The sequence below is a fragment of the Dorea sp. AGR2135 genome (genome assembly GCF_000420885.1).
GTDB lineage: Bacteria > Bacillota > Clostridia > Lachnospirales > Lachnospiraceae > Dorea > Dorea formicigenerans.
Genome location: NZ_ATVU01000008.1, coordinates 1 through 56,097, shown reverse-complemented (window position 1 = coordinate 56,097; position 56,097 = coordinate 1). Strand labels below are relative to the sequence as shown.

At 41.2% G+C, this 56,097-nt stretch carries 65 protein-coding genes, 1 tRNA gene, 1 pseudogene and 1 other annotated feature (1 of these 68 only partly in view); of the genes and pseudogenes, 10 read left to right on the top strand and 57 right to left on the bottom strand.

Features of this window, described 5'->3' with window-relative positions:
- The 23 genes from rplE to G593_RS0106950 all read right to left on the bottom strand — a co-directional run.
- Positions 1–461, bottom strand: partial view of a 50S ribosomal protein L5 gene (gene rplE / locus G593_RS0107060; RefSeq protein WP_005332380.1) — the 5' portion only. The gene continues 79 nt to the left of window position 1, outside the view; the window shows 461 of its 540 coding nt (coding positions 1–461); it begins with the start codon at positions 459–461; its stop codon lies off the left edge, out of view.
- A 22-nt stretch (positions 462–483) separates the two neighbouring features.
- A complete protein-coding gene (rplX, locus tag G593_RS0107055; RefSeq protein WP_005332381.1) occupies positions 484–795 on the bottom strand; it encodes a 50S ribosomal protein L24 in 312 nt (103 codons plus the stop codon).
- 14 nt (positions 796–809) lie between these two features.
- Positions 810–1,178 (bottom strand): 50S ribosomal protein L14, encoded by a 369-nt coding sequence (gene rplN / locus G593_RS0107050; protein WP_005332383.1) that lies wholly within the window; start codon positions 1,176–1,178, stop codon positions 810–812.
- 19 nt (positions 1,179–1,197) lie between these two features.
- Positions 1,198–1,452, bottom strand: a complete 255-nt coding sequence (rpsQ, locus tag G593_RS0107045; RefSeq protein ID WP_005332385.1) for a 30S ribosomal protein S17 — start codon at positions 1,450–1,452, stop codon at positions 1,198–1,200.
- A gap of 38 nt (positions 1,453–1,490) precedes the next feature.
- Positions 1,491–1,697: a 50S ribosomal protein L29 gene (rpmC, locus tag G593_RS0107040; RefSeq protein ID WP_005332387.1), complete on the bottom strand. Its 207-nt coding sequence runs from the start codon at positions 1,695–1,697 to the stop codon at positions 1,491–1,493.
- The gene (gene rplP, locus G593_RS0107035) at positions 1,687–2,124 is read right to left on the bottom strand and encodes a 50S ribosomal protein L16 (RefSeq protein WP_005332388.1); all 438 of its coding nucleotides are present in this window, start codon (positions 2,122–2,124) and stop codon (positions 1,687–1,689) included. The genes rpmC and rplP overlap by 11 nt, the downstream gene beginning before the upstream one ends.
- Before the next feature lie 2 nt (positions 2,125–2,126).
- Positions 2,127–2,780, bottom strand: a complete 654-nt coding sequence (gene rpsC, locus G593_RS0107030) for a 30S ribosomal protein S3 (protein ID WP_005332389.1) — start codon at positions 2,778–2,780, stop codon at positions 2,127–2,129.
- A gap of 11 nt (positions 2,781–2,791) precedes the next feature.
- Positions 2,792–3,181 (bottom strand): 50S ribosomal protein L22, encoded by a 390-nt coding sequence (gene rplV / locus G593_RS0107025; RefSeq protein WP_005332390.1) that lies wholly within the window; start codon positions 3,179–3,181, stop codon positions 2,792–2,794.
- Positions 3,182–3,207: 26 nt separating this feature from the next.
- The gene (rpsS, locus tag G593_RS0107020) at positions 3,208–3,489 is read right to left on the bottom strand and encodes a 30S ribosomal protein S19 (RefSeq protein WP_029731231.1); all 282 of its coding nucleotides are present in this window, start codon (positions 3,487–3,489) and stop codon (positions 3,208–3,210) included.
- A gap of 23 nt (positions 3,490–3,512) precedes the next feature.
- Complete coding sequence (gene rplB / locus G593_RS0107015; protein WP_005339032.1) at positions 3,513–4,355, bottom strand: 50S ribosomal protein L2; 843 nt, start codon at positions 4,353–4,355, stop codon at positions 3,513–3,515.
- Positions 4,356–4,443: 88 nt separating this feature from the next.
- On the bottom strand, positions 4,444–4,749 hold the full coding sequence (gene rplW / locus G593_RS0107010) for a 50S ribosomal protein L23 (RefSeq protein ID WP_005332398.1): 306 nt from the start codon (positions 4,747–4,749) through the stop codon (positions 4,444–4,446).
- A complete protein-coding gene (gene rplD / locus G593_RS0107005) occupies positions 4,749–5,369 on the bottom strand; it encodes a 50S ribosomal protein L4 (RefSeq protein WP_005332400.1) in 621 nt (206 codons plus the stop codon). Before rplD ends, rplW begins: the two co-directional genes overlap by 1 nt.
- 29 nt (positions 5,370–5,398) lie before the next feature.
- Positions 5,399–6,079, bottom strand: coding sequence for a 50S ribosomal protein L3 (rplC, locus tag G593_RS0107000; RefSeq protein WP_029731230.1), 681 nt, complete (start codon positions 6,077–6,079; stop codon positions 5,399–5,401).
- Between the two features lie 72 nt (positions 6,080–6,151).
- Entirely contained in the window at positions 6,152–6,469 is a 318-nt protein-coding gene (gene rpsJ / locus G593_RS0106995) for a 30S ribosomal protein S10 (RefSeq protein WP_005332402.1), read from the bottom strand.
- Between the two features lie 1,147 nt (positions 6,470–7,616).
- Positions 7,617–7,714: transfer RNA gene (locus G593_RS0106990), tRNA-Sec, on the bottom strand.
- An 81-nt stretch (positions 7,715–7,795) separates the two neighbouring features.
- On the bottom strand, positions 7,796–8,032 hold the full coding sequence (locus tag G593_RS0106985; RefSeq protein WP_005332406.1) for a DUF3343 domain-containing protein: 237 nt from the start codon (positions 8,030–8,032) through the stop codon (positions 7,796–7,798).
- A gap of 41 nt (positions 8,033–8,073) precedes the next feature.
- Positions 8,074–9,216, bottom strand: coding sequence for an aminotransferase class V-fold PLP-dependent enzyme (locus G593_RS0106980; protein WP_029731229.1), 1,143 nt, complete (start codon positions 9,214–9,216; stop codon positions 8,074–8,076).
- Between the two features lie 164 nt (positions 9,217–9,380).
- On the bottom strand, positions 9,381–10,280 hold the full coding sequence (locus tag G593_RS0106975) for a selenium metabolism-associated LysR family transcriptional regulator (RefSeq protein WP_022278974.1): 900 nt from the start codon (positions 10,278–10,280) through the stop codon (positions 9,381–9,383).
- Positions 10,280–12,193, bottom strand: coding sequence for a selenocysteine-specific translation elongation factor (gene selB, locus G593_RS0106970; RefSeq protein ID WP_005332409.1), 1,914 nt, complete (start codon positions 12,191–12,193; stop codon positions 10,280–10,282). Before selB ends, G593_RS0106975 begins: the two co-directional genes overlap by 1 nt.
- Positions 12,194–12,217: 24 nt before the next feature.
- Positions 12,218–13,636, bottom strand: coding sequence for an L-seryl-tRNA(Sec) selenium transferase (gene selA, locus G593_RS0106965; protein WP_029731228.1), 1,419 nt, complete (start codon positions 13,634–13,636; stop codon positions 12,218–12,220).
- Positions 13,637–13,675: 39 nt separating this feature from the next.
- Complete coding sequence (gene selD / locus G593_RS0106960) at positions 13,676–14,716, bottom strand: selenide, water dikinase SelD (RefSeq protein WP_081646508.1); 1,041 nt, start codon at positions 14,714–14,716, stop codon at positions 13,676–13,678.
- A 157-nt stretch (positions 14,717–14,873) separates the two neighbouring features.
- Positions 14,874–15,458 (bottom strand): sulfurtransferase-like selenium metabolism protein YedF, encoded by a 585-nt coding sequence (gene yedF / locus G593_RS0106955; RefSeq protein WP_022278978.1) that lies wholly within the window; start codon positions 15,456–15,458, stop codon positions 14,874–14,876.
- 49 nt (positions 15,459–15,507) lie between these two features.
- Complete coding sequence (locus G593_RS0106950; RefSeq protein WP_029731226.1) at positions 15,508–16,209, bottom strand: PHP-associated domain-containing protein; 702 nt, start codon at positions 16,207–16,209, stop codon at positions 15,508–15,510.
- A gap of 229 nt (positions 16,210–16,438) precedes the next feature.
- On the opposite strand from G593_RS0106950, the gene G593_RS0106945 reads away from it, so the two are divergent.
- Complete coding sequence (locus tag G593_RS0106945) at positions 16,439–17,302, top strand: class I SAM-dependent methyltransferase (RefSeq protein ID WP_029731224.1); 864 nt, start codon at positions 16,439–16,441, stop codon at positions 17,300–17,302.
- Positions 17,303–17,442: 140 nt separating this feature from the next.
- On the opposite strand, the gene G593_RS0106940 is transcribed toward G593_RS0106945, so the two are convergent.
- Entirely contained in the window at positions 17,443–18,570 is a 1,128-nt protein-coding gene (locus G593_RS0106940; protein WP_044994219.1) for a GNAT family N-acetyltransferase, read from the bottom strand.
- Between the two features lie 135 nt (positions 18,571–18,705).
- Between G593_RS0106940 and yfcE the strand changes: the two genes are divergently transcribed.
- Both yfcE and G593_RS0106930 read left to right on the top strand, forming a co-directional pair.
- Positions 18,706–19,239 (top strand): phosphodiesterase, encoded by a 534-nt coding sequence (yfcE, locus tag G593_RS0106935; RefSeq protein ID WP_029731221.1) that lies wholly within the window; start codon positions 18,706–18,708, stop codon positions 19,237–19,239.
- 211 nt (positions 19,240–19,450) lie between these two features.
- On the top strand, positions 19,451–19,714 hold the full coding sequence (locus tag G593_RS0106930; protein ID WP_005332422.1) for a hypothetical protein: 264 nt from the start codon (positions 19,451–19,453) through the stop codon (positions 19,712–19,714).
- Between the two features lie 66 nt (positions 19,715–19,780).
- On the opposite strand, the gene G593_RS0106925 is transcribed toward G593_RS0106930, so the two are convergent.
- The 6 genes from G593_RS0106925 to G593_RS0106900 form a co-directional block, all read right to left on the bottom strand.
- The gene (locus G593_RS0106925) at positions 19,781–21,217 is read right to left on the bottom strand and encodes an ABC transporter permease (RefSeq protein WP_029731220.1); all 1,437 of its coding nucleotides are present in this window, start codon (positions 21,215–21,217) and stop codon (positions 19,781–19,783) included.
- Positions 21,174–22,733, bottom strand: a complete 1,560-nt coding sequence (locus tag G593_RS0106920; protein ID WP_029731219.1) for a COG1361 S-layer family protein — start codon at positions 22,731–22,733, stop codon at positions 21,174–21,176. The genes G593_RS0106925 and G593_RS0106920 overlap by 44 nt, the downstream gene beginning before the upstream one ends.
- 32 nt (positions 22,734–22,765) lie before the next feature.
- Entirely contained in the window at positions 22,766–23,536 is a 771-nt protein-coding gene (locus G593_RS0106915; protein ID WP_044994217.1) for an ABC transporter ATP-binding protein, read from the bottom strand.
- 515 nt (positions 23,537–24,051) lie between these two features.
- Positions 24,052–24,408 carry a stage V sporulation protein AE gene (spoVAE, locus tag G593_RS0106910; protein WP_005332426.1) on the bottom strand — a complete coding sequence of 119 codons (357 nt, stop codon included), beginning with the start codon at positions 24,406–24,408 and terminating at the stop codon, positions 24,052–24,054.
- 44 nt (positions 24,409–24,452) lie between these two features.
- Entirely contained in the window at positions 24,453–25,466 is a 1,014-nt protein-coding gene (locus G593_RS0106905; protein WP_005339057.1) for a stage V sporulation protein AD, read from the bottom strand.
- A 193-nt stretch (positions 25,467–25,659) separates the two neighbouring features.
- Positions 25,660–26,898, bottom strand: a complete 1,239-nt coding sequence (locus G593_RS0106900) for a threonine/serine ThrE exporter family protein (protein WP_029731217.1) — start codon at positions 26,896–26,898, stop codon at positions 25,660–25,662.
- A gap of 151 nt (positions 26,899–27,049) precedes the next feature.
- Between G593_RS0106900 and G593_RS0106895 the strand changes: the two genes are divergently transcribed.
- Entirely contained in the window at positions 27,050–27,841 is a 792-nt protein-coding gene (locus G593_RS0106895; protein ID WP_029731214.1) for a YdcF family protein, read from the top strand.
- On the opposite strand, the gene G593_RS0106890 is transcribed toward G593_RS0106895, so the two are convergent.
- The 3 genes from G593_RS0106890 to G593_RS21105 form a co-directional block, all read right to left on the bottom strand.
- Entirely contained in the window at positions 27,812–28,027 is a 216-nt protein-coding gene (locus tag G593_RS0106890; protein WP_049946466.1) for a response regulator, read from the bottom strand. The two genes, G593_RS0106895 and G593_RS0106890, sit on opposite strands and share 30 nt — an antisense overlap.
- Positions 28,028–28,047: 20 nt before the next feature.
- Complete coding sequence (locus tag G593_RS0106885) at positions 28,048–28,512, bottom strand: DUF1653 domain-containing protein (RefSeq protein WP_022278735.1); 465 nt, start codon at positions 28,510–28,512, stop codon at positions 28,048–28,050.
- Between the two features lie 408 nt (positions 28,513–28,920).
- Positions 28,921–29,055: a hypothetical protein gene (locus G593_RS21105; protein ID WP_005332445.1), complete on the bottom strand. Its 135-nt coding sequence runs from the start codon at positions 29,053–29,055 to the stop codon at positions 28,921–28,923.
- A 349-nt stretch (positions 29,056–29,404) separates the two neighbouring features.
- Here G593_RS21105 and G593_RS0106875 point away from each other — a divergent pair, with 349 nt between their 5' ends.
- Entirely contained in the window at positions 29,405–29,812 is a 408-nt protein-coding gene (locus tag G593_RS0106875) for a hypothetical protein (protein ID WP_022278737.1), read from the top strand.
- Positions 29,813–29,871: 59 nt separating this feature from the next.
- Here G593_RS0106875 and G593_RS0106870 read toward each other — a convergent pair whose 3' ends face one another.
- The 22 genes from G593_RS0106870 to G593_RS0106765 form a co-directional block, all read right to left on the bottom strand.
- Positions 29,872–30,612, bottom strand: coding sequence for a DUF3226 domain-containing protein (locus G593_RS0106870; protein ID WP_022278738.1), 741 nt, complete (start codon positions 30,610–30,612; stop codon positions 29,872–29,874).
- On the bottom strand, positions 30,609–31,733 hold the full coding sequence (locus tag G593_RS0106865; RefSeq protein ID WP_029731212.1) for an AAA family ATPase: 1,125 nt from the start codon (positions 31,731–31,733) through the stop codon (positions 30,609–30,611). The genes G593_RS0106870 and G593_RS0106865 overlap by 4 nt, the downstream gene beginning before the upstream one ends.
- Before the next feature lies 1 nt (position 31,734).
- Positions 31,735–32,061, bottom strand: coding sequence for a helix-turn-helix domain-containing protein (locus tag G593_RS18465; protein WP_022278740.1), 327 nt, complete (start codon positions 32,059–32,061; stop codon positions 31,735–31,737).
- Positions 32,062–32,344: 283 nt separating this feature from the next.
- The gene (locus G593_RS0106855; RefSeq protein ID WP_022278741.1) at positions 32,345–32,881 is read right to left on the bottom strand and encodes a DUF2812 domain-containing protein; all 537 of its coding nucleotides are present in this window, start codon (positions 32,879–32,881) and stop codon (positions 32,345–32,347) included.
- Positions 32,881–33,195: a PadR family transcriptional regulator gene (locus tag G593_RS0106850; RefSeq protein WP_022278742.1), complete on the bottom strand. Its 315-nt coding sequence runs from the start codon at positions 33,193–33,195 to the stop codon at positions 32,881–32,883. Before G593_RS0106850 ends, G593_RS0106855 begins: the two co-directional genes overlap by 1 nt.
- A gap of 220 nt (positions 33,196–33,415) precedes the next feature.
- Positions 33,416–33,874 carry a SpoVA/SpoVAEb family sporulation membrane protein gene (locus tag G593_RS0106845; RefSeq protein ID WP_029731210.1) on the bottom strand — a complete coding sequence of 153 codons (459 nt, stop codon included), beginning with the start codon at positions 33,872–33,874 and terminating at the stop codon, positions 33,416–33,418.
- 108 nt (positions 33,875–33,982) lie between these two features.
- Positions 33,983–34,405 (bottom strand): stage V sporulation protein AB, encoded by a 423-nt coding sequence (locus G593_RS0106840; protein ID WP_029731209.1) that lies wholly within the window; start codon positions 34,403–34,405, stop codon positions 33,983–33,985.
- Positions 34,365–35,039 (bottom strand): stage V sporulation protein AA, encoded by a 675-nt coding sequence (locus G593_RS0106835; protein WP_029731208.1) that lies wholly within the window; start codon positions 35,037–35,039, stop codon positions 34,365–34,367. The genes G593_RS0106840 and G593_RS0106835 overlap by 41 nt, the downstream gene beginning before the upstream one ends.
- The gene (locus G593_RS0106830; protein ID WP_022278746.1) at positions 35,026–35,331 is read right to left on the bottom strand and encodes a hypothetical protein; all 306 of its coding nucleotides are present in this window, start codon (positions 35,329–35,331) and stop codon (positions 35,026–35,028) included. Before G593_RS0106830 ends, G593_RS0106835 begins: the two co-directional genes overlap by 14 nt.
- Positions 35,332–35,459: 128 nt before the next feature.
- Positions 35,460–36,194 carry an RNA polymerase sporulation sigma factor SigF gene (gene sigF / locus G593_RS0106825; protein WP_029731206.1) on the bottom strand — a complete coding sequence of 245 codons (735 nt, stop codon included), beginning with the start codon at positions 36,192–36,194 and terminating at the stop codon, positions 35,460–35,462.
- Positions 36,173–36,628 (bottom strand): anti-sigma F factor, encoded by a 456-nt coding sequence (gene spoIIAB / locus G593_RS0106820; protein ID WP_029731205.1) that lies wholly within the window; start codon positions 36,626–36,628, stop codon positions 36,173–36,175. The genes sigF and spoIIAB overlap by 22 nt, the downstream gene beginning before the upstream one ends.
- Entirely contained in the window at positions 36,629–36,940 is a 312-nt protein-coding gene (locus tag G593_RS0106815) for an STAS domain-containing protein (RefSeq protein WP_005332457.1), read from the bottom strand.
- A gap of 440 nt (positions 36,941–37,380) precedes the next feature.
- Entirely contained in the window at positions 37,381–38,784 is a 1,404-nt protein-coding gene (locus tag G593_RS0106810; protein ID WP_029731204.1) for a tetratricopeptide repeat protein, read from the bottom strand.
- 45 nt (positions 38,785–38,829) lie between these two features.
- Entirely contained in the window at positions 38,830–38,964 is a 135-nt protein-coding gene (locus tag G593_RS21100; RefSeq protein WP_005332466.1) for a hypothetical protein, read from the bottom strand.
- The gene (locus G593_RS0106800) at positions 38,958–40,277 is read right to left on the bottom strand and encodes a bifunctional folylpolyglutamate synthase/dihydrofolate synthase (protein ID WP_029731203.1); all 1,320 of its coding nucleotides are present in this window, start codon (positions 40,275–40,277) and stop codon (positions 38,958–38,960) included. The genes G593_RS21100 and G593_RS0106800 overlap by 7 nt, the downstream gene beginning before the upstream one ends.
- A complete protein-coding gene (locus G593_RS0106795; RefSeq protein ID WP_029731202.1) occupies positions 40,278–42,431 on the bottom strand; it encodes an LTA synthase family protein in 2,154 nt (717 codons plus the stop codon). It lies immediately after the preceding gene.
- 15 nt (positions 42,432–42,446) lie between these two features.
- The gene (locus G593_RS0106790; RefSeq protein ID WP_029731201.1) at positions 42,447–45,101 is read right to left on the bottom strand and encodes a valine--tRNA ligase; all 2,655 of its coding nucleotides are present in this window, start codon (positions 45,099–45,101) and stop codon (positions 42,447–42,449) included.
- A 212-nt stretch (positions 45,102–45,313) separates the two neighbouring features.
- Positions 45,314–45,540 (bottom strand) — a binding site (T-box leader).
- 281 nt (positions 45,541–45,821) lie between these two features.
- Positions 45,822–46,223 (bottom strand): hypothetical protein, encoded by a 402-nt coding sequence (locus tag G593_RS0106785; RefSeq protein WP_029731200.1) that lies wholly within the window; start codon positions 46,221–46,223, stop codon positions 45,822–45,824.
- A 61-nt stretch (positions 46,224–46,284) separates the two neighbouring features.
- Positions 46,285–47,856 (bottom strand): AAA family ATPase, encoded by a 1,572-nt coding sequence (locus tag G593_RS0106780; protein ID WP_005339084.1) that lies wholly within the window; start codon positions 47,854–47,856, stop codon positions 46,285–46,287.
- A 221-nt stretch (positions 47,857–48,077) separates the two neighbouring features.
- A complete protein-coding gene (locus tag G593_RS0106775; RefSeq protein WP_005339085.1) occupies positions 48,078–49,022 on the bottom strand; it encodes an AEC family transporter in 945 nt (314 codons plus the stop codon).
- Between the two features lie 61 nt (positions 49,023–49,083).
- On the bottom strand, positions 49,084–49,887 hold the full coding sequence (locus G593_RS0106770; RefSeq protein WP_005332476.1) for a protein-ADP-ribose hydrolase: 804 nt from the start codon (positions 49,885–49,887) through the stop codon (positions 49,084–49,086).
- A 276-nt stretch (positions 49,888–50,163) separates the two neighbouring features.
- The gene (locus G593_RS0106765) at positions 50,164–50,661 is read right to left on the bottom strand and encodes a DNA-deoxyinosine glycosylase (protein WP_005339087.1); all 498 of its coding nucleotides are present in this window, start codon (positions 50,659–50,661) and stop codon (positions 50,164–50,166) included.
- 590 nt (positions 50,662–51,251) lie between these two features.
- Between G593_RS0106765 and G593_RS0106760 the strand changes: the two genes are divergently transcribed.
- The 5 genes from G593_RS0106760 to G593_RS0106740 all read left to right on the top strand — a co-directional run bounded on the left by G593_RS0106760 (position 51,252) and on the right by G593_RS0106740 (position 55,360).
- Complete coding sequence (locus G593_RS0106760) at positions 51,252–52,184, top strand: phosphate ABC transporter substrate-binding protein (RefSeq protein WP_005339091.1); 933 nt, start codon at positions 51,252–51,254, stop codon at positions 52,182–52,184.
- A gap of 264 nt (positions 52,185–52,448) precedes the next feature.
- Positions 52,449–53,324: a phosphate ABC transporter permease subunit PstC gene (pstC, locus tag G593_RS0106755; protein ID WP_029731199.1), complete on the top strand. Its 876-nt coding sequence runs from the start codon at positions 52,449–52,451 to the stop codon at positions 53,322–53,324.
- Complete coding sequence (locus tag G593_RS0106750) at positions 53,314–54,147, top strand: ABC transporter permease subunit (protein ID WP_029731198.1); 834 nt, start codon at positions 53,314–53,316, stop codon at positions 54,145–54,147. The genes pstC and G593_RS0106750 overlap by 11 nt, the downstream gene beginning before the upstream one ends.
- 1 nt (position 54,148) lies before the next feature.
- Positions 54,149–54,880 carry a phosphate ABC transporter ATP-binding protein gene (locus G593_RS0106745; protein ID WP_029731197.1) on the top strand — a complete coding sequence of 244 codons (732 nt, stop codon included), beginning with the start codon at positions 54,149–54,151 and terminating at the stop codon, positions 54,878–54,880.
- A gap of 12 nt (positions 54,881–54,892) precedes the next feature.
- On the top strand, positions 54,893–55,360 hold the full coding sequence (locus tag G593_RS0106740) for an HAD family hydrolase (RefSeq protein ID WP_029731196.1): 468 nt from the start codon (positions 54,893–54,895) through the stop codon (positions 55,358–55,360).
- 3 nt (positions 55,361–55,363) lie between these two features.
- Here G593_RS0106740 and G593_RS0106735 read toward each other — a convergent pair whose 3' ends face one another.
- Complete coding sequence (locus G593_RS0106735; protein ID WP_005332490.1) at positions 55,364–55,534, bottom strand: hypothetical protein; 171 nt, start codon at positions 55,532–55,534, stop codon at positions 55,364–55,366.
- Between the two features lie 360 nt (positions 55,535–55,894).
- Positions 55,895–56,097, bottom strand: a pseudogene (locus G593_RS20600) (ISNCY family transposase); the annotation flags it as partial.

The following is a 56,097-nucleotide window of genomic DNA, read 5'->3' as shown; positions in this document are numbered from 1 at the left end:
ATATCCATACCTCTTACCTTGTCAACCTTATCATACTCGATCTCAGGGAAGATAAGCTGTTCTTTGATACCAAGAGCGTAATTTCCTCTTCCGTCAAATGCGTTAGGATTTACACCTCTGAAGTCACGTACACGAGGGAGTGCAAGGTTAACCAGACGGTCAACGAACTCATACATCTTCTCTCCTCTTAAAGTAACTTTACAACCGATTGCCATTCCTTCTCTCAGTTTGAAGTTAGCAACGGACTTTCTAGCTCTACAAACAACTGCTTTCTGTCCTGTGATCTTCTCAAGATCAGCAATTGCGGAATCTAACAGTTTTGCATTGTCTTTTGCCTCGCCAACACCCATGTTGATTACAACTTTATCAAGTTTTGGCACTTCCATAATATTCTTATAACCGAACTTTTTCGTTAATGCATCAACGATTTCGTTCTGGTACTGTTCTTTCAGTCTACTCAAAGCTTAAGCCCTCCTTCCTCAATTAATCGATCACTTCACCAGTAGATTTTGCAAAACGAACTTTCTTGTCTCCATCCATTTTGATTCCAACTCTTGTAGCTTTACCTTTGTGTAAGTACATAACGTTGGAAATGTCGATAGATCCTTCCTGGTGAACGATTCCACCATTCTGGTTTGTCATGCTAGGTTTTGTATGCTTTGTAAGCATGTTAACGCCTTCTACAGTAACTCTTCCGTTCTTGTGATCTACAGCGATAACTTTGCCTTCTTTGTCTTTATCTTTACCAGCGATAACTTTAACTGTATCACCTTTTTTAATTTTTAACATTGCCATTCCTTTGCACCTCCCTACAGTACTTCCGGAGCTAAGGAAACAATTCTCATGAAGTGTTTGTCACGAAGCTCTCTTGCTACTGGCCCAAAGATACGGGTTCCTCTTGGTGTCTTATCGTCTTTTATAATTACAGCAGCGTTTTCGTCGAAACGGATGTAAGATCCATCTTTACGGCGAGTACTGTTTACAGTACGAACAACTACAGCTTTAACTACATCGCCTTTTTTAACAACGCCGCCTGGTGTTGCATCTTTAACAGTCGCAACAATAACGTCTCCGATACTTGCATATCTTCTTGTTGAACCGCCAAGTACGCGGATACACAGTAACTCTTTCGCACCTGTGTTGTCTGCTACTTTAAGTCTGCTTTCTTGCTGTATCATGCAGGTTTCCCTCCTTATACTATTTCACTTTTTCCATAACTTCAACAAGTCTCCATCTCTTGTCTTTTGACAGAGGTCTTGTTTCCATAACTTTTACTTTGTCTCCGATGTTGCATTCATTGTTCTCATCATGAGCTTTCAGCTTATATGTCTTCTTTACAATCTTTTTGTAAAGCGGATGTTTTACATGATCTTCGATTGCAACAACGATGGTTTTATCCATTTTATTACTGATAACCTTACCAACTCTGGTTTTTCTAAGATTTCTTTCCACAGTCTGTAACTCCTTTCCTGGGGTTTATGAGTCTACTCTTAATTCTGAGCTGCCTTTTCAGTAATTACTGTCTGAATTCTGGCAATATTTCTTCTAACTTCTTTGATTCTGCTTGTGTTGTCTAACTGATTTGTTGCGTTCTGGAATCTTAAGTTGAAGAGTTCCTTTTTAGCAGCTACTAATTCTTCATTCAGCTCTGCAGCTGATTTTGTCTTTAAATCTTCTACAAATGCATTAATTTTCACTGTTATCACCGCCTTCTAAGTCTGCGCGAGAAACTACTTTACATTTACATGGCAGCTTGTGTGTTGCAAGACGAAGAGCTTCTTTAGCTACTTCCTCAGCTACTCCGGAAATCTCGAACATTACGCGACCCGGTTTAACAACTGCTACCCAGTACTCTAAGGTTCCTTTTCCAGAACCCATACGTGTCTCAGCTGGTTTCGTAGTTACAGGTTTATCAGGGAATATTTTGATCCAAACTTTACCACCACGTTTGATATAACGAGTCATAGCAACACGGGCAGCCTCGATCTGGTTGGAACGGATCCAGCATGGCTCCATTGCAACGATACCATATTCACCATTAGTAATCTTGTTTCCGCGAAGAGCTTTACCCTTCATGGAACCACGGAATTGTTTACGACGTTTTACTCTTTTTGGCATTAACATGATTATCTATCTCCTTCCTTATGTGCTCTCTCCGGAAGAACCTCGCCTTTGTAAATCCAAACTTTAACTCCAACTTTACCATAAGTTGTGTTTGCCTCAGCGAATCCGTAGTCAATGTCTGCTCTCAGTGTCTGAAGTGGAATTGTTCCCTCGCTGTAGAACTCTGTACGAGCCATATCAGCTCCACCAAGACGTCCGGATACGGAAGTTTTAACTCCGAGTGCTCCAGACTTCATTGTTCTGGACATGCATGATTTCATAGCACGTCTGAATGAAATACGGTTCTCAAGCTGTAATGCGATATTCTCTGCTACTAACTGAGCGTCTTTATCCGGTCTCTTGATCTCTTTGATATCAACAACTAATTTCTTGTCAGTAAACTGTGCAAGCTCACCTTTTACTTTCTCGATCTCAGCTCCGCCTTTACCGATAACAACACCCGGTTTAGCTGTATAAATTGTAATCTTAACGCGATCAGATGCTCTTTCGATCTCGATCTTGGAAACACCAGCGCTGTATAATCTCTTCTTAAGATACGTTCTGATTTCATGGTCTTCTACCAGGTAGTCTGCAAAATCCTTTTCTGCATACCACTTAGAGTCCCAGTCTTTGATAACACCGACTCTTAAGCCATGAGGATTAACTTTCTGTCCCATGATTGTCCTCCTTATCTTTCATCAAGCACGAGTGTAATGTGGCTCATTCTCTTCTCGATTCTGTAAGCTCTACCCTGTGCTCTAGGTCTGATTCTCTTCATTGTTGGTCCTTTGTTTGCATAAGCCTCTGCAATATAAAGGTTCTCAGCATTCATACCGTTATTGTTCTCAGCATTTGCGATTGCTGACTCTAATAATTTCTTTATTAAACTAGAAGCATATCTTGGATTATAAGTCAAAATACCAAGTGCTGTCTGTACATCCTTACCTCTGATGGCATCCAATACGAAGCATGCTTTCTGTACGGAAACTCTTGCATAAGATAACTTAGCAGAAGGTCTCGTATCTTTGTTAGCATTTCTTTCTCTCTTAATCTGGGATCTGTGTTGTCCTTTAGCCATGGATGAACCCTCCTTTCACAATATAATTATCTAACTCTTGATTTCTTCTCGTCTTTTCCATGTCCTCTGTATGTTCTGGTTGCTACGAACTCTCCGAGTTTGTGTCCAACCATATCTTCTGTTACATATACAGGTACATGTTTTCTCCCGTCGTGAACGGCGATTGTATGTCCAACCATGCTTGGGAAGATTGTAGAACGGCGGGACCATGTCTTGATTACAGACTTGTCTCCTGCTGCGTTCATTGCGTCAACCTTCTTAAGCAGGCTTGCATCTGCGAATGGGCCTTTTTTAACTGAACGTGCCATAGGTTCTAACCTCCTTACGAAAACTATTTAATAGATTTACCATCTCTTCTTCTTACGATCATCTTGTTAGAAGCTTTATTTTTCTTTCTTGTCTTAAGACCAAGTGCTGGTTTACCCCAAGGTGTACATGGACCCGGACGTCCGATTCCAGTCTTACCTTCACCACCACCATGCGGATGGTCATTCGGGTTCATAACAGAACCACGAACTGTCGGTCTGATACCCATGTGACGTGTACGACCTGCTTTACCAATGTTGATCAGGTTGTGGTCACCATTTCCTACTACTCCGATAGAAGCTCTGCACTCAAGCGGAACCATTCTCATCTCTCCTGAAGGAAGTCTCAGTGTTGCATACTTTCCTTCTTTAGCCATTAACTGAGCGCTGTTACCAGCAGAACGAACCATCTGTCCGCCCTTTCCTGGGTGAAGCTCGATGTTGTGGATCTGTGTACCTACTGGAATCTGAGAAAGTGGCAAGCAGTTTCCTACTCTAACCTCAGCCTCTGGTCCATTCATGACTTTCATGCCGTCTTTTAATCCTTCTGGTGCAAGGATATAAGCTTTCTCACCATCTTCGTAGCAGATCAGAGCGATGTTAGCTGTTCTGTTCGGATCGTACTCGATACCGATTACTGTAGCAGCGATTCCATCTTTTCTTCTCTTGAAGTCGATAATTCTATATTTTTTCTTAGCTCCGCCTCCGCGGTGTCTAACTGTGATTTTTCCCTGGTTGTTACGGCCTGCCTGTCTGCTCTTTGGAGCTAACAGAGATTTCTCTGGTGTCTTTTTTGTGATTTCTGAAAAATCAGAACCAGTCATCTGTCTTCTGGAAGGCGTATATGGGTTATATGTCTTAATTCCCATGGTGTTTCTCCTTTCGATTGTTTATTATCACGGTTGCTTTCCGTATGCATTGAGCACGGCGAATTTCCTCATGTGCTCTCCAAAGATCTTAGAGACCCTGGAAGATCTCGATATCTTTGCTGTCCTCAGTTAACTGTACGATTGCTTTCTTTGTTGCAGCAGTCTTACCATATTTGAATGTTCCGCGAACTCTTTTCTTCTTTCCTTCGCAGTTCATTGTGTTAACTTTCGCTACCTTTGTTCCGTCGAACATTTTCTCAACGGCTTCTTTGATCTGAGATTTTGTTGCTTCCGGGTGTACAAGGAATGTGTATTTCTTATCTCCCATGAGCTCCATTGTCTTCTCAGTTACAACTGGTTTAAGGATTACATCATAATACTGAACGTTTGCCATTATGCGTACACCTCCTCGATTGCTTTAACAGCAGCCTTTGTTGCGATTACTGTGTTGTATTTCATAACATCATACACATTGATCGTATTAGTTTTAGCTGTTTTAACACCAGCGATATTCTTTGCAGAAAGCTCTGCGTTAACATTTCCGTCCTCTAATACTACTAATGCTTTAGATACGTTTAAGTTCTTAAGTGCGTTTGCTACATTCTTTGTTTTGATCTCATCAAATGTAAGTGAGTCAACTACGATGAACTTGTTCTCTTCTACTCTGGAAGTAAGAGCGGATTTCAGAGCTGCTCTCTTCTCTTTCTTGTTCATCTTGAATGAGTAATCTCTCGGTACTGGTGCGAATACTACTCCGCCGCCTGTCCACTGTGGAGCTCTTGTTGAACCCTGTCTTGCATGACCAGTTCCTTTCTGTCTCCATGGTTTTCTTCCACCACCGGAAACTTCAGAACGTGTTTTAGCTTTCTGTGTTCCCTGACGGTTATTTGCAAGCTGATTAACAACTGCCATGTGTACAAGGTGCTCGTTAACCTCAACACCAAATACCGCATCGCTTAATTCGATTGTCTCAACTTCTTTACCTTCGATATTATAAACAGATACGTTTGCCATTTTAAGTCTTCCTCCTTCCTCGTCAAAACCTAGTTAGCTTTTACTGCTTCTCTAATTGTTACTAAGGATTTCTTAGGTCCCGGTACAGAGCCTTTTACTAAAAGAAGATTGTTCTCTGCATCTACACGGACAACTTCAAGATTCTGAATTGTAATCTTTTTGCTTCCCATGTGTCCTGGCATCTTCTTTCCTTTGAATACTTTACTCGGATCAGATGCAGCACCGTTAGATCCCTGATGACGATGGAATTTAGAGCCGTGAGCCATAGGTCCTCTGTGCTGGTTGTGTCTCTTAATAGCACCCTGGAATCCTTTTCCTTTAGAAATGGCAGTAGCGTCGATCTTGTCGCCAGCTTCAAAAATGTCAGCTTTGATCTCCTGTGCAAGTGCATAATCAGCTGTGTTCTCGAATTTGAACTCTTTTACGAATCTCTTTCCAGTTACTCCAGCTTTTGCGAAATGTCCCTGCTCAGCCTTGGTTACACCATGACGATGAACGATTTCCTTTTTACCATTTTTGTCTTTGTTTACAGTTTTGTCTTTCTTGTCAACGAATCCAACCTGTACAGCTTCGTAACCGTCATTCTCTACAGTCTTGATCTGTGTTACTACACAAGGACCAGCCTGAAGTACAGTTACAGGTGTCAGTGTTCCGTCTTCATTGAAGATCTGAGTCATTCCGACTTTTGTAGCTAAGATAGCTTTCTTCATTATAATTACCTCCTGTGATTTACAGCGGAACGCAGCTTGGCGTTCATCCTAAATTTTAGGAATTACTGTGTCTTATTTGTTTTTCATTTTGATATCGATATAAACACCTGCTGGCATCTCTAATCTTGATAACGCATCTACAGTCTTCTGTGTAGGTGTTACGATATCGATCAGTCTCTTATGAGTTCTCTGCTCGAACTGCTCTCTGGAGTCTTTGTACTTGTGAACAGCTCTTAAGATTGTTACAACTTCCTTCTTAGTTGGAAGTGGAACCGGTCCGCTCACCTGTGCTCCGTTCTTCTTTACAGTTTCGATGATTTTTTTTGCGGATGCATCTACTAACTGATGATCATACGCTTTTAATGTGATTCTCATTACTTGACTTGCCATAAAAAAAGTCGCCTCCTTTTCGTACTTTTAACTTCAGTACGACAAGCGGTGACTGTACACTCTCCCGTGTGTGTCGTGAGAAACTCACACGTTGTTTCATACTTATACCTAATGGTAATCAGTAATCAGTTTTTGATTCGTACAGTGACTTGTCGCCAGTTTCCTAACTTGACATTCGCTCCACGGAAAACCCGTCATTCTCGACGGCAACCTCGCGTTTCATTGCTATCATGTCACAGCTCTCTTAGTATATCTAATCCAAGGCAATAATGCAAGTCTTTTTTTTATTTTTTTGTACTTTTTCCAGTACAATCTAAAAACCACGTATTTTCAAGGTTTGCGCACCTTTGCAATCCTGCCGGAGGCTATATCAGCTGGGGGGATTGGCTCCCGTCACTGATACCAGCTTGTTTCTCACCACCTATAGAGGCGGGAGTCATCTCTCAGCTTATTTTATCGGACAAAAGAAAAAGCACGACATCTGCTCATGTCGTGCTCTTTCTTTTTGGTATGTCATTGAGAGGTTTTCCTCGTTGCATTGCAGTTTGTTATTATATACAAAGCTGGGGAATGCTCCTCCGAAGAGGAAGTATATATATTAATTGGAGTTTACCGTTGCAAGACTATTCTTGGGGGAAACAGCCGGCAACAGCTTAACTGCAATCACAACCAAAGTTGTCATTTAACTTAAACATGTCTCAAAATATAATAGCAGTCATCTATATGAATCATATTAAGATAACCGCCGTTGGTCTGAACATCTTTAAGTTGCTTATAATATACCACTTGCAAGCGCTTTCGTCAATTGAATCCCAGTGTTTTTTTGTATTTTTATACGATATGACAAATAAGCATTTTCATTCTCTACTCTTTTAGTCAATTTACCCATTCTATTTATTGTACTTCTATATAATTAATGTTTTTCATAATGTTTTTCTATTATTTTTGTAACTTATCGTTCTTTTTTGAAGTTTCCTGTAATTTATTGTCCTCCTTTTTTCTTCCCTGATTATTTTAAAGATTCTATTTTCAATTTCTTTCGTTTTTCTCAATGAGTTTTTATATATAAAAATGCATTTTCTTACATTTTTCCATGATGTAATAAAAAAGATCCATCGCTCTTGCAATAGATCTGAATCCTCTCTTTTGGCGGAGGCATGTGGGAATCGAACCCACCCGGGACGCTCTTAACGCCCCACACTAGTTTTGAAGACTAGGAGGCACACCAGTTACCCAACTACCCCCGTATTAAATTACGCACGTTTTAATCACGCTATGATAGAATATCATATTTTTCGATATTTTACAAGTATTTATTGCATTTTTTTATACAAGGCACTCATGCAGGTCTTCTGGTTCAATCCCAACTTTCTCCATCATGGCAACGATTTCTTCTCTCTCGTCAAGTGCTGCGCACCAGGAAAGTCCACATCCTGCTGAGATAGCTCTTGGAACCGGGATGATTCTGCCCGGTGTATTATTCTCTTTACATGCCTTTTCCATAGCCATCGCATCTGCAGTTGTATGGAAAGTAACTACCAGTTTCAATTCTTTTTTTCTCATCAGTGTCTTCCTTTTCTATCTCAAGTTATGCTTTATCTTTTTTACTCTTCATCCTGTGCAAGCTCTTCAATTGCACGGATTGCAGTTTCAATTTCCTCATCTGTATTGTAATGGGAAAAACTAAACCTCACTGCTCCTTGTTCTACATTTCCAAGTGCTTCGTGTGCCAGTGGAGCACAATGACCACCCGGTCTTGTAGAAATACCATATTCCGTAAGCAATTCATCACTGACCTCTGCTGAATCATAATCTCCAATATTCAGTGCGACAATCGCGCAACGGTTCTTTGTGCTGAAATCACCATATACCGTAACATTCGGAATATCTTTAACACCTTCATAAAATTTCCACATCAGTTCCTGCTCGCGCTCCCTGATCGTGTCAATTCCAGTCTCTTCCAGATATGCAAGAGCTGCATTCATTCCCGCAATACCATGACCATTGAGTGTTCCTGCCTCCAATGCCGTCGGCATCTCCACCGGATGTTTTTTATTGTAAGTCTGAACTCCGCTTCCACCGCTCAACAATGGTTGCACTGTGATCCCTTCTCTGACATACAGACCTCCGGTCCCCTGCGGAGCAAGCAGACCTTTGTGTCCAGTAAAACAAAGCACGTCAATATTCATTTTCTGAACATCAATCGGAAATACTCCCGCCGTCTGAGATGCATCTACGATCAAAAGAACTCCGTGTCTATGTGCCATCTCACCGACAGCTGCAACATCCACATAATTTCCTGTAAGATTGGAACCATTGGTACATACTATAGCTTTTGTCTTTGGCGTGATCGCAGCTCCCATATCCTCCAGGGAAAAATTTCCCTGCTTGTCTGCTTTTATAATCGTAAGCTTCGCGCCTCTGTCTTCCATCTCATAGAGTGGTCGAAGCACAGAGTTATGCTCCAGCATGGTTGTGATCACATGATCTCCCGGTTCAATCAATCCTTTAATCGCAATATTCAGACTTTCTGTCGAATTCATTGTAAACACAATCTGCTTCGGATTTTCTGCCCCAAATAATTTTGCAAGCCTTTCTCTCGTATCATAAATAATTCTTGATGCACTTAAAGACGCCTCATTCGCACCACGTCCGGCATTTCCCATAGAACTCATAGCTGCGACTACCGCATCGATCACCGTCTTCGGTTTATGCATAGTCGTTGCTGCATTATCCATATATATCACGCTAATATCCCCTTTCGTCGCTTCTATATATTTATTGTATGATGCCAGGGTCCCAACATCATTGTACAAACTTAATTCTATCTCTTTCTCTTTATTTAAATAAGTCACTGATATATTTCATAGTCATTTATATATTTCATAGTCACTTATATGTTCCGTAACCACTATTCTATGTCATATACTTCCTTTACGATCCGGATAAAACGGTCTGCCGATCTTGTCATCTGATAATTTTTATTATAGACCAGATTGATATCTCGTCCTTCATCAGCGCCCGGAATCGGGAATATAAGCAGGCCATCTTCATCCTCAGCTGCCAGTCTGGAAAGGACCGTAATCCCCATGCCTTGTTTTACAGACTTTTTAATTGTCTCCTGATTCGCAATGCTCGCCACAATATCCAAAGCCTCCATGGATATTCCAGCATTTTTCAACTGTTTTTCCGCTTCTTTTCTAGTACCTGATCCTTCTTCACGTAAAATCAGCGGTTTCCTTTTGATCCAGTCAATGTCATCACGATTCTGTTCTTTCAGTATTCTATATTCCGGTGTATCCGGAGTGATCACAGCCAATTCATCCTTATAGAAAGGTATGTACTTGCAGTGCTTTTTCTCAAGTACAGTACCTGTAAAGCCGACATCGACCATGTGATCTACAACCTGTGTAACCACTTCACTACTATCGGTTTCCATAATCTTAATCTGCTCTTTTGGATGGCGTTCTCTGTAACACATCAATACTTTCGGCAGAAGATACTGCGCAGGTATTGTTGATGCCGCAATTGTGATAACATGTTTTCCATCATCACTATCCATATAAAACCGTTCTTCTATCGCCTTTTCAAGATCTGTGATCTGCTTCGCATAACGGTACAGATCTTTTCCGTCATCTGACAGACTTACTTCTTTTGTATTTCTTATAAATAACCGTACATTCAATTCCTTTTCCAGGGAGGAAATATGCGCACTGATTGTCGGCTGTGTCAGGAAAAGTTCTTTGGCAGCCTTCGAAAAGCTGCCACTTTCAGATACCTGTACAAAAGCCTCTAATTGTTTCAAGTTCATTAGTATGCTACCCTTTCACTTTCTGCTCCGACTTTCTTGGTAACTTTGATACTGTCCATATATTCCAAAATTGGTTTCGCACTCTTTCGGCTGGTCGCAAATATATCTCGTACCTGAGCAATCGTAATAACCGGATCTTCCGCTAATTTCTCCCGAATGATATTCTTTGCTTCTTCCATATATTCCGTCAGTGTATACATATCTTCTGCGATTTTTACTACTTTACCCTCGACCAGCAATACATTCAGGATATCATCAGCCATTGCTCTTGGAGTCTTTCCAAAGTCAATCTCTGAATATTTTGCAAAGTCATATTTCGCACTTTCAAATGTACCAAGCACGGTCTTTGCTATCTTGTTATACGTCTCATCTTTCTTTATTTCAAACTGAGGTGTGCACAAAAATTCTCCGACACGTTTCACATATCCCTCAGTTTCCAACAGCTCAATGACTTTATCAAACACATTCGGTTTCATTCCCTTAAAATGTGTCATCTGCACTTCCGCTTTCTTCATTCCATAACGATACGGATTCTCTTTTTCATAGGATTCCAGACTCTTCACAATCGCCTGTACTGCTCCACGTTTTGAATCCGCATGCCATGTAAACGTATCTTTTTTCATCGGGAATACATAAATCTGGCCATTCTCTTTTAATTCTTCTATATCCTGGTTTACCTCATCCATGGACAATGCCGTCAGCTTTGCAAGTTCTGCAGAAGTGATCATTGTGTCTCCATGTTCTTTTATATGAAGTTCAATTACATCCGCTGAAGAACCGGATTCTTTTCTCTTAAGTTCTTCAATCACATCTTGTTGAAAACGTCTCTTCACACCCGGATTTGGCTCAAGAATCACGCCTCCCCCAATCGTCTCCATCGGAGAATAAAAACGGACTACAAACTTATCACCTCTGCGTACTGCAATTTCATCTTCCAGGCGAAGTTGAACATATCCACTCTCACCTGGTCCGATTTCTTCTTTATCAAGCAGTACTGCACGGCATAAAATTTCACTCGTTCCTGTAAACAGATGTAATCTCGTATGATTCGTCAATACCCGCATAGAGGAGTCCAGTATATTCATCTTCACATCCAGCAGGTCTGTATTTTTCATACTTGCCGGCGGTGCCAGCACACAGCCTCGCTGAATTTCTTTTTTCTTAACATTAGACAGATTAATTGCCACACGTTGTCCCGCATAACACTCTTTTTTATCCTGACCATGTACCTGAATGCTGCGAATCTTGCACTCTTTGCCAATCGGATACATTTCCAGAGTATCTTCTTTACGAATCGTACCAGACACAAGGGTTCCGGTAATAATCGTGCCAAACCCAGACAATGTAAATGCGCGGTCAATCGGAAGTCTCGGAATTGTATTCACATCTTTAGCTACAACTTCATCACTTGTCATATGCTCGATCACCTGAATCAGTTCTTCCAGTCCCTGACCGGTTGCAGCAGACACCTTACATACCGGTGCTTTTTCCAGAAATGTGCCTTTTAATTCTTCACGCACTTCCTCTTCCACCAGTTCCAGCCATTCTTCATCTACGATATCGCATTTATTCAGGACAATAATACTCTTTTCAATTCCCAGAAGATGCAAGATATCCATATGTTCCCTTGTCTGCGGCATAATTCCTTCATCCGCCGCAATAACAAGAAGCACCAGATCCATTCCTACAACTCCGGCCACCATATTGTTGATAAATCTCTCATGTCCAGGAACATCGATAATTCCCGCACGGTCTCCACTTGGAAGATCAAAATATGTGAATCCAAGATCTATGGTGATTCCTCTCTTCTGTTCTTCCTCCCAGCGGTCTGTATTTCTTCCTGTAAGAGCTTTGATCAAAGTTGTCTTTCCATGATCGATATGTCCGGCTGTACCAATGATAATATTCTTCATCTGTCTCTATACTCCTAATTGTCTCTATAAAAGACTTGTTTCTTCTAATATATCCATCTCTTTTAACTGCTTTACAGCAAGTGTCATTGCATCTTTATCCAATGTTCTCACATCCAAAAGAATCGTATCATTTACCGTTCTTGGAATAATCGGAACAGGCAAATGTCTCATACGTTCTTCCAGTTCCGGAACACTGATCTTTTCCGGATGGATTGCAACTGCAGCACTTGGAATTCGTTCCAGCGGAAGAGATCCTCCTCCAATCTGCGATTCACAATCCACAACTTCATAAGCTGCAGGCAGCTTTGCTCTCTGAAGCATACGCTTAAATGTCTTTGCTTCTGCAACCGTCTCGTCATAAGACTTTGTGATCATCTTAAGTACCGGAATATTCTGGATTGCATTTTCCTCAGACAGGTATTCCTGAAGCACCAGTTCCAGTGCTGTTGCTGTAAATTTATCAATTCTAAGAGCACGAGTAAGCTGGTTCTTTTTCATCATATCGATATATGTTTTCTTACCGATAATAATTCCAGCCTGCGGACCTCCAAGCAGCTTATCACCGCTGAAGCACACCACATCTGCTCCTTTTCTGATGGAATCCTGAACAGTAGGTTCATAAGTGATTCCATATTTGCTAAGATCGATCAGAACACCGCTTCCCAGATCTTCAATGACCGGAATATCATGTTCTTTCGCAATCGGAATCAATTCATCAATTCCTACTGTATCTGTAAATCCTACGATTCGATAATTACTTGTATGAACTTTCAGAAGCGCCTTTGTCTCTTCTGTAATTGCGCTCTCATAATCATCATAATGTGTCTTGTTAGTCGTTCCGACTTCTACCAGTGTTGCTCCACTTTGTTCCATAACATCCGGAACCCGGAATTTTCCACCGATTTCAACAAGCTCACCGCGGGATACAACGACTTCGCCTCCTTTTGCAAGGGAACTTAAAATAAGCATAACAGCTGCCGCATTATTATTTACCGCCATCGCAGCCTCTGCGCCTGTAATCTTACAGAGCAGTTTTTCAAAATGTGAATATCTCTCTCCGCGTCTTCCGGCTTCCAGATTGTATTCCAGATTAGAATATCCCGTTGCAATCTGAGCGATCCGATTCATGTGTTTCTGGCTGATCGGTGCTCGTCCAAGGTTCGTATGAAGAATCGTTCCTGTCCCATTGATGACTGAACGCATATTCGGTGTATGCATGGCAGTTACTGTTCTTCGAACATTCGTATTCAAATTCTCAATCTGTTCTTTTGCCTTTTCCTCATCCTCGCATGTTCCGATATATTTTCTGAGTGCATCCATCTCCAAATGAATCGATTCCACTACCGTATCCCGGCTGTATGTTTCAATCAGCCCCTGAATCTCCGGGTCTTCCAGCAATACATCCACTTTCGGAATGCTGCGGTATAACATATTCTTATTCATGACTTCTTTGTTCCCCTTCTTTTTCTTTTGTTCGTCTGACTAATACAGACGAATCAGTTTATCGCTCTTCTCTGCCACTTTTCCAATAACAGAAACTTTTGTATCCATATGTGCCGCGCGAAAATCTGCAAGCATCTCCTGAAGATTCTCTGGCGCCACACTCATCAACAATCCACCTGATGTCTGTGGATCATACAGAAGATCCAGGTAGAAATCTTCCACATGTCCAACCTCGACCCGATTGATAGAGTATCCTCGATTCTTGTAAGCCCCCGCCGGGACAAGTCCCATCTTCGCATAGTCAATTGCGTCTGCAAAATATTCGATATCACGGACATTGATCTCGAAAGTCACTTCACTGGCAGATGCCATCTCTACACAGTGTCCTAAAAGTCCAAATCCTGTAATATCTGTACACGCAGATACGTCGAATTTCTCAACTACTTGTTTTCCAAGTTTATTCAATGACGCCATGACCGTCTCCGCTTCACGGATTGCGGAAGGTGATGCCATATCAGCTTTGATCGCTGTATTTACCACACCGCTCCCAATCTGTTTTGTCAATACAAGAATATCTCCCGGTCTGCATCCATAGTTCTTGAATATCTTGTCAGGATGTACAAAACCAGACACGCACAATCCATACTTCGGCTCATCGTCCTGTACAGAATGTCCGCCTACCAGCACTGCTCCTGCTTCTTTTACTTTATCTGCACCACCAGCCAGTATATCACCAAGGATTGCCGGATCCAGACAATTCGGGAATCCAACAATATTCAGTGCAACCGCCGGTTCCCCACCCATAGCCCATACATCACTCAATGAATTGGCTGCGGCGATTTGTCCGAACATATAAGGATCATCAACAATCGGAGTGAAAAAATCTACCGTTTGAATCATCGCGATATCGTCAGTGACTTTATAGATGGCTGCATCATCGGATGTCTCAATCCCTACTATTAACTTATCATCCTGAAATTTTGGCAGCTTACTCAGTACCTGAGCAAGGGTCTCCGGACCTATTTTGGCCGCTCACCCCGAAGTCTTGCTTAAGCTAGTCAACTTGACATTTGTTTTCATTTTTCTTAATTCCTCCTCAATGTTGAATAAATAATTATATATGAATAAAAGGAGCTTTCCATTCAGTCACAACAGAAGGCTCCTCTTTTCATCTCAATCCGGTAATTCCAGAGCTGTCCCCCAAGACAGCATCTGGCACGCCCTTCGCGTGCTCATCTTATGGTTTAATGATCTTAGTTGCTTTTGCCTGTGTCTCAACAATGCTGTACATATTCGTCACAGAACCTACTGCAAGCTTGTCTTTTAATCCATAGTAATCAAGACATGTTCCACATGTCATAATCTCTACTCCCTGTGCTTCCAGAGATTTCAGATCTTCTAATGAATCAGATCCTTCAGTTGTAAGTGTTGCTCCTCCATTATAGAAAAGCATAGTCTTTGGTAATTTATCAAGCTGAGTTACAGCAAAAATAAATCCTTTGATCAGGACTTTACCAAGTTCATCGTTACCTGTACCCATGCGGTCAGAGCTTATTACAACAACTGTATTGTCGTCCTGCGCATCATCCTCTGCTGCTGGTGCTCCTTCCATCTCGATCGTAACAACATATTCTTTCTCAGCTTTCTGCTCAGATGTAACTTTTCCTCCGGCACTTGCAGCCATCTTTGTCACATTCTGTACGGCAATCTCGTTATCAACTAACACTTCGATTGTCTCCGGTCCTGTAAGTGCATCCATTGCTTTTTTTGTCTTGATAACCGGAATCGGGCAGTTATCTCCCATTGCGTCAACTGTAATCATTGTATATTTCCACCTTTCTTTTATTTAAATATACCATTTCTTACGCACACTATAGATACATACTATCACTTCTAGCTGGAAAGGTAAATGGTATTTTTATGCTATTTTGGACTTTTTTGTCGTTATTCTGGACTTCCAGGACACGATAGCCACCCTGAACATAATATGCCGGCTTCATCTGTCCTTTTTTGAACTCTGCCAGGAACTCATCCATCGTTCTGACCTCATTCGGAAAATATGTCGCACACACACCGACTTTTTCCGGCACATGACAGTCGCTGGAACCAAGTGTAAAATATCCATACTGCCTTGCATATGCCGCTGCTTTCATACATGCAGCAAAAGATGTACTTCCATTGAGCACCTCCACACCATCCAGACCGCGCACCACAGCCAGATTCTCCTCCAGGCCTCGGTTATTATTGCGAAATGGATGCGCTGCAAAACAAACGCCTCCCTGTGCTTTTACAAAATCTATAAAATCCTGTGCCGGGATCCGCTCTTTCGGGTAATCTTCAATTCCAAATGCGACAATGTCTCCCTGAAGAGAATAATACTCAATCCCAACAAAAATTGGGAAGCCTGTCCTCGCTGTATATTCTGCTGCATAGTCCTTAAGCCCCATACTGTCATGGTCAGTAATGCAAAGCGCTCCAAGCCCTTTCTCCTTACCGATCCGAACCATCTCTTCCAGCTTCAGGAAGCTGTCTGGTGAATATGTCATTTCATGCATGTGTGTGTCAATAAACATAATTTTTCCCTCCTCTTTATATTATAAGAAGATTCTCGCTCATCTTCAAATTGACTTTTATAATAATTGTCCGTTTATATAGAAAATATCTATAATTGAAAATGTGTTGTGCCTATGCTACACTTATGATACTGAGTTTTTGTGTAAAATAGCACTGTACTTCAGTCTGAACGGTAAAATCCGTAAAATATCCAATGATTTTCTATATAAATTTTAAAGGAGTTTTATTATGTGGATTGCAGATAAATGGAAAGATTATGAAGTCATCGACTGCAGCGGCGGCGAGAAGCTGGAACGCTGGGGTGATTACACACTGGTACGCCCGGACCCGCAGGTCATCTGGGATACCCCAAAAAAAGAAAAAGGCTGGAAGCATAGGAACGGTCACTACCACCGCAGCAAAAAAGGCGGCGGTGAATGGGAGTTTTTTGATTTACCAGAACAGTGGCAAATTCACTATGGTGAGCTGACATTCAATTTAAAACCATTCAGTTTCAAACACACTGGACTTTTTCCGGAGCAGGCAACAAACTGGGACTGGTTTGGTGATAAGATCCGCAATGCCGGACGCCCGGTCAAAGTTCTGAACCTGTTTGCCTACACCGGCGGAGCTACACTTGCAGCAGCCGCTGCCGGCGCACATGTCACTCACGTGGACGCTTCCAAAGGTATGGTAGCCTGGGCGAAGGAGAATGCCGCATCATCCGGATTGTCCGATAAACCAATCCGCTGGCTTGTAGATGACTGTGTAAAATTTGTAGAACGAGAAATCCGCCGCGGCAATCATTACGATGCTATCATTATGGATCCGCCGTCTTACGGACGCGGACCAAAAGGTGAGATTTGGAAGATCGAGGATGCCATTCATCCACTTATTAAGCTGTGTACTCAGATTCTTTCTGAGGATCCGCTTTTCTTCCTGATCAACTCCTATACAACAGGGCTTGCTCCTGCCGTATTAACTTACATGCTCGGAACAGAGTTAAAATCCTTCCATGGACATGTAGACTCTCAGGAAATCGGTCTTCCGGTCACAAGCTCCGGACTGATCCTTCCATGTGGAGCTTCGGGACGTTGGGAAGCAGATCATTAATTATCTTAATATACTTAAGCTGTCCGAATTACCAATTCGGGAAATATATTGAAAAAGTGTACAATTACATGAAAAGGCTGCAGAAATAGATGTAGATTAAAAACATTGATTTTCTGCAGTCTTTTATTATCATGACATCCTTATATTTTCTTGCAGAAAACATATCTCGGAAGTCCGCCGTATTTCAGGTCCTTGGCCACAATCTCATACCCGAGTTTTCGGAAATTATTCACACTGTACACATTTTCCGGATGAGCCGTCCCCATAAGCCAGTGATACCCTAAGAATTTCAAATGTTCTTCCGCTGTTTTCATCAGTTCTTTTTGCAGACCTCTTCCCCGGAATTCTTCATCTACCATCGCAATTTCCATATGCGCGACACGGGTAAGCTCTTCCTCGTTTAAATTCAGATATTTCCCCAGATTCTCCTCCCCGAGTTCTGATGTCCGGGCTATAAAAATTCCTGCCAGTTCGTATTCATGTCCTCTCACCGGAGCCTCTGCTTTTACTGCAAATCCTGCTGTCGCCACATAACGAAGAATCTTCTCCTCTTTATCCATACTAAACCAGCTCTTATCCGGAATGCCCTCATAAATTCTCTGCATAAAATTATAAATTTCCGGTCCTTCCTGCTCCTGGGCCTGTTCAATACGGAACCAAGGACAATCATCATCGCCATTCATCAAATGACTCTCTACTTTCTTCAGATCCTTCCAGAAGAGCGTCTGCATTTCTCCGTTTTCTTTCTGAAAATCTCCTCTTTCCGCATATCTGCTGCGCCCAAATGTTCCCATTGCCCGTGTAACTCCATAATCTATAATTCCTGCCGCATAATGAATACCTCTGTCCCACATCACTTTTTCTGCTGCACGCATCATCTTATTAATCAATCGTACCGGTACCCCCTCCCCATTTCTTATATAAGTCATAGGATACCAGGAATAGATCAATGCAGCACTTTTCCTTTCTTCCTCGCTAAGTTCAAGTCCGGTTTCCGCAAGAATTTTGTCCACGCCTTCCGTCTGGACAACAAACACTGCCACCATCTCGCCATAACGCATCGCTTTTACTGCAAATCCTTTGTCTGTCATATAAGAACGCATTTTTTCATCAGATTCCAGGCGAAAGACCTTGCACTTTTTATTCTTTGTCCTTTCAAATGTATCTCTGACAACTTCAAGTGCCTCCGAGATTTCCTCTTCTGTCACAAGTGATAGCTCGAGTGTCTGATCATTATATTCATATATTTCAATAATTTCATCTTCCATAATCGTATTTCCTTTCTTGTATAAAATCCACTTGAATTTATCATAATTATACACGTCTGCTTTCTTTTGTGCTATAATCCGTCGTAGAAAAGTTGTAACTAAATATATTTACGAATTCTGGAGGAAATAAAACTTATGAAATTAATGATTGCATCTGATATACATGGTTCTGCATATTATTGCGAGAAAATGATTGAAGCATACAAAAGGGAAAAAGCTGACAAACTATTATTATTAGGTGACCTTCTTTATCATGGGCCAAGAAATGATCTGCCAAAAGACTACAACCCAAAGGCTGTCATTGCTATGTTAAATGCTATGAAAGAGGATCTGTTATGTGTCCGCGGCAACTGCGACACCGAAGTAGACCAGATGGTACTGGAATTCCCAATTCTTGCCGATTACTGTTTTATTGAACTGGACGGTCATACTATTTTTGCAACTCACGGTCATCACCATAATCCTGCAAATCCGCCAATGTTAAAGAAGGGAGATATTCTCCTGAATGGACACACACACATTCCTGCAAATCAGGATATGGCTGATTTCACTTACATGAATCCAGGTTCTGTGTCTATTCCAAAAGAGAATTCCGCACATGGATATATGATCTATGACCAGGAATTCATCTGGAAAGATCTGGACGGAAATGTGATCGATATGATGTAAGTGTCAAAAGTATAAATTGTGTTTGTGCTCGCACAAATAAGCAATTTATACTTTTTGACACGCTGAACACCGAGGACGAAATAAAATGGTGTGAATACACCATTTTATGGGAGTTCGAGGTGTTCAAGGATTGCGGGAATTGCATAGCAATGGAGCAATCCGATTACATCATTATTATCAACCGCTAAAAATTATACAAGGAGGATTTTCTATGTTCCGATTATGGGCAAAAGAATTTAAAGATAATAGAATGCTGCGGGATACTGTCATAGAAGTTGATAACGATGACACCCGCACACACAAGATTTTTCATGCAATTGACGAAGTCTGCCATGAATTTGATCTGAGCAACCCAATCTGGCTGGATTCTAATATTGATGAATTCAAAAGACATGCAAAGACAAGATTTCATCAGGATAACTTCGTAGATTCTATTGAATTTGACTATCTGGAAATTCATATAATAGAAGAATAAAAGAATAAAAGACTTTGGGACAGGTGATTTTTTCACCTGTCCCCTTTTCACCTGTTCTTGCTTACTTTATTCACTGCGGATTGCCGCAAGCGGACTCAGTCTCATTGCCCGAAGCGCCGGGAAATATCCCGCCACCATTCCGACCAGCATCGCAAATCCAAGAGAAATAAGCACCAGCCATACCGGAATATAAGAAATATTTCCTTCTACTCCCAGTGCCGAGCTTTGTGCTGTTACCATATTGATTGCACCAGACATTACAAAGCTCACCATATTTCCGACTATTCCACCGAGGAGTCCGATAAATGCTGCTTCAATCAGAAACATTTGCTTAATGTTTTTCAGACTGCAGCCAAGTACTTTGATGACTCCGATCTCTTTTGTTCTCTCATATATGGACATCATCATCGTATTTGCAATTCCGATTGCTGCAACAATCAGGGAAATCGCTCCGATTCCACCAAGCACTGCCTGGATCACTGCCATCTGCTTTTTCATGCTGTCCATATATTCAACATTCGTCTCTACATTATATCCCATCTCGCGGATCTGTTTTGCCACATCATTGACATTACTCATATCATCTACTTTGACCTGCGCTGAAGAATAATAGAATTCTTTGTAGGCTTTCCCTGACTTTGTAGACGGCTGCCCCGGAATCACTCTTCCTTTGAATTCCTTTTTCATAATCTGTTTTAATGTATCCAGATCACAGAATACATAGTAGGAATTCACATTATAATCGTCAACGCCTCCTGCCACAACGCCACTGGCAGTTACAATATGTTTCTTGGCTGACTTCGGAACATTGGATGTTCCATTTCCGTCAGTTCCTGCATCGCCCTGAAGCCCACCGGAACTCTGCCTGTTGTAATAAGCATCCTGATCCAGGATCATAAACATAGAATCCTTCATCAGATCAATGTCCGGAAGTTCTCCTGTCTCCCAATATCCTGATGAATTATTTCCTCTCTCACTGAAATTGGCCAGAACATTGTTACCATAAACCAGCTCCAGCTTTCCAGTCCCGGATTTTGGAAGAGTTCCTCCATCTGCCAGCTTGATATCTCTCATTCTCAAGCCCTCCGGTGTACTTGCGTACAGGGAAATATATCCTTCATATTTCCCTTTCAGACAAATTGCGGATGTTTCATAGATTGGTGCTGCTGCTTTTACATGTTCCAGCTCACCGAATTTTTTCACACAATTGTCATCAATATATTTGCTTGCCTCATCGGATTTATCGGATTTATCGGATTTATCGGAGTTCGATGAATGCATCATCCCATCTCCGACAGATCCGCTGCCCGTTACGTTTATAGTCGTAAGTCCCCCTGACTGCTCCATCTCATCATAGACTGATTTCTGAAGTCCAAGTCCAAGAGACACCATAACTACGATAGATGCTGTTCCGATGACGACTCCGAGCACCGTAAGAAATGTACGAAGCTTTCGTCTCTTAAGGTTGCTCGCGCTCATCCTCAGAAGATCTATCCAACTCATCCAGCAGCTCCTCCTCTTCATTTAACATCTGCTTTTTCTTCTTTTTCTTTACAAATACTACTGCTGCCACTGCACCGGCTATGATCGCGATTACAACTACGACCGGAACAACCGGAAATCCGCTGCTGCCTGCCTCTACATCACCGTCTGTATTCATATGCATATCAGAGTCATCTACTGCTTCAGTGACTTCCAGCTCAAAATCCTTCGTAGTTTCAGATATATTTCCCGATTCATCTTCATAAGAAAGAGTCATGGTAATCTTAGAATTTCCATTCGTCACTTTTTCGCCTTTCAGCATGGCATCAATAGAACCGGTTGCACCAGCTTCCACATTTCCGATGAAAATCTCCTGTTTTTTGATTCCATTTCCTTCAAATCTGGCTTTTGCATTATACAGTTTAATTCTTCCCAGATTATAAAGACTGCACATAACATTTGCCTCGCCGCCGACCTCAATGGTCTGAGGGCTGATTTCAAATTCGCTGAATTCGAACCTTGCGTCCTGTTTTACCGGAATAGAGATCGATGAGGAAGACTCAATCTGAGTTGCCTGTGAACCTTCGTACTTCATGCTCAAATTAATGCTGTAAGGCTTCTGCAGCAGATTCGCTTTCGCATTCAATGTAATAGAAATATCTGCGGTACCGTCAGCTTTAATTCCATCAAGATAAATAGAATTCGAACCGGAAGTTGGCAGAAATGCCGGCGCACTTGTCTGCTCATCACTACCTTCCGTCGGAGCTTGCAGCTCAAACAACATATTCTGGACTTTTGTTTTCTTCGATGTATTTTTCAAATGAATCGTCAGTGTAAAATCACTTCCTGCATGCACCTCTGCCGGATTGGTATCAAACCCTGTTACGATAACTCTCGGTACAGATCCATCGGAACTGCTTCCACTGCTTCCACTGCCGCCACCACTGTAGACTGCCGGCTCGTCATTGCCAACAGAAGCTGTCATAGCACCTCCATCAGCAGAACCACTTCCCGAACCGCCGCCATTTCCTGCATCACCTTGGTTTTGAGAATTATCTCCCGGTGTCGGTTCTGGCGTTACAGTTTCATTTTTTGCGTAAACAAATATTGAATCTGTTACAATTGCACCGTCGATGCCTTGCACATACACGGAAAATGGAATCGTATAACTATTTCTCTTTGCTCCCTCTCGTCTTGTAAAATCAAAGGAAACACTTTTAGACTCACCATCTGCAACACTGTCTATTTTCTCAGAGTACTGTTTCCAGTCTTTTTCAAATGGCCAGTCACCTGCTTTTTTCTTGCTCATATCCGGCGCCACTTCTACATTGTTCAATTTCTGCCCACTATTATTAGTTATTTGTACTGTAAGTGTTTTTGTCTCCCCGGCTTCAAACGTCTGATTATCCCCAACTAAAGATACTTTAACTTTCGGCTTTTCTGCCGCCTCTGCTTTCACCGCCAGCCCCGGTAATATCATCGCAGCAATCAAAAGTGCCGCTACAATGACTGCCATTACTCTCCTTGATTTTGTCATTTTCCTGTTCCTCCTTACTACTCCCATTCTTTCTATCTTTTTAAATACTCTGTATCTTGTGGATTCATATTTCCCGAAATCGCTTTATCTCTATCTTCTGTATGTTCAGTTCCTGACCGATGATCTTCTATCTTGATGATCTTACCGTCACTGATATGGAACACTCTGTCCGCATAGGTCGCGAGATGATTATCGTGAGTTACCATAACTAATGTTTTCTTCTGCTGCCTTACTACCTGCTGCATCAGTTTCATGACCTCTTCCGATGTGTGGGAATCCAGATTTCCCGTTGGTTCATCCGCAAAAATAATCTTCGGATCTACCACAAGCGCTCTCGCTACACCGACTCGCTGCTGCTGTCCGCCAGACATCTGGTTTGGCATATGTTTCTTATGTTTTCCAAGATTTACAAGATCCAGCATCTTATCCGCTTTTTTTAATCTTACCTCTTTCGGGACTCCTCGAAAGCTCAACGGCAACGCTACATTTTCCACTGCATTCATAGTCCCCAGCAGGTGGAAAGACTGAAAGATAAATCCTACATTGTCCCGCCGGAACTTTACCAACTCTTCTTCGTTCTTCTTTTCGATATGCTCGCCGCTGATGATGACCTCGCCTTTTGTCGGTTTTTCAAGCCCTGCCAGCATATTCAGAAGGGTCGATTTACCAGATCCTGATGTTCCGACAATCGCGCAGAACTCGCCCTTATAAATATTAAAGTCTACGCCATCTAAGGCACGCACGACTTCATCACCCACGCGGTAGAGTTTATACAGATTCTTTACCTCTATGACTTTTTCCATATACCCTCCCTCTTTTTTATGTTTTATTCCTTTATATACATTGTTATACAGATTTTCTCAATTATATATTACATACGTTCATTAAAACATAAAAAAAGAAATACTTCCGGTAGAAATTATGAAGTATTTCTTAATTTTTATGTTTCATGTTTAATTTGTCAGGAAGATATATTATACTGTTTCTCCCTCTCCTTCCTCATTAAAATTTCCTCTATAAGCTAACACTCACTTACTCTCTCAAAATATTAAACAGACTTTCTGCCTCATAAAATACAGTTTCTTGGTGACTATAGTGAGGCTTTCGCAAGAACGAGCACACCAAGTCCCCGCACACAACTTCCGCCTGAACTTTCTACATCGCGAGGATTAATGGCAGGATTTTCGTTATGCCTGCGAGTATAATTCAGTTTTCGGAGCACTGTCTGAGCCTGCCTTTTGGCGAGTTTGCGGAGAAAACTGTAATATATGACGCAGCAGGCATAGAAAATCCTGTCTAATCTGAGCGATATAAAAAGTCATCTTTTCATTTTAGGACTGAATATCAATGATGCGAGATATCCGAATATTAATGCTGCGCTGATACCGACTGCACTGGCTTTGAATCCTCCCAGGAACACTCCGATGAATCCTTCCTGATCTACAGCATCTTGGACCCCTTTCCAAAGAAGGTTCCCAAACCCACACAATGGTACGCTCGCACCAGCTCCGGCAAAATCCTGGAATGGCTGATAGATTCCAATCGCTCCAAGAACTGCCCCGCTGCACACTAGAAGTACCATGATACGCCCTGGCATTAGCTTTGTCCTATCCAGCAGGATCTGCGTCAGAGCACAGATGATTCCGCCTATAATAAATGCTTTTATATAATCCATATCTGTCTCCTCTCCATTTCGAAAACCAAAGATCTACTTATATTCTAAGCTTCATGCTCCAACACAATCGCGTGGGCAATCCCCGGCACACTTGCACCTTCGTTGTAGCTGACCGTAGACATGAGTGCTCCGGTAGGCACAAACAACACACGTTCCCATTCTCCCCGTTCGATTTTGGGAAGAATGTATGCTGAAAGTACCGTTGCCGCGCACCCGCATCCGCTGCCTCCTGCATGGGTGTCCTGGGTCTGCTGATCAAAGATCGTCATACCACAGTCCAGGTGTTTTCCACGGATATCATAACCTTTTTCAAGCAGCAGATCAAAAAGAATGCTCTGTCCCACATATCCGAGATCTCCTGTAATGATCCGGGAATAATCTTCCGGCGATCTTCCAAAATCCTGTAAATTCTGCCAGATCGTATCACAGGCCGCCGGCGCCATACACGCTCCCATGTTCTGCGAATCTTTCAGCCCGTAATCCACAATTTTTCCCACTGTCAGACCACTTATCCTCACATGGCTCTCCTTTTTCCCCACAAGAAACGCTCCACTTCCAGTCACAGTCCAGTGGGCAGACAATGGTCTTTGATTCGCATAACTTAGTGGAAAACGAAATTCTTTTTCCGCACTTCCAAAATGACTGGAGGTCACTGCAAGTATATATTCGCCATATCCTGCTGCCACACTCATAGATGCCAATGCCAATGCTTCTCCCGATGTTGAACACGCCCCGTAAAGCCCGAACATCGGAATCTGCAGTTTTTCCACTCCCATGCTCGTTGCAATCCCCTGTCTTAGAAGATCCCCACCAAACAGATACCGTACCTGATTCTGGCTGACATGCGCCTTTCCCATGGCAAGCAGACAGGCTTCCCTTTGCATCGTGCTCTCCGCTTCCTCCCACGTATTTTCTCCAAACAAATCACTTTCTCCGACCAGGTCAAACATTTCTCCAATCGGCCCTTCCCCTTCTTTTTTCCCGACAACAGCTGCACTGCTGATAAGATAAGGCGCCCGGTCATATGCTATACTCTGCGCTCCTTTTACTAATTTCATGTATTCCAACTCCCTTTTCTTTTTCAAAGAATACAAGAACAGCCTCGACATTCTTACTGCCAAATGCATGTCATGCAATATCTCGCAATGGCATGCAGCACATGGCATCTGCCTGTTCTCATATTTTCAACATGAAATTAGTATGTTTCTTTTTCTGGCAAAATATTCCCCTGATCCGATTATTTTTTCTCCATTATTGATTCTTTCCAATATGATATTCCTGTCCCAAAATTCGCATCACGATTCTCGATACAATATCCACAAGTAAAAATCCAAATACGATCATCAGACAGGTCTCCACCAGGAGAATCATATGTTCTATGGCAAGCGCCATGTTCTGCTTCACACAGCCGTACATCATATAATAAAGATTGGCTCCCGGCATCAGCGGAAATACAGATGCTGTCAGAAAGATTGTGGACGGCGCTTTATTTATTCTGGCCATTACAAATGCATACATTCCCACAAATACAGATGCCAGAAGCATTCCGAACAAATAACTGCCGCCGAATTGTCTCACGATCAGATAGACTGTCCATGTCAGAAATGCTCCGATTCCTGAATAAATAACTTTTTTGCCACGTATCTGATAAATTCCAGCCAGTCCGATACTTCCGACTGATACCGAAACCGCCTGCACAAATATATTGGAGTTTAGCACTGCTCCTCCCGCATTTCCACCGCCATGCAACATTTTCATTGCTAAAGCAATTCCAAATGCAATTCCGAGGGCTCCAAGCACAGAATTCATAATCTCCAGAGTTCCGGAAGTAAAGTTTCTCTGAACAACATCACGCAGTCCATTGATCACGCCAAGGGTACTGATCAGCACCATGACAATCCCGATCATAATACGATCCGAATGAATTGCAATTCCCATTTTTTCTGCTAAAAGTATCACCATCTCTGTTACAAATGCGAGAACTAGATTATAGATCATCGGATTCTTTTCCTGTTTTCCAATCCAGTATCCGGTAAGTGCCATTGCAGCTGAAGCAAAAACGGCTACAATCGCATCATTTCGTCCTCCTCCGAAAAAAATTGCAAATGAAGTTCCACTTACAATCTGTGCCAGCACCATAAGTGGAAATGCAAGTACTTTACTTTTTGCAATTTTTTCATAACGTTCATGAATCTCTGCCTGTTCCGGAGTATTGGCACAAATATATCTGGACAAGTTATTAAGCTGATCCAGTTTATCATAATGAGGACTTGTCATTTCAATATAACGGATCTGTGTGATAATCTCTCCTTCGGGCGTCTCCACCGTCATTTGAATATTGATCTGCGAAGCATAGACATCACTTCGCACAAATCCATAACTTCTGCACATGCGATACAGACTGTCCTCCACACGAAATATTTCTGCCCCGCTTTTCAACAGCTCTTCTCCAATATTTAATATTTCCTGCACAATCAGGTTGTAATCCATCTGCTTATCCCCTTTTTATCAACATTTATCATTCGAATTTCTATCGTTCCATTATAAAGCTTTCCTATTTTCGATACAATGTAAAAAGGTAGTATTTCTTACCAATCTATGATAGAATGTAAATAAATTTGTAGAAAGGTTTATCATTTACATGCACACTTTTTTATTTCTTTTATGCATTATACTGGCTTTAGTATGTGGCACATACGGCATTGCAGTCCGCGCTATTGGCTCTGGTACAGCATTTTTCGCAGTCTGGTTCGTTCTGGCTGTCTTTTTTATATGCGTTGCTATTGGAATTCATTTTAATCTATGGAAAATGTTTCCTGATATTCTAAAAAAAGGAATTGTCATTATATTGGCCGGTTGTCTGGCATCTTTCCTTATTATTGAAGGACTAATCATAAGCCAGATGCATGTAGCGGGTCCTGATAATCTGGACTATCTTATCGTGTTAGGTGCACAAGTCTATAAAAATGGTCCAAGCCCGGTTCTAAAATTTCGACTGGACAAGGCTTATGAATATCTGTCTGCAAATCCGGAAACCCGATGCATTGTCACCGGAGGCCAGGGATCAAACGAACCCCTTACAGAGGCAAGCTGCATGGCAGATTATCTGGTGAAGCGCGGAATTGATTCCGGGCGCATTATTCTGGAGGATAAATCAACCACCACTGCCCAGAATCTGACTAACAGCATGAAACTGATTTCTGCAGATACGATAAATCACGCACTGGATAGCAACACAACGAATACCGTTGGAATTTTGACCAATGATTTTCATATGTTCCGCGCTATGCAGATTGCGCGGGCGCAGAAGATACCAAACGCTTACGGTATTTCCTGCGGCTCCACGAAAGTATATCTGCCGAACAATATGTTCCGGGAATATTTTGCAGAAATCAAATTTCTCCTAAAACAACTTACAAAGCATTTTCAATAATTCTGATACATTGACCGGTTTTGCCAGATGTCCATTCATTCCGGCATCGGTCGATGCTTTTCTGTCTTCCTCAAATGCATTTGCAGAAAGTGCAATAATTGGAATATTTGCAAGATCCGAATCTTCCAGACTTCGGATCTTTTTCGTTGCCATGTAGCCATCCATGACCGGCATCTGAATATCCACGCTTCTCTGGCGCTGCTCTCCTACAATTTTATTTTTTCAAATCGGTATTTTTGCCGGATCTTTGGATATTTTTCCTGATCCACCTCACTCATAAACATATCATACGGTCTGGCACATATCTTGAACGGCGGATACATCCCCTGATAAACGACCAGCTTCTCTCCCGTCTCCGTATGCTGCGCAAATGCCAGAACCTTGTATAAGTATTCCGAAGTTTCAGAAGACACCCACTCCCGTTTAAAATGCTGCACAATATCTCCTACAAGAATGTCCCGCTCCGGCACTTCTCCTACTGCCGGATTTTTTTGCTCCTGTGGTTCTGTGTCCAGTTCCATATATTCATCCTTGTCCAACGAAACCGGAACCCCGGATTTTCCCTCAATGTGTACACCACCGTACCAGGTTCCTGTGATTTCAAAAATATCTCCCAAGTCGTACTCGGAAGAATACTCATCATTTTTCTTAATAATTCTTACTCTTGGCATATTTTAATCTCCTTTTTTCATCAATCTTTAATTCCACAACCATAATCCAGTAATGATTGAAAAATTTATTCACGAAAAAAATCCCTTTATTTTGTAGCTCAATTTTACATTACAATGCCTGCAAATTACTTTGTTCTTCGTGCTGACATTATATATCGTAATTTTACCACAAAACAAGGGGATTTTTTTTTTTTACTTAAACTCTACCACAATTTTTCTTCCATCTACAATGTTATCATACAGGCTGTGTACTACATTTTCTGCGTTATCAGATCCGATGAATTCCGAATCACCGTCTCAAGTGGAACACTTTCCTTTTTCGGCGCTGTGAAATGCCTGTAAACAGACACTCCACATACGCTTACCACAATGAAAACTAACACCACAAATCCAATCTTAATTTTTTCTTCATACTCTTACTCCTCGTCTTTCCTGTAATTTTTCTTTTGTCTTATCTTTGATACCAATTTTTTTGCTGAACTTTGGATTTTTCTCTATTTTTTCTATCACCCGTATCAGCCGTATTCTGTGTTCTGCATTCATTTACACACCGCCTTAATTACTTGTTCTTGCTGTCTTTCGATGATTCCAGTATAATAACTTAAGACATGATGATACATATTCAATAAAGAGTAATAAATATTGATATTCCGCGTATTTCGGGAAATATGGGCTCATCACAAATTTTGATAAAGGATTTATATAAATTATGGGAAAACAATCAACGCGTGAAAATAAGACAATCTATCTTTTTCATAGTATTCTGAAGATACTGATAATTCAATAAATAAAAGAAGATATTTCAATACTCAAAAAAGGTTCACAACTAAAATTCATGACACAGGGAAATATTTTCAATTCATTTACACAAATTATACAAGGAGGACATGCAATGAAAGATCGATTTCGATTTTGGGGACTGTATTGTGGATTGATATTAAGCTTTGTACTTCACTATTTTGCGACATCACAATTGAAAATCTATGAGAATCACTTATGGGAACTTTTTGATTCCCCGAAGGCAACAATTATTATGTATTTAGGAAATGGACTGCATGCAATCTACTATGTGGTTGCATTTCTGCTCATGCTTTTCCTATGCAATATGAAAAATTTCAAAATTATTGAGGAATTAATTTTTCTTGCTTTACCGGCGCTTTTATTACTTGTAACAGGCAGTATTATGACAAATCTTTTCCTTTGGGTGTATACGAATTCGTCATACTGTATTCCATTCGGTGCAATGCTGCTTTCAGTATTTTTGTACAGAATATATGCATATGAAATTAGGGGGAAGTAAGAAAATCTTACTTCCCCCTAGTCTATGTATAAACCTTGTGCAACGCATGCCACATTTACTTACATATACAATTCTTTTGTTGTTCCCAAGTCCATAAACGGCAAAAACATCTCATTTAATGATTCTGATTTCGACCAATCAATTTTAGACACATATGTTGCAAATGACCTCATAGCATGTTTGGGATCTCTAACGCTGAAAAATGTTCCTACTGTAGCCTTATTTGCGCTATTGATTCGAGATAGTTCTGGAACTACCTCTTCTTTTAGCGAGTCAATAAATCCAATTACTTCTTCTATTAATGCCTTTTCTTCTGGTATATCTCTTAAAGCATCAATTATTACATTTTCCAATGCACCTTTTTTATCCATTGGTACAATTAAGAGATATGTATCTATTTGTTTTGGTTGTCCAAACGAATCTTTTATTTCATTATTAATCCACTCACCTGCTCTATATGATATATTCTCAAATAAGTCATTTATTCTTCTTCTAATTTTTGAAATTGAATCTTCATCTCGATCTGTCACAACCATCACAGAAGAAATTTCTCGCTCAATTATTATGCTATTTATTCGATGTTTTTCTATAAAATGTGCAAACCTGCCATTTCCCCCTACCCCACATAAAATAAGTTGATTTTCCCCTTTTGAAAGACTCTCTATATGATCATGTCCGTCAAGTGGTTCCAGCCTCAAATCATTCTTTTTTTCATGTTTCCAACCATATACATTTTGTAAATAATAGCTAATTAACTGCACATCTGATACACCTTCAACAAGCATTAATTCAATCATCATAGGCGCACCTCAAATTCAAATGCTTTTCTATTATCGTACACATATTTACCAGCTACATTTCTCGCAACTACATTGCTTCCCTTATCATCATTTGAATAAACTTTCTTTAAAGTGATGACCCTGATTGGTTCAGTGTCATTACTATCATTTTCATAATTTCCATATGATAATATTGCATCAATCGCTTCCATGCTATGAGTTGCTATAAATAATTGAACATTAAGTTTCTTAGCCAATTCAAATACAACAGGAAATAATCTATCATAATACTTTTTATGCAATCCTGTCTCTATTTCGTCAATTAACAAAATTGAGTCCGTTGCATCGAATAATTTATTCAAAATATAAAGTATTTTTTTTACTCCATCGCCATATACCGAAAAAGGCATATTTATCCCATCTGCTGTGATAATTGATTCTAAAAAACAACCATCATCAGCCTTTGTATAACAAATATCAACTATAGAATCATCAAATTGCTTCAAAATGCTAATAGCTAACTTTTTATATTCTGGATTATCTACAAAATTTTTCAAGAGATCATATCGTAAATGTCCAAATGATGGAATATATTGAACTTCCCTTTTAATCACAGGACCTACACTTACATTGTCTAAAGAAGTAAAATGAATATCCTTCTCTATCGGCTTTTTGCCATTTTGACTTATAATGCTTCCCGAAAATAACTTGGCTGTTTCCGGAACAACTGTTGACTCTTTTTTATAATGAGCTTTTTGCCCCAATGACATTGTCGACATTTGAAGAGCTTCTTCTCCCGAAATAGTTCTTTCACGTCCCCTCATTTCAAATCTAATTGGTCCATTATTACTGACTGCATAAATATCAAAATCTAATAATTCACTTTCTTGATTCACATTGAACATTTTTATAAAAGAAGTATAAAAACTACTCTCACTAACATTAAGTACTGTTCTCTGTTTTATAATTTTTTTTACAGAACTAAGCTGTGACTTGGCAAACAATAACTGAACAGCCTCCAGAAACGTAGTTTTTCCACTATTGTTATCACCTACAATAAGATTAATCTTTGAAAAGTTTGAAATAGTTAATTGCCTGATTCCTCTGAATTGATTTATTTCAATTGAATTAATATTCGCCATTTTACACTTCTCCTTCTATACTCTCAAAGCTAATTATAAGCTTTGTGTGTGTAGCATTAGCAATTTTCTGCAATGTTTCTATTCTTGGAACTACTTTACCGTTTTGTATTTTGCTAATATTCGATTGTGACATATTTGTAATTCGGCATAAATCTTCTTGCGTAAAATTATTTTCTTTCAAAACCCGCTGAATCTCTTCCGTTACTCCACTTAATACATCTTTTAAATCGTCTTTTTCATTTTCTTGATTTTCTTTTGTTAATTTTGCATTAGGTTTTCTTATATTTTTGATTTGCTCAAATATAGAATTCATATCCTCGCTGTCCATAATATCAATCTCCTTTTTATGTTAATAATAACATATTTTATTCAATTCAAGCCAAATTATGTTATATGTAGCATATTCTTTCCTTCTTATTCTATATTGTCATATATAACATATTCTATGATTTTTCGCAATAAAATTGTTATATATAACATATTTTTTAAATTATTTTCCTAGAAACGTGTGGGAAATTTCACCTTCTTATCAATTCATTTGTATAAATTCTCTTATCCCGATAATTGATATATACTAAACAGTTTAACTTTTAAATCAATATAATATACATCTACTTTATCTTCCGTCGAAATGAGATGTATTTTAATGTGAATTGTAAAAAGGTAACAATGTACAAAATCATTAATATGCTAAACACACTTGCAAGTACATATCCTCCGTGTCCTGCCATAGCATTGTATCCATTCACAACCAAACAGCAGAAAATCACAATCAGTGGAATTACTCTTCCCCGGAAGATCCGGTTCATCATATCCAGTCTCGATTCATCATCGCAGAATATCTCTTCTTCCCTGGACATCTGTGCTTCCGGTTTTCTGAAATAACTGTATCCTGCAAATTCCAGAAGATACTCCCAGCCGCAGTCTTCAAACATTTTCACATATTCCATCTGGTTTTTCATGCCTTCCTGATTATAATCCAACTGATAGATCACTTTCTCAGGCTCGCATTTTTCAAATGTATAGATTCCAGGCATTGTTACTCTTTTGAATTTCCAGCCTTTCTGATGCATTCTGCTCAGATAACGGGCTTCTTTTTCATAATCCATAATTGAAAACCAGCGAAGTTCCTTTTTTGTCTCACTCATTACAATACCTCCTGTGCGTTGCGATACAATCTTTGAATCCGTTTCAGCTCCAGTTCCAGTACTTCCATCCCAAGCTCCGTAATCTGATAAATCTTGCGCTTATCTTCCTCTCTTACGAATTCAATCAATCCGTCCTTTTCCATCTTTGCCAAACTTCCATACATGGTTCCCGGACCGAGTACCACTTCATTGTCTGTCATTTCTCTTACCTTCTGTACAACTCCATACCCGTGATTCGGAGAGCGCAGGCATAACAAGATGTAAAACCCTGTCTCCGTCATCGGAACATAAACCTTTTTAATATGTGCGTCCATAATTCAATCCTTTCAGTGCGATACATTGTACTTCGATATAGTTAGTATATCGCACCGTGATATATGTGTCAATAAAAAAACGAGGAGCATTTCTACTCCCCATAACTTATCATCTTTTTACACTTCTCTTATCGGCTCCCTTTTGGCTCCTTTTTGGCTCTTTTTTAGCTCCTTTATCGGCTCCTTTTGGAGACTTGCTGTCCGCTATCTAAAAAATTTTTCACACCACTTTCAAAATCTTCCATATCCAATACCCCACTCCAAGTACCCAGCTTGAAAAGATTCCATATAATATCACCGGACCTGCTATGGTAAATATCTTGCAGCCGATTCCCATGACCTGTCCTTCTTTCTGATATTCAATTGCCGGTGCCGCCACGGAGTTCGCAAATCCGGTAATCGGAACCAACGCTCCTGCGCCGCCCCATTTTGCGATCTGCGGATAAATGTTAAATCCAGTGAGCAAGACGCTTAAGAGAATCAGAATCATGGAAGTCCAGCCTGCGCTGATGTCTTTTTCTATTCCAAGGTGCCTGCAATAATTCAAAATGCCCTGTCCAATTGTGCAGATAATGCCTCCTGTAATAAATGCTTTGAGCATATTGAGTGGCAGATTGTGTACCGGCGTCTTCTGCTTGACGTAATTCTTATATGCTTCCTGTTGCTTTTGTTTATCCATGTTCCTCTCCTTTCTTTTTCCACATGACTTTCCTGTCAATGAACGCTTTTTTCGATTCGTCCCTGCCTTTGAACGGCAAAGTATTCTTTCAAGAATGCCTCGGCATTATTACTGTCCCCAGTGATTTGCAAAAAACAAAAGCGCACCCACAGTCTTTCCGACTGCGATTCCAAGTATGAGATATGGTACGCTTTTTATGATCTTCATACGCCGGATGAAGATTGGAAATACATTCAACATTTCTGCAAGTGCCATCGCCCAGCATCCCACAAATATTCCACTAAGAATCCCGAACACTGCTGCCAATATATTCCCACCGGGTATGGATATGTGAAACACCCAGAAAATATTCGCCAGTATTCCACCCAGCGCCACGCTGTCCTCGTAGAGCAAAATGTGTTCGCCTGTGTGGGTGCGGTCTGCAAAATCGGACACAACACCTAATTCAATGACAAATGAAAAAAGTCCGCTGGCTACGATCACACCTGCACTAAGACCGATGACTGCCAGTAGGATATTTTGTGCCCACATCTAATTCCTGCTCCTTTCTGGAAATGTTTTCAATCAAAGTCGTCTGAAGATCATTCTCATACAGACGCATTTCCACTTCTATCGGAGTTGGATCTACGGAAAATCTCCTCTTTCCAAAATGATTGAAAAATGTCAGAATTCCAATGGCAATTCCGATACTGTACGTAAATTCCAGCACTGTAAATCCATCACTTTTTGTTCCTGTTACCAGTTCATAAATCTGACTGAACATTTTTGTCACACCGACGTCATTATTGAATGCCATAATGGAAAACGCCGCCCCCATAAAACTAATCAGTACAACTTGACTTGTTTTTAAAATGTGCCAGACACCGCCCACGCTTTGCTGTTCCTCATAAGTGATGATAAAGTCCTGCTCACCCAGATTCTGAACTTCAATCTCCGGATATTCTGCATGTATACATTCGATAACTTTCAAAATGGAAACCGCGACACGATTTTGTGTCTTTTTATCAACTCCATGAAACCGCAGAAGTTTGATTGTCTTAAGCTTCGGCAGAACTGTCGGATTTGCACATTCCATGGACAGAATATCCCCTAATTTTACACACGGATCCGTGACTTCTACATTACGGTCTGCCTTTATATAAACAGTCTCTTTACTGGCAGTCATATACAGAACCTCCCGACACCCCAGCTGTTAAATTCCGTCCCCAGTCCTCAGTCTTTGACATATTTTCACTATATGGCATAGATGTATCTATCTTAGTCGTATTGGAGCTATATAGAACCCTTACATCTCCCTGTGCATCTTGCGCGCCTCTCACCAGCGTTCCTTCCGTCACGTCTCGCTCTTTGCCAAAATCGCCAAAATAATACGCACAGCCTGCCACTATTGCCAGAATCACTACTGCAATGAGGCAGATTCTGAGTCTTTTTCTCGCTTTTTCTAATTGTTCCTGCACATTTTTCACACCTTTCTTACACTTTCTTTCGCCATAGTTCCATTCATTTCCACACTGGATCCATTGCAGTTATCGTCGACTCTTTCCCTATGCTAAATGAAATATTTGCGAAACTCTTTATTTAAATGTTAGTATGTCGGCTTTCCATGAAAATATGCATTTTTAAGCTGTCCGAGTATTTTCTTTTCCATTCTTGAGACCTGAACCTGTGAAATTCCAAGCTCGCGTCCGACCTGGGACTGGGTCTGCTCCGCAAAATAGCGCAGATAAATGAGTCTTTTTTCGTCCTGATTCAACACTCCAAGAAGTTCCGTCAGAACTATATGATTCAGAACCTGCTCATGTTCTTCGCTCTTTTCCTCAAGCTTGTCCATGAGACGGATTTCCTGTCCGTCTTTTTGATAAATAGGTTTATGCAAGGACTCGACGTCTCCGCCTGCATCCAGTGCCATGACCAATTCCTCCTGCTCGACTCCCAGACGCTCTGAAAGTTCGCCCACAGTCGGTTCACGCCCCCACTGATTCTGTAAATCTTCTTTCAACAAATATGCTTTGTACGCCAGTTCTTTTAAAGAACGGCTGACTTTTATCATGCCGTCATCCCGTAAGAAACGTTTGATTTCACCGGAAATCATCGGCACAGCGTAAGTTGAAAATTTCACATCGTAGCTCAGGTCAAATTTGTCGATTGCTTTAATCAGACCGATATTTCCAATCTGAAATAAATCTTCCGTTTCCACACCCCGGTTATAGAAACGTTTCACTATACACCAGACAAGTCCTGCATTTTCCTCCACCAATCGTGCTCTTGCTTCTTCATCTCCTTCGTGGGATCTCTGAATCAGAGCGATTGTGTGGTCCATATTTTCCTTCCTTTTCCGATGATTTTCGACATTTTTACAAGTGTCCCTTTGCCCAGCGTTGATTCCACTTCCAGACTGTCCATAAATGCTTCCATAAAGGAAAACCCCATGCCGGATCGTTCCGCTTCCGCTTTTGTTGTAAAAAGTGGTTCCATTGCCTTTTCAACATCTTCGATACCTTTTCCATAATCTTCAATTTCCACAAAAAGCGTCTGTTCTTTCGTTCTGCACCGGATACAGATATTATGTACTTCTCCTTCATATCCATGTATGATTGCATTTGTCACAGCTTCCGACACTGCTGTTTTTACATCAGATACTTCCTCCACTGTCGGATTAAGCGATGTCATAAATGCTGCTACCGTCACCCTGGCAAATGATTCATTGCTGGAACGACTGTCGAAGATAAGTTGCATTTCATTCGTGTGATCCATTTACTGATCCTCCTCTATGATTTCCATTATTTTTGTCACACCGGACATGGTTAATATTTTTTTGACACGCTCATTTGCGTGGGCTGCACAGATTTCTCCGCCCAGCATATAAATCTGTCTGTAACGTCCCATGATCATTCCAATCCCCGAACTGTCCATAAAATCTGTCTCCGCAAAATCAAATATGATGTAACGGATATGATTTCGTATGATCAGATGGTCGGATTCCCGGCGGATTTCCTCCGCATTGTGGTGATCCAGTTCGTGGGGGAGAAAAATTGTGAGACAGTTTTCCTGTACTTGATATTTCAATTTTCGGCCTCCTTTTTTTATAAAGCTTGTTTCTATACTTTTTCCATTCTACACACCTGGAAATCATATAGTTCACCAAAGGCACGTTCGCACTACCTTCCGCTGGCAGCGGGCTGCACGAACCCGAAAATTATATCTTTCACCGAAGGCACGTTCGCACTACCTTCCGCTGGCAGCGGTACATAAGGCGCCAAAGAACACCGCCTAAGTACCGGCCGCTCCAGAGTACCTTCTTGTGAAAGATATAATTTTCAGGTGCCCAGTGCATTAACCAAATCTGTTGTATATTTTTAAGTATCTTCATATAGCAAAAGAGGGTACGCGGGTTAGCGTATCCTCTTTTGTGTGTTTGGGTTTATTCTATTGTTCTCATGTAATAACTTTCACTACTCTGCCTGTAATTTTTTCAGGCAAATAATGGATTTGGCAATCATATTTTCTTAGTTGTTATCGCCATTATCGTCGTTGTCACTGTTTTTTTTGGTGTCGCCGGATTTTTTGCTGTCGCTGTTGTCAGTATTTCCGCTCTGAGCGTCGAGCGCCTGCTGTGCCTGGGTGGCTACATCGGTGTCCGGCCAGGTTTCAATGATTTTCTGATAAGTCGTGTTGGCCTTATCCTGATCACCTTTTTTCTCGTAACCTTGTGCCAGAAGGAGCATCGCTGCGCCATCGTTGTAGCTTTCATCCATCTGCATAACTGTCTCGAGACTGGAAATCACTGTATCATACTCACCTGAATCATAAGCTTCTTTTGCGGCTCTATATTGCTTTTTGCAGGCATCCGGATAAATCTTTCCGGTCAGTTCATCGAATTTTGCTCTTCCGACAGCTCCAAGAGAATCTGCATTGACTTTCATAAGTTCTTCTGCCATGGCAGCATTACTCATATCTTCGGATTTATAATGCTCTGCAATATTCATGACGACTTCATAGCTGTCTTGTGTTGAAGCTGCAGTTGCCTGTGCATTTTCTGTCTCTTCACTGCTGGCCCGATAAGTTTCCAGTTCTGTCTTCAGTGCGCTGATCTGGGATTTCTGTTCTGCAATCTGATCACTAAATGAAACGGTCTGCTTATTCAATGCTTTTTTCTCTGACGAATGAATCGCCGGCATGATCAAAAACCACATCACTGCAACACCGACCAATACACCGACTGCAATATTCGCAACCGTGTGAATGCTGGCCTTTTCTTTGATCCCGGTCGGCACCGGCTGAATAATGCTTTCATTTCCAAGCTGGTATTTAACCGTTTTCTGCTGATTTTTTGCAGACTGCCTGACACTCATCGGACGTTCTTTTCTTATCTCGGTAAGTTCATGCATGTAACGGATTGTCTTTTCATCTGTTGCATCCAGTCTGTGTACTTTCCTGAGTATCTGTCTCGCACTGGCATACTGCTCGGTCTTAATATAAAGCAATGCCAGAAGCTGGTATGCCTTGACGTAAGTCGGGTGTGCTGCTACTGCTTTTTTTAACTGGATGATTGCAAGATCTTCTCCACCCTGTCTTGCATATTCCAGACTTTGATTGTATCGTTTGACTGCCTGGTTGATCTCTTCCAGTTCTCCCGGCGTCTCCTGTACTTTGCTGATAAAATAACTGGCTATATTGTCTTTTGATTGAAAATTCTTGCTGAGGATCCACTCCACCAGCGCTTCGATCACATCTCCACGCCCGTAGTAGACAAGTCCCAGAAGATTTCTGGCGGCCAGGTTCGACCGGTTATACTGAAGACTTTTCTTCAGTGATGTAATCGCACCGGACATATCCCTTACCTGGGCTTTTGCCAGTCCGTCATTGTACCAGTAGTTAGACTGGTACGCTAGTTTCACTGTGTAGTCCATATATTTATATTCCCTCTTATTTTCTATCTGTATCGCGACTCATTACTACTTCGTCTGCTCTACTGCTTCGCGGATAATGTCCTGCATATCCGTCAGGTCTTCTCTGTATACTGCTTCCTCAATATCTTCAACTTCCAGGCTTGGCTGGAATTTTTTCAGTTCTTCTTCGTAATTTAACATGACGTCTCCACCTCCTGTAGCGCCTTTTCTACCATTCCTGCCAGGTAAAGAGAACCAATACAGTAAATGTATGTCTCTTTGGTACGCATCTCATAGGCACATGCTACGGCATCTTTTACATCAGCCTTCACATACACCGGACACCTTGCATATCGCTTAAAAATCTCCCCCAGTTCGCCAGCCGGAACTCTTCTTTTATCTTCAATCTCTGTCACAACAAACGCTTTCGTCTGCAAATGTCTGCAAAGATATTCTATCATCTGCTCATATTTTTTATCAGATACCGCTGAAAATATGAGAATCGGCGGTTCTTCCTCTTTCAGTGCACGAACGCTTTCTACAAACGCTTCGATTGCTCCCGGGTTGTGGGCTCCGTCAATGATAAAATGGTCTGCGCATTCTTCCATACGTCCCTGCCATTGGATTTTAGCAACGGCATCGCGCCACATTTCTTCATGCTCTGGTTTATTCCCAAGCAGACACTGGGCTGCTTCGATTGCAATCTCTGCATTTTTCACCTGATAGATACCACAGATCGGCACTTGCCAGATAACATCTTTATGATAAGCATTTGTCCGTGAAAATGCAATATGTTTGCGGGTAACTTCCCGGATTTCGAACGCATTTTTCCCGATTTCCCGACATGGCGCATGATGCTCTTTCGCCGTATTTCGGATAATCTCGGCAGCTGCCTCATCATTTCCGTCAAAAATCACCGGCGTTCCTTCTTTGATGATCCCTGCTTTTTCTGCTGCAATCTGCTCTATTGTATTCCCGAGGATCATGGTATGATCCAGGCTGATCGATGTAATGACTGTCAACGCCGGACACGGAAATGCATTGGTTGCATCCAGTCTTCCCCCCAGTCCTGTCTCCAGAACAATATATTCTACATCAGATTTTTCAAATGCACTTAGTCCCATGCCAAATAAAAATTCAAAATAAGATGGATGCGGAATTCCCTCTTCTTCCATTTTTTTCACGACATCATAGACATGCTCAAAGACCTGATAAAATTCTTCGTTGTCAATCGGCTTTCTTCCTATCTGAATCCGCTCGTTGATAGATATAAGATGAGGGGAAGTAAAAAATCCCGTCTTCTTCCCCTCAGCTTCTAAGATTGCCTGAATATATGCACACACAGAACCTTTGCCATTGGTTCCTGCCACATGTACCACCTTCCGGTCAAATGCCGGTCTGCCAAGCCGCTCTAAGAACTCTCTTGTGTGCTCCTGCGTGTGCTTTTGTGTAAACTTCGGAATGCTTTCGATATACTCGACTGCCTCCTTGTAGTTAACAGGCTTACTATTCATTTATTTTTCCTCGTTTTCCTGTTCTGTCCAGGATTTTGTTGTATCCGTTCCTGTTCCTTCCTGCCTTACAAGCTGTCCGCCCTGGTAAATGTATTCGTCCGTCGTTCTGAAGATTGTATTGCTGGATCCTACCTGGCTGACAGTGATAACATCTCCCTCGCTAAGCTCTGTGCTTGGAAGAACGATTCGTGTATTATTTAAAAATGTACTCTTTTGCTTCTCGCCATTGATGTAAACCTTACTTGACTTCGTAAAGTTCTCGCCATACAGGCTGTAGCCTTTTTCCAGATACGGAACGATGTTCGTCAGCGTAACGTCCTTCACACCCATTTCCATATGACCTTCCGTAATCGGCGGATTGCCCTTGTAAACATACTGCTTGCCATACAGAATATCATACTGGAGAAGCTCTAAGTCTGACAGGTAATTCTTGGAATTCTGTCTCTGCTGATGATAATTGAACAATGTTCCGGAATGAATATCCAGGCGGTTCATCACATCCGCCATTAGCTGATAAGCCGGAATATTTCTATCCTGCTGTTCCAGTCCGATGTTATCCCAGATCACATAATTTGTGTTATAGAGATAACGGCTCTTTAAATCTTCTGCGGTAAGTCCCATAGTCGGTAAATGGTCTCCGTAGAATACGACAACTGCCGGTTCTCCACGATCTTCCACTGCTTTCACAAGATCTCCTGCAAACTGGTCCATCTCATAGACCATGTTTACATAATATTCCCATTTATTCTTCTTTGCTTCGTCATCGATACCTTCTACTTTGATCTTCGGATTCTCAATCAGCTGCTCCTCCGGGTAATCTCCATGTCCCTGCACACTGACGGTAAATACGAAATCCTGCTGCTCGGTCGTATCCATAGCTTCCATAATATTGTCTACCAGAACCTCGTCCTTTGCCCATCCATTTGGCGTAAGCTGAAGAATATTCATAAACTCTTTACTTGTAAAACTGTCAAATCCCATATGATCATAGACTTTTGCACGGCTGTAGAAGTTACCTCCGTTATTGTGCAGTCCATGAGTACCGTATCCCAGTGCTGAGAGAGCTGTTGCAGCACTCTCACATGGCTGGTTCTTGACAACTGTTTTATACGGATACTCTCCAGGTCCGAAGAAACGCATATTCATTCCTGTCAGCACTTCGAACTCTGTATTCGCGGTTCCTGCTCCTACAGACGGAACTTTGAAATATCCGGAAGAATAATTCTTGTACATCTCATGCAGATTCGGGCATGCATCTTCGCTTGTTGTGAAAAATTCCGCCTCATCTACATCAAAATAGGACTCTAACTGAACCACAATGATATTCGGAAGATCATCAGAGGCACGCCCTGTTTTATTCTCGGCCATTTCTCCGTTATTCGTAATCCGATCAATAGTCTCCTCATTATAATCATTCGGCTCATCGATTCCTGTATTAAATACACTGGACATAAAGCAGTACGGAAGTCCGTAATCCTCATAGGCAAATGCAATATTTCCAAAGTATGTGGAAAGCACTCGCTTATCAATTGCCTGATCTGTTGTGAAGCTGAATAGCATGGCACATACAGCCACTCCGGCAATTGCCAGAAGCCGGTGCATTTTCCCTTCATACTGACCACCGCGGCGCCACATGGAAATCAGCCATATAACGACCGCTGCAATTCCCACCAATACGATCACGATCTCAAATCCATTGAAATAATTGTTGATCAGGCTGACCGCATCGGTTGCTACCTTCAGGTCCTGGGCATTGAACGGTGTCACTCGCTTCATCAGCATGTAACCGTTACAGATTCCAAGAATCATCCAAAGTACACCGATAATGATTCTTGTGAACACCCTTCGCCTGAACAGGTATACCACCGTAAATGTCATAAATATCATAAATGTATTGTAAAGGAAGACGAGTGGTGTCTGTGTCATATAGCTCCATGCCTGAACAAGTGAATGTCTTGAAATTGCCTCAATTGCAAAGTTGATCAGACATGCTAAAAGCGCGTGAAATATCAGAGAAAACCGGTTCATAAACTGATAGACAGGTTTCATCTTCTGCGCAAATGCACCATTTCTTCTCTCTTCCAGTATTTTTGCCCTTCGCTCTCTACGTTCCTTCCAGTATGCTATAACCTCTTCCTTTCGCAGCTTTTTCATAATATCCCCTTACATTTATTTTTTCTGTAATCCTGCAAGACGCTCCTTGACCTGAGCAAGCATCTGCTCATATTTTTCCAGTTTCTCACGCTCTTCCTGTACCTTTGCAGCCGGTGCTTTGCTTACAAACTTCTCGTTATTCAGCATGCCGTTGGAACGTGCAATCTCTTTATTCAGGCGAGTCTCTTCTTTTGTAAGACGCTCTTTTTCCTGCTCAAAATCGATCAGCTCCTCAAGCGGCACATAAACGGTTGCATCCGGAACTACTACAGACACTGCATCGTCTGCAATACCGCTCTTGTCTGCCTGTACAATGAAGTCTCCGGCAGATGCCATCATCATTGCAGACTCTTTTAATACTGCAAGACCGGCTGAGAGCTTCTCGTCCTCGCATACAACGTAGATCGTTGCCTTTCTGGAATTTGGAACATTCATCTCGGAACGAACGTTTCTGACACCTCTTACGATTTCTTTGTAATGGTTCAGAATGTTTTCATTCTCTGCGTCATTCCATTTTTCCTCATATACCGGCCAGCTTGACATCATCAGGGACTCTTCTTCTGGAACCAGTTTGCTGTAGATTTCCTCTGTAACAAATGGCATGTATGGGTGAAGAAGCTTCAGTGCGTCACCAAGAACTTTCTTCAATGTCCAAAGTGCAGCGTTCGCACTCTTCGGATTCTCGTCTGCGTGGTAGATTGCATATTTTGAAAGTTCAATGTACCAGTCACAGAACTCGTCCCAGATAAAGTCATAAATCTTGGAAAGTGCAATTCCAAGCTCGAACTTATCTAAGTTCTCTGTTACATCTTTTACCACATTATTGCATGCAGATAAAATCCAGCGGTCTGCTGGTCCCAGATCCTCTGCCTGTGGCTCTGTGATCTCTTTTCCTTCCATATTCATAAGAATATATCTGGAAGCATTCCATACTTTATTTGCAAAATTACGGCTTGCCTCTACACGCTCGTTGTAGAAACGCATATCATTTCCAGGAGCATTTCCTGTAATCAGTGTCATACGAAGTGCGTCTGCGCCGTACTGATCGATAATATCCAGAGGATCGATACCATTTCCAAGTGATTTACTCATCTTGCGTCCCTGAGAATCGCGAACAAGTCCGTGGATCAGTACTGTGTTAAATGGTGCCTTTCCTGTATGTGCATATCCTGAGAATACCATACGGATAACCCAGAAGAAAATGATATCGTATCCAGTTACAAGTACATTCGTTGGATAGAAGTAGTCAAGATCCTCCGTCTCATGTGGCCAGCCAAGTGTTGAGAATGGCCAAAGCGCAGAACTGAACCATGTATCCAGCGTATCCTCATCCTGTTTAAAATGTGTACAACCACAATGTGGGCATTTTTCCGGTGCTTCGGAAGCTACTACGACTTCTCCACAATCCTGGCAGTAGTAGGCTGGGATTCTATGTCCCCACCAGATCTGTCTGGATATGCACCAGTCACGGATATTCTCAAGCCAGTGCAGGTAAATCTTATCAAAACGCTCTGGTACAAACTTAAGCTCACCATTCTTAATCGCCTCAATGGCTGGTTTTGCAAGCTCTTCCATCTTTACGAACCACTGCTGTTTGATCATTGGCTCTACCGTTGTATGACATCTGTCGTGAGTTCCTACATTATGAGAATGTGGAACAACTTTTACAAGATATCCCTGCTCTTTCAGATCCTTTACCATAGCTTTTCTTGCTTCGTAGCGATCCATGCCTGCATATTTTCCACCATACTTCTCGTTGATCGTAGCATCATCATTCATGATGTTAAGTTCTGGCAGATTGTGACGTTTTCCAACTTCAAAGTCGTTAGGGTCATGTGCCGGTGTGATCTTAACAGCACCTGTTCCGAACTCTTTGTCTACGTAGTAATCTGCAACAATCGGAATCTCACGGTCTGTCAGTGGCAGCTTACACATCTTTCCAACGATATCTTTATATCTCTCATCATCCGGGTGAACTGCAATTGCAGTATCTCCCAGAAGAGTCTCCGGACGTGTTGTTGCAATCTCAAGGAAACGGTCTGTTCCTACGATTGGGTACTTAATGTGCCAGAAGAATCCGTCCTGCTCTTCATGCTCTACCTCGGCATCAGACAGGGAAGTCTTACATACCGGACACCAGTTGATGATTCTGGACCCTCTGTAAATGAATCCTTTTTTATGAAGGTTCAAGAATACTTTCTCAACTGCTTCAGAACATCCCTCGTCCATTGTGAAACGCTCTCTGTCCCAGTCACAGGAAACACCCATCTTTTTAAGCTGTGATGTGATAGTTCCGCCATATTCTTCTTTCCACTGCCATGTTCTCTCTAAGAATTTCTCACGGCCAAGTTCTTTTTTATCAATACCTTCGTCTTTTAACTGATTGGTAACCTTTACTTCTGTAGAAATAGCCGCATGGTCTGTTCCCGGAATCCACAGTGCATTGTATCCCTGCATTCTCTTGTAGCGGATCAGGATATCCTGCATCGTGTTGTCAAGAGCATGTCCCATGTGAAGCTTACCGGTAATATTCGGTGGCGGCATTACGATTGTAAATGGTTTCTTACTTCTGTCCACTTCTGCGTGGAAATACTTATTTTCGCACCACTTCTGGTACAGTTTGTCTTCAATCTCTTTCGGATTGTAAGTTTTCTCCAAATTCTGACTCATAGTCTCCTCCTCAAATACGTGTTTCCTGGTTCATGTTTTCACACATTTTTCACATTTCAGGGCAAAATATAGAATGTGCCCCAGCACATTCTGGCGCCTGCGGCGGCCACTTGCGGTACCATCATTGTACGCCGCAGTGCGCATCCTGCCGGAGGCTTTTTTATAGTTAGGAAATGCATTTCTTAATTATAAAAAAAACGCCCTTTATTCTCACAAAGGGCGATTGATTCGCGGTACCACCTTTATTATATAGAAGAAACTCCTCTATACATCTCATCCTATTCTTTAACGGGAACGACTCCGGGACCGCCTACTGTGACTTCAGCGTTCCTGCTCCAAAGCTACCTTCTGCATCTCTATTCTCAAGTGCCTCGCAGCCAATGGGCATCTCTCTCTGTCAGAACGACCTATGCATACTCCTCTTTTTCAACGCATTTAACTGGTTTATCAACCATGAAACTACAAAATATCATAGCCACAGAAGCCCTGTTTGTCAAGGTTTTTAGGGAATTTTCAGAAAACCTTAAGAGACCGTATCAAAAGGGGCTCTCGAAAGCTGAGTGTTTTCTATTGTTGCGAAAATAACTCAATGCTTTCTTGAGACTCTTTTGATGCTTTATTTTTTTGATACCCACTACTGAATAGTAAATCCATTATTTTTTAAAAATCTGTTATGCAAAAGCTTTTATTACTACCTTAAAAATGTATCATATAATCATTTTATGGTTCAGCGTCCGTCTTTTCTCCGTCATAAGCTGTCAGTTTAATAGGCATATCTTCTGTGACATCTGCGTGTATTCCTACGAGGTACTCTATATTTTCTTTGAGTTGTTTTAAGCAGGTTGAACCGCCTGCCGGGATTGTTTCTCTCCGTTCTTCTTCGCCGTTATTAATAAGATGTATGGTAATTTCAAATTCATTGCCATTATAGAAGGTCAGTGCTCCTGTCTGTGATGTTAATTTTTCATCAGAGTAGGTAATCACATATTTGTTGGAAGTTGATTGTTCTGCACAGTTGACGGAACAATCCCACTTACTAATCTGGGGATTTTCCTGTCTGTTACTGCAAGCTGCTAAGGATAAAGTTAAAATACAACATATGATAAATGCTATTTTCTTCATAAGGTATCCCTCCCCGGATTTTATGCTGTCTACAACTTTAGCTTTCTTTATGCTTCCACAATTATTTTACATACTCTTCTATGACACATTCGTGTTCTTTTGTCTGCTTATTGTAATTCACACCTACCAATAAAATATTTCCTTCATATTCTTCAAGGCTTCTGCAATATTCCTTATTCTTTATCTGTGCAATGGCTCCTTCTGCAGTTTTATCCCATTTTAGTTCTACTACAATTGCTGGTTTTTCCGGAAATTTTTTTCGCGGAAGAAAAACAAGATCTGCAAATCCTTTTCCTCCTGCCAACTCTCTGTGAATCACATAAAAATTTCTTGCAGCATACAATGCGAGTGAAATTGTATAACTTAATGCATTTTCATCATTGTACTGAATGTGAGAAGTTTCAAAATGTGCCTGCCGAACGGCTTCTGCTACCTGCTTTGGCCGTTTCTGCCAGATTGCTTCCAATGTGTCCGCTGACTCTTTCAATGCCTTTGATACTTCACCCCATGTTGAAGCAGATATACTGTTCACATACTCAGTTCTTACTTCTTCATTTGGAATTTTTACAGTCTTATTATCATAATCATACGATACATACCCCAAATGTATCAAAAGTGTCAGGACATCATCTTCTGTGTGAAATGTTGACATATCATTGGCAAAGCTTCCTGTATTTACCGGTACTGCATTTCCCGCAATCATACTTATGACATCATCTTTTAGCCCTTCGAAATTCATCTCTATATAAATTCGCAGCGCTTCAAATGTTTCTGTCTGATTCCAGTAATTTCCGATTTTTCCAAATCGCATGCAATTTACCACGGAACGCGGACTGTAAATAGAGATTCCATTTTCAAAGGAATATCCATCATACCAGTTCTTTATCTCTGCCATATCCATCTGGTACTGTTCACACAGTTTCTTCACTTCATTTTCCGTAAATCCAACATATCTCGCCAACGGTCCCGGATCTATCATAGAAAATTCATCAAACATATTTAAAGCTGAATGAGTTCCATATTTTTTTATCGGAAGAATTCCTGTCATATACGCCAGATGAACATACGCCTTATCCTTTAACAAATCTCTTAGGAAATCGAGATATTTTTCCTGAGCTTCTTTATTTTCTTTATATTCTCGGAAAATGCAGTCCCATTCATCTATAATAATGATAAATGGCTGTTTTTTCTGCGCGTATACATCCTGCATGCACTCTATAACATCTGTATCATCAAAATAATCCACATCCGGATACTCTTTTTTTAAATCTCGAATGATAAGTCTGCCAAATCGGCTAATCAATTCACAGACATTATGGCTCCTGCTCAAAATCTCCTGCATATTTACAGAAATCGTGTCGTATTGATTCAGATACTTTTTAAAATCCATATCCTTTGAAATTTCAAACTGTGAAAACAATTGTTCTGCATCACAGCCACGGCTATAATATGCTGTCAACATATTTGCCGCAATCGATTTCCCAAAGCGTCTTGGACGACTAATACAAATGTATTTTTGCATCGTATGCAAAACAGAATTGGTGTAAGTCAACAATCCTGTCTTATCTATATAGATATCTGAATTCACAGCTTCCTCAAACTTACTGCTGTCCGGATTCAAATAAATCCCCATACAAAAGCCCTCCAATTCTTCGTTGTTAATCTTAATTGTACCCTATCTTCTCCTAAAACACAAACATATTAAAAATGAGATATTTCCTTAGAAGGTACTCTGGAGCGGTCGCTACTTAGGCGTATTCTTGCCTGCCGGCACTTGCTGAATATGATTACTGTTTTCGGCTCATCGGAATGTTTCGTGCGCGGAATGTTCATGAGCGAAATTCAGCTTCTTTATTACACGATTCCTAAAGTTTTCAATATATACAGCCACCCGGTCAATGTGAATGCACTGAACATAGTGGTAAGCATTACTGTACTGGCAGTAAGGACACCTTCATGTCCCATATTTTTTGCCATAACATAACTACTTACAGTCGTCGCAGATCCGAGCATAACAAGGATTGCAACGATTTCTTCATTCTTAAATCCCAGCCCGACTGCGATTGGCAGAAAGACTGCCGCAAATCCGACAAGCTTCATAACAGCCGCCACAATAGACGGTTTGGCTTTCGCGAAAGCTTTGTGGATATCAAAGGTCGCTCCCATTGCCATAAGTCCCATCGGAGTTGCCATGTTTCCAATACTTGTCACCGTCTTCGCCGGGATTCCGGAAAATGGAAGACGGCATGCCGACCAGAGAAGTCCAATCACAATTCCAATAATAATCGGGTTGGTAATAATTCCTTTTAATGTTTTCTTTAGTACCTCTTTATCAATCTTGCTCTGTCCCGGTTTGAAAAAGGACAGCACAACAACCGCCATAATATTATAAAGCGGGACACTGCCGATGATCATGACTGGCGCCATACCCGCATTTCCATAAATATTTTGGATAAATGCAATACCAAGAAGCGCCGCGCTGCTTCGATAAGAAGCCTGAATAAATTCCCCACGGATAGACTTATCCTTCCAAAGACAGGAAATTCCCGCTGAAATTATAATGCAGATCAAGGTTACCATAAAACAGAATATAACAAATTTTACATTCCAGACTTCCGAAAAATCTACTGTCGCAAGATCCCCGAATAATAATAACGGCAACGGCACTTTAAATACGAATTTATTCATTTTCGAGGCAAACTCCTCATCCATCCAGCCTATATGACGAAAAAAAAGTCCCAGGATCATCATTAAGAATATAGGACCTGTCGCATTTAAACAAAAAAATAAATTATCCATCTACAACCTCCAGATAAAATTCAATTGGGGACGGGGTTTTTTCAAAAAACCCCCGGTACCGCTAACAAAAAAGTTTCTTATATATATTAAAATCTTGCTCTTTGAACACGTTAAAGATCACACGTTCGATGCTGGTTTTTGTTAAAAACCGGTCAACCGTGTCTACTGCGATTTCTGCTGCCAGTTTATTGGGAAAATGGAATTCTCCGGTTGAGATGCAACAAAATGCTATGGATTTTAAACTTGATTTTTCTGCCACTTTCAGGCAGTTGAGATAGCAGTCTTTTAGCTGCTCTTTTTGTTTTTCTGTTACTGCCAGTCCGACAATTGGTCCTACTGTATGTATGACATGTTTAGCCGGAAGGTTGTAGCCTTTTGTAATCTTTGCTTTTCCTATCGGTTCTTCGTGTCCTTGTTCTGCCATGATTTCTGCACATTCATTACGAAGCTGAATTCCTGCCGCCGAGTGAATGGCGTTGTCGATGCAGCCATGACATGGTACAAAACAGCCGAGAAGCTGACTGTTCGCTGCATTTACTATTGCATCTACGCCTAGTCTTGTAATGTCACCGCGCCACAGGGAAATGCGGTCACTGTTCTTGATCTCTGAGCATGGATATTCCTGCTCGATTACTGGAATATCGTTGCATGTCACGATTCCTTTTTCCTCTGCTTCTTCCTGTAAAAGTTCATCTTGCAATTTTTCATATTCTGCTGATGCATGTCCCGGATAACGGACATTCATGAGGCTTCGAAGAAGACGTCTTTGTTCTCCCTCATCGATTGGATCCGGAATGCTGGCATAGCCTTGATTTTCCTGTTTCAGATATTGTATTAACGTGCTGACTTTTTGCTCACGTGTCATAAGCTTCCTCCTGTTAAAATAAATATTCAACCTCCTAATTCCAAATCTACCTTAGCCTGTTTATCTCAGTCGAGAAGACTCCCACCTCTTCAGGTGATGAATAATAGCAAATTTGTCTCAGTGGGAGTTAGGTCTCCGACTGAGATAAACGCTCCGCGAGGATGCGCAGTGATTCTGATAGGAATATGTCAGCTTCTCTGACCAGAATCACGCGCCAAGTCTCACGGATGTTCGACTTGAATAGTAAGTTTTCATTTTGTACCTATATATAATTATCTATCTAATGTATTCTTGTATCACTGAATAAGCCTCATATAGTTCTTCGTAGCTCACCCGGCAGTTCGCAGGGCTTGTGGAAGGCAGGCAGATGATTTCAATGCCCGTATCTTTGTAGCAATAGCGTCTGTACAGTTGTGCTGCTTTTTGGCCGGTTGCAAAGATTGCCTGTATTGGTGCTTCTTTTAGGATAAGATTCATGTCATTTGGTTTTGGATTACGGATGCTGCTGTCATCTGCTCCCCGAATCTCACAGCCTGCCAGTACATCCCATACTGCGATATGATTGCGCAAGGCAAATGTGATTTTATCTTTCTTAGTCTCCGGCACTTCCTCTCCACATACATCTGACAATACCTTCCAGAACCGGTTTCTTGGATGCCCGTAATAAAATCCTACTTCCCGGGATTTTGGGGATGGCATCGTTCCAAGCATCAAAACTTTAGATTCTTTATTATAAATTGGTTTAAATTCATGTGTTACATGTTCTACTTCCATAATCCAACTCCATTTACGCATACTCTGACATTTTTGCTGCGAGGTGCGCGTCATGCAATTGCATGACATACTTCTACTGCGCACCTCTGCAAGTCTACACTCCGTTTCGGTCGGCGCAAAACCATTGTCCACCGGACAATGTGCGCCCTGCCGGAGGCTATATCATGCAAATGTATAACATAGTTCTACTGCGCACCTCTGTAAATCTACGTTTTTTCGTCCCTAATCATAGCATAATTTCTTGTACCAGTCACTCTGTTTTCCTTTTTATCCATATGTTACTTGTATGTTGTTTGTTTTTTCGTCTGCATGATTTGTATTAACAATTTATTCACATTTCGTTTCATCGGCTTGTCATAAATACACTTACTTTGAGTTCTTCATCTATATTTTTTATTAATTTTTCTTTATTTTAGAATGCATTAATTGAGAATATCCACATTTTTTCGCATATTTTCTATTAATTTCAAATTTCAATCGATTTTATCTATAATTATATGTTTATTATTAACTTTATCTATTTGTAAAGTTTTTGTAAAAAAGCTATAATATCCACGTAAACTTTAAAAAGTGATCGGGAGGTATTTCTAATGAAAAAGAAAGTATTATCAATTCTCCTTACAGCCGCTATGGTAATGTCCATGGCTGTAGGATGCGGCTCTAACAAATCAGCGTCCACAGACGCAAAAGACGACACAAAAACAGAGGCATCTGCTGATGGGGAAAGCAACCAGATTCTGTTCAATGGTTCTTCTACACTGGCTCCGGTTATTACTTCTATCGCAACGAATTTCTTCGATACATATGGAACGTGGAAAGCTTATGATTCCTCTCTTCCAGATGAAGATATTGCAATTTATGTTTCCGCAGGTGGTTCCGGACAAGGAACAAAAGCTGTTATCGATGGTACATCTACTTTCGGTATGGTAGCAAGAAGTGTAAAAGATGAAGAGAAAAAGGCGATCAAAGACGAGAAAGAATACCAGGTTGGTATCGATGCTCTTACAATCGCTGTAAACCCTGAGAACCCTGTAACTAAAATTATTGATGACCTTTCTACAGAGCAGATTGTAAGCCTGTTCTCCGGTGAATATAAAACATGGAAAGATCTTGATGCTTCTCTTCCAGATGAGGAAGTCGTAGTTATCACTCGTGACATTAACGGTGGTGCCCACGAAGTATTCCAGAAGAACATCATGGGTGATACAGAAGTGAAATCTGATGCCATCCAGGCTTCTTCCATGGGTGAACTTGTTCAGGATATCATCGACAATCCATATGCAATCGGTTATGCATCATTCGGTGTTGCTAACCAGAATGCCGGAAAAGTTGTTACTATGAAAGTAAATGGTGTTGAGCCTACAAAAGAGAATATCATCAATGGTTCTTACATCATTCAGAGACCTCTGCTGTTAGTTGGTTCCGGTGAACCTACAGCTGTTCAGCAGGCATTCTTAGACGTAGTTCTTGGAGACGAAGGTCAGAAAACTGTAGAAGATATGGGATTCATTCCTATGAACTAAGATTTTCGACTTGAATTCAATCCAAAGAGGGTGTGTCACATGCACACCCTCTTCTTTATATATGAATGTCTCTTGCATAACACGCATGGTAGCTTATAATGATACCAGAGTCAAAAGGTCTAAATCCACATGAGCTTGCTCATAAGTGGATGAAAGACCTTGAGGTCCGCCCAAACATCTTATAATGAAAATGTTACAGGTATCGGTCACAGGCGTTTTAATATGCCAAGGTCTATTCTCTATACAAATTAGAAAGGATATCTTATGTTAAGAAAACTACCAGATAAAATCAGCAGATTCCTTATTTACCTCACTGCGTTTGGAGTTAGCGCACTGATGGCTATTATGCTGATCCATATCATAAAAGAAAGCATTCCCGCTTTTTCAGAACTGGGAATAAAAATGTTTCTCTCTTCTACGGAATGGCGGCCTGTCAGTGCAAACCCACAATTTGGACTACTGCCTGCAATTACAGGAACTTTATACGTATCGTTCATTGCAGTAGTCCTGGCTCTGATTTTCGGCGTTGCCTGCGCATGCTTTCTGAATTTTTATCTTCCAGAAAAAATAGCCGCTGTCTTTCTGGCTTTTATCGACTTGGTTGCCGGAATTCCTTCCGTGATCTTTGGATTTATCGGACTTACTGTCCTGGTAAAAAGTTTTGCCACACAATTTCATATGGCAGCCGGACAATGTATTCTCGCTGCCGGGATTGTACTGGCAATCATGCTGCTGCCATTCGTTATCTCGACCTGTCACGAATCTATTCGCGTTGCACGTACACAATATGAAATGACAGCACTTGCACTCGGCTTTTCCCGGGAAATAACTCTGGTCAAAATCATTTTTCCGGCAATCCGCCCAGGCATCGTTGCCGGAGCTATGATGGCTTTCGGGCGTGCACTTGGCGAAACTATGGCAGTTATGATGGTCATTGGAAATTCTCCGATCTTCCCGAAACTTTTCGGTCGTGGTCAGACCTTGCCTTCCCTGACTGCACTGGAAATGGGAAGTATCGAGTACGGCAGTCTCCATCTGTCCGCACTTTATGTTGCAAATGTTGTGTTACTGGTCATTTTGCTGGTCGTACTGGGAATCGGCTATCTTTTGAAGAGGAGGTTCGCAAAACATGAATTCTAAGGTATCCAAATATTTGATCCGCATTGTTCTGATCTTGCTTGGGCTAAGTGTCATTGGCGTTACACTGTTCCTCTTCCTGTACGTATTCTGGAATGGAAAAACTGTCATGAGCCTTTCTTTCATTTTGGACAAACCTGCCGGTGTACCAATCGGAACTGCCGGTGGAATTTTCCCGGCTCTTATGGGATCTCTTTATCTCGGTGCACTTGCCGCACTGATTGGAGGAATCCTTGGAATCGGTGCTTCCGCATACCTTGTTTTTTACCATAGAAACAAATATGTGTCCGGCATTGTAAATTTTGCAATCACAGGACTGTCCGGTATCCCGTCTATTTTATTTGGTCTGGTGGGTTACACACTCCTGATCTATGGTTTTGGCATCAGCCGGAGTCTTTTGTGTGCATCACTTTGCGTCTCTGCCATGATTGTGCCATTTGTTGCGATCCGCGCCCGCAAAGTCTTTGAAGAAAAGGGAATTTCCTATATGACTAATTCCATCGGTCTTGGACTTTCCAGAGAATATACTCTCAGAAAAATGATTCTTCCGGTCTGCTTCCCTGAACTTCTTGGAACAGTTGCACTTGGAATGGCATACGGAATGGGCGCAGTTGCCCCGATTCTGTACACAGGTGCAGTGATGCAGGCTGGCGTTCCTTCGAAACTGACAGATCCGTTCATGTCCCTGCCATATCACTTATATACTTTGGTAAACAACGGATTCTCTCTGGACTATGCCTACGGCACAGCATTTGTACTGATGCTTTTACTATTGATCATTCAACTGATCTGCAAATTTGTTACTTACATGAGAAAGGGAAACTAATATGTTAACAATCGAACATTTAAATTGCGGATATGGAAAGCATGAAATTCTTCATGATATTTCTGTGACAATTCCAGATAAAAAGATTACTGCCATCGTCGGACAATCCGGCTGCGGAAAGACAACATTTTTAAAAACTTTAAATCGTATGGTGGAAGAGGAACAAGGATATACAACCGGAAAGATTTCTCTTGATGACACAGACATCAAATCTATTTCGAAAGAAACTTTAAGAAGCCGTATCGGCATGGTCTTCCAACAGCCGATTGCTTTTCCACACAGTATTGAGAAGAATCTGACTTATGTGTTAAAATATTATGGTATCAGGGATAAAAAAGTTCTGTCTGAAAAAGTAGAAGAAAGTCTGAAGAAAGCAAAATTATATGAGGAAGTAAAGGATCAGTTAAAAAAATCTGCCCTTAAGTTATCCGGCGGACAGAAGCAGCGCCTTGCGATTGCCAGAAGTCTCTGTGTAAATCCTGAAATCCTGCTCCTCGACGAGCCTTGCTCCGCGCTGGATATGAAAAATACAATCGCAATTGAAGAAACCCTTATGGAACTCAAAGGTCAGTACACATTTGTCATTGTTACACATAATCTTGGACAGGCAAAGCGCATCGCTGACCAGATTATTTTCATGGATCAGGGAAAGATACTGGAAGTTACTGACAAAGGAACTTTCTTTGACTCACCGGCTACAGAACTTGCCCGCGAACAAATTCAATATATGTAAGGGGAAACTTATATGATCATCGAAATTCCAGGCTATAAAACACTGGGCCTTGACTATCTGGTCCTTGACTACAACGGAACCATTGCCGTTGACGGGCTGATTCCACCTGCAATCAAAGAGCGGCTGCTCCTGCTCGGAGATTCATTTAAAATCTATGTACTGACCGCAGACACTCACGGCACTGCGGCTGCCATGTGCGACGGACTTCCTTTGGAAATTATGACATTTCCTTCCGGTTCCGCCATGGATGAGAAGCTTCGTATTCTAAGCTCACTGGGTGCCGAACACTGTATCGCCATCGGCAACGGACGGAATGACGTACCAATGTGTCAGGCCGCTGCCTTAAGTATCGCAGTGATGGGTACCGAAGGGGCTTACGGAAAGTTGCTTTCAGAATGCGATGTCTGCACAACTTCCATAGCCGATGCACTGGATCTTCTGATGCTGCCGAAGAGACTGGTCGCGACCTTGAGAGGATAAATACTACTTCATAGAATACTGCATCATCGCATAATGCAGTTCACAGCCTTCATATATATCAGCCGGCAGTAGTGCTCTCGCCACAAGCTTGAGTTCTGCCTCCGGCTGGTCTACTCTCTGCAAATGTGCATAATCTCCATCAATCTGTTTTACAATATAATCACATTCCAACATCTTCGTTCTCCTTTACAACTTCAAGTTTAAATACATAAATCATTCCTTGTCCCACTATCATTTTACCATGAAATTGACATCTGTTAATGAATAAAATAAAAGAATATCTATAAAATATCAATCTCCTCTTTTTATTGCTCCCATGTCTTTATTTTGTTACAATAGAAGATATAGTTGAACAGAATTAAGATGCTGAATCTTATATAATAATTTTGCAATAGGTAATTGCGAAACACATTCCTAAAACTTGCGTAAAAGAGATAAACGTTCTATCTTACAGATATTTTAATGCAGAAAATAAAAAACACTTGATTTTGGGCACAACAAATAAGCCTCATCTAGCTATGAAGTTGGTAAGTCCTATGCAATAAGAGGTTTCAGACTGCGAATATATTCATGATGTTTAATTTTATCTGCAAGCACTACGGTTATCAGTTGCGTAATGCCTGCAAGTATTAAATCGGCGTGCAACGTGTTTTCGTTTTGTGTACGACGACCTGCTAGGCAGAGGTTTGCTTTGATATGATTGATGTCCCGCTCTACGACAGTTCGAATTTTATAGG

What these genes read in the sequence shown, in the direction of transcription:
- yedF (WP_022278978.1), bottom strand. Translation starts at nt 15,458, where the DNA reads ATGATTACAGTTGACGCAATGGGAGATAACTGCCCGATTCCGGTTATC.
- G593_RS0106865 (WP_029731212.1), bottom strand. Translation starts at nt 31,733, where the DNA reads ATGGCGAATATTAATTCAATTGAAATAAATCAATTCAGAGGAATCAGG.
- G593_RS0106835 (WP_029731208.1), bottom strand. Translation starts at nt 35,039, where the DNA reads ATGACTGCCAGTAAAGAGACTGTTTATATAAAGGCAGACCGTAATGTA.
- G593_RS0106945 (WP_029731224.1), top strand. Translation starts at nt 16,439, where the DNA reads ATGTGGATTGCAGATAAATGGAAAGATTATGAAGTCATCGACTGCAGC.
- rplN (WP_005332383.1), bottom strand. Translation starts at nt 1,178, where the DNA reads ATGATACAGCAAGAAAGCAGACTTAAAGTAGCAGACAACACAGGTGCG.
- G593_RS0106735 (WP_005332490.1), bottom strand. Translation starts at nt 55,534, where the DNA reads ATGTTGGAATGTGATTATATTGTAAAACAGATTGATGGAGATTATGCA.
- rplW (WP_005332398.1), bottom strand. Translation starts at nt 4,749, where the DNA reads ATGGCAAACGTTCAGTATTATGATGTAATCCTTAAACCAGTTGTAACT.
- G593_RS0106930 (WP_005332422.1), top strand. Translation starts at nt 19,451, where the DNA reads ATGTTCCGATTATGGGCAAAAGAATTTAAAGATAATAGAATGCTGCGG.
- G593_RS21105 (WP_005332445.1), bottom strand. Translation starts at nt 29,055, where the DNA reads ATGAATGCAGAACACAGAATACGGCTGATACGGGTGATAGAAAAAATA.
- G593_RS0106900 (WP_029731217.1), bottom strand. Translation starts at nt 26,898, where the DNA reads ATGGATTACAACCTGATTGTGCAGGAAATATTAAATATTGGAGAAGAG.
- G593_RS0106985 (WP_005332406.1), bottom strand. Translation starts at nt 8,032, where the DNA reads ATGAGAAAAAAAGAATTGAAACTGGTAGTTACTTTCCATACAACTGCA.
- G593_RS0106840 (WP_029731209.1), bottom strand. Translation starts at nt 34,405, where the DNA reads ATGTGGGCACAAAATATCCTACTGGCAGTCATCGGTCTTAGTGCAGGT.
- rplV (WP_005332390.1), bottom strand. Translation starts at nt 3,181, where the DNA reads ATGGCTAAAGGACAACACAGATCCCAGATTAAGAGAGAAAGAAATGCT.
- selB (WP_005332409.1), bottom strand. Translation starts at nt 12,193, where the DNA reads ATGAAGAATATTATCATTGGTACAGCCGGACATATCGATCATGGAAAG.
- G593_RS0106875 (WP_022278737.1), top strand. Translation starts at nt 29,405, where the DNA reads ATGAAAGATCGATTTCGATTTTGGGGACTGTATTGTGGATTGATATTA.
- rplX (WP_005332381.1), bottom strand. Translation starts at nt 795, where the DNA reads ATGGCAATGTTAAAAATTAAAAAAGGTGATACAGTTAAAGTTATCGCT.
- sigF (WP_029731206.1), bottom strand. Translation starts at nt 36,194, where the DNA reads ATGGACCACACAATCGCTCTGATTCAGAGATCCCACGAAGGAGATGAA.
- rplP (WP_005332388.1), bottom strand. Translation starts at nt 2,124, where the DNA reads ATGTTAATGCCAAAAAGAGTAAAACGTCGTAAACAATTCCGTGGTTCC.
- G593_RS0106870 (WP_022278738.1), bottom strand. Translation starts at nt 30,612, where the DNA reads ATGATGATTGAATTAATGCTTGTTGAAGGTGTATCAGATGTGCAGTTA.
- rplC (WP_029731230.1), bottom strand. Translation starts at nt 6,079, where the DNA reads ATGAAGAAAGCTATCTTAGCTACAAAAGTCGGAATGACTCAGATCTTC.
- G593_RS0106760 (WP_005339091.1), top strand. Translation starts at nt 51,252, where the DNA reads ATGAAAAAGAAAGTATTATCAATTCTCCTTACAGCCGCTATGGTAATG.
- G593_RS0106775 (WP_005339085.1), bottom strand. Translation starts at nt 49,022, where the DNA reads ATGGATAATTTATTTTTTTGTTTAAATGCGACAGGTCCTATATTCTTA.
- G593_RS0106975 (WP_022278974.1), bottom strand. Translation starts at nt 10,280, where the DNA reads ATGAACTTGAAACAATTAGAGGCTTTTGTACAGGTATCTGAAAGTGGC.
- G593_RS0106770 (WP_005332476.1), bottom strand. Translation starts at nt 49,887, where the DNA reads ATGACACGTGAGCAAAAAGTCAGCACGTTAATACAATATCTGAAACAG.
- G593_RS0106850 (WP_022278742.1), bottom strand. Translation starts at nt 33,195, where the DNA reads ATGGACGCACATATTAAAAAGGTTTATGTTCCGATGACGGAGACAGGG.
- G593_RS0106780 (WP_005339084.1), bottom strand. Translation starts at nt 47,856, where the DNA reads ATGGGGATTTATTTGAATCCGGACAGCAGTAAGTTTGAGGAAGCTGTG.
- G593_RS0106745 (WP_029731197.1), top strand. Translation starts at nt 54,149, where the DNA reads ATGTTAACAATCGAACATTTAAATTGCGGATATGGAAAGCATGAAATT.
- G593_RS0106800 (WP_029731203.1), bottom strand. Translation starts at nt 40,277, where the DNA reads ATGAATAGTAAGCCTGTTAACTACAAGGAGGCAGTCGAGTATATCGAA.
- G593_RS0106795 (WP_029731202.1), bottom strand. Translation starts at nt 42,431, where the DNA reads ATGAAAAAGCTGCGAAAGGAAGAGGTTATAGCATACTGGAAGGAACGT.
- G593_RS0106920 (WP_029731219.1), bottom strand. Translation starts at nt 22,733, where the DNA reads ATGACAAAATCAAGGAGAGTAATGGCAGTCATTGTAGCGGCACTTTTG.
- G593_RS0106905 (WP_005339057.1), bottom strand. Translation starts at nt 25,466, where the DNA reads ATGAAATTAGTAAAAGGAGCGCAGAGTATAGCATATGACCGGGCGCCT.
- G593_RS0106785 (WP_029731200.1), bottom strand. Translation starts at nt 46,223, where the DNA reads ATGAAGAAAATAGCATTTATCATATGTTGTATTTTAACTTTATCCTTA.
- G593_RS0106940 (WP_044994219.1), bottom strand. Translation starts at nt 18,570, where the DNA reads ATGGAAGATGAAATTATTGAAATATATGAATATAATGATCAGACACTC.
- selA (WP_029731228.1), bottom strand. Translation starts at nt 13,636, where the DNA reads ATGAATAAGAATATGTTATACCGCAGCATTCCGAAAGTGGATGTATTG.
- G593_RS0106895 (WP_029731214.1), top strand. Translation starts at nt 27,050, where the DNA reads ATGCACACTTTTTTATTTCTTTTATGCATTATACTGGCTTTAGTATGT.
- rpsC (WP_005332389.1), bottom strand. Translation starts at nt 2,780, where the DNA reads ATGGGACAGAAAGTTAATCCTCATGGCTTAAGAGTCGGTGTTATCAAA.
- G593_RS0106790 (WP_029731201.1), bottom strand. Translation starts at nt 45,101, where the DNA reads ATGAGTCAGAATTTGGAGAAAACTTACAATCCGAAAGAGATTGAAGAC.
- G593_RS0106915 (WP_044994217.1), bottom strand. Translation starts at nt 23,536, where the DNA reads ATGGAAAAAGTCATAGAGGTAAAGAATCTGTATAAACTCTACCGCGTG.
- G593_RS0106950 (WP_029731226.1), bottom strand. Translation starts at nt 16,209, where the DNA reads ATGTTTATTGACACACACATGCATGAAATGACATATTCACCAGACAGC.
- G593_RS0106740 (WP_029731196.1), top strand. Translation starts at nt 54,893, where the DNA reads ATGATCATCGAAATTCCAGGCTATAAAACACTGGGCCTTGACTATCTG.
- G593_RS21100 (WP_005332466.1), bottom strand. Translation starts at nt 38,964, where the DNA reads ATGTTAAATTACGAAGAAGAACTGAAAAAATTCCAGCCAAGCCTGGAA.
- spoIIAB (WP_029731205.1), bottom strand. Translation starts at nt 36,628, where the DNA reads ATGGATCACACGAATGAAATGCAACTTATCTTCGACAGTCGTTCCAGC.
- pstC (WP_029731199.1), top strand. Translation starts at nt 52,449, where the DNA reads ATGTTAAGAAAACTACCAGATAAAATCAGCAGATTCCTTATTTACCTC.
- G593_RS18465 (WP_022278740.1), bottom strand. Translation starts at nt 32,061, where the DNA reads ATGGACAGCGAGGATATGAATTCTATATTTGAGCAAATCAAAAATATA.
- rpsJ (WP_005332402.1), bottom strand. Translation starts at nt 6,469, where the DNA reads ATGGCAAGTCAAGTAATGAGAATCACATTAAAAGCGTATGATCATCAG.
- rplB (WP_005339032.1), bottom strand. Translation starts at nt 4,355, where the DNA reads ATGGGAATTAAGACATATAACCCATATACGCCTTCCAGAAGACAGATG.
- G593_RS0106810 (WP_029731204.1), bottom strand. Translation starts at nt 38,784, where the DNA reads ATGGACTACACAGTGAAACTAGCGTACCAGTCTAACTACTGGTACAAT.
- G593_RS0106750 (WP_029731198.1), top strand. Translation starts at nt 53,314, where the DNA reads ATGAATTCTAAGGTATCCAAATATTTGATCCGCATTGTTCTGATCTTG.
- yfcE (WP_029731221.1), top strand. Translation starts at nt 18,706, where the DNA reads ATGAAATTAATGATTGCATCTGATATACATGGTTCTGCATATTATTGC.
- spoVAE (WP_005332426.1), bottom strand. Translation starts at nt 24,408, where the DNA reads ATGGATTATATAAAAGCATTTATTATAGGCGGAATCATCTGTGCTCTG.
- G593_RS0106855 (WP_022278741.1), bottom strand. Translation starts at nt 32,881, where the DNA reads ATGAGTGAGACAAAAAAGGAACTTCGCTGGTTTTCAATTATGGATTAT.
- rplD (WP_005332400.1), bottom strand. Translation starts at nt 5,369, where the DNA reads ATGGCAAACGTATCTGTTTATAATATCGAAGGTAAAGAAGTTGAGACA.
- G593_RS0106925 (WP_029731220.1), bottom strand. Translation starts at nt 21,217, where the DNA reads ATGAGTTGGATAGATCTTCTGAGGATGAGCGCGAGCAACCTTAAGAGA.
- G593_RS0106765 (WP_005339087.1), bottom strand. Translation starts at nt 50,661, where the DNA reads ATGGAAGTAGAACATGTAACACATGAATTTAAACCAATTTATAATAAA.
- G593_RS0106885 (WP_022278735.1), bottom strand. Translation starts at nt 28,512, where the DNA reads ATGCCAAGAGTAAGAATTATTAAGAAAAATGATGAGTATTCTTCCGAG.
- rpsS (WP_029731231.1), bottom strand. Translation starts at nt 3,489, where the DNA reads ATGGCACGTTCAGTTAAAAAAGGCCCATTCGCAGATGCAAGCCTGCTT.
- G593_RS0106845 (WP_029731210.1), bottom strand. Translation starts at nt 33,874, where the DNA reads ATGGATAAACAAAAGCAACAGGAAGCATATAAGAATTACGTCAAGCAG.